The sequence below is a fragment of the Tsukamurella sp. USMM236 genome (genome assembly GCF_037148755.1).
Lineage (GTDB): Bacteria > Actinomycetota > Actinomycetes > Mycobacteriales > Mycobacteriaceae > Tsukamurella.
This window is the reverse complement of sequence record NZ_JBBCSS010000009.1, coordinates 56,093-113,763: the sequence shown is the minus strand read 5'-3', so window position 1 is coordinate 113,763 and position 57,671 is coordinate 56,093. Positions and strand designations below refer to the sequence as shown.

Annotated in this window: 47 protein-coding genes (1 of these 47 cut by a window edge); 17 read left to right on the top strand and 30 right to left on the bottom strand. The window is 72.2% G+C overall.

Translation table 11 applies throughout. The features are described 5' to 3' along the window. The first annotated feature begins 86 nt into the window (after positions 1 to 86). From rsmG to WFK95_RS22650, 4 genes are all read left to right on the top strand, one after another. Entirely contained in the window at positions 87 to 758 is a 672-nt protein-coding gene (rsmG, locus tag WFK95_RS22665) for a 16S rRNA (guanine(527)-N(7))-methyltransferase RsmG (RefSeq protein ID WP_224644946.1), read from the top strand. A gap of 2,969 nt (positions 759 to 3,727) precedes the next feature. After that, the gene (locus tag WFK95_RS22660; RefSeq protein ID WP_224644763.1) at positions 3,728 to 4,642 is read left to right on the top strand and encodes a ParA family protein; all 915 of its coding nucleotides are present in this window, start codon (positions 3,728 to 3,730) and stop codon (positions 4,640 to 4,642) included. Positions 4,643 to 4,644: 2 nt separating this feature from the next. After that, positions 4,645 to 5,670, top strand: a complete 1,026-nt coding sequence (locus tag WFK95_RS22655; protein WP_224644762.1) for a ParB/RepB/Spo0J family partition protein — start codon at positions 4,645 to 4,647, stop codon at positions 5,668 to 5,670. 6 nt (positions 5,671 to 5,676) lie between these two features. Next, positions 5,677 to 6,399 carry an acetyltransferase gene (locus tag WFK95_RS22650; protein ID WP_224644761.1) on the top strand — a complete coding sequence of 241 codons (723 nt, stop codon included), beginning with the start codon at positions 5,677 to 5,679 and terminating at the stop codon, positions 6,397 to 6,399. Positions 6,400 to 6,466: 67 nt separating this feature from the next. On the opposite strand, the gene WFK95_RS22645 is transcribed toward WFK95_RS22650, so the two are convergent. The 5 genes from WFK95_RS22645 to sigM form a co-directional block, all read right to left on the bottom strand. Next, entirely contained in the window at positions 6,467 to 7,660 is a 1,194-nt protein-coding gene (locus tag WFK95_RS22645; RefSeq protein ID WP_336672069.1) for an N-acetylmuramoyl-L-alanine amidase, read from the bottom strand. 101 nt (positions 7,661 to 7,761) lie between these two features. Beyond that, complete coding sequence (gene trxA, locus WFK95_RS22640; protein ID WP_224644759.1) at positions 7,762 to 8,085, bottom strand: thioredoxin; 324 nt, start codon at positions 8,083 to 8,085, stop codon at positions 7,762 to 7,764. A gap of 36 nt (positions 8,086 to 8,121) precedes the next feature. Further along, positions 8,122 to 9,078: a thioredoxin-disulfide reductase gene (gene trxB / locus WFK95_RS22635; RefSeq protein WP_224644758.1), complete on the bottom strand. Its 957-nt coding sequence runs from the start codon at positions 9,076 to 9,078 to the stop codon at positions 8,122 to 8,124. 100 nt (positions 9,079 to 9,178) lie between these two features. Then, complete coding sequence (locus tag WFK95_RS22630) at positions 9,179 to 9,793, bottom strand: hypothetical protein (RefSeq protein WP_224644757.1); 615 nt, start codon at positions 9,791 to 9,793, stop codon at positions 9,179 to 9,181. 115 nt (positions 9,794 to 9,908) lie between these two features. After that, the gene (gene sigM / locus WFK95_RS22625) at positions 9,909 to 10,559 is read right to left on the bottom strand and encodes an RNA polymerase sigma factor SigM (RefSeq protein WP_224644756.1); all 651 of its coding nucleotides are present in this window, start codon (positions 10,557 to 10,559) and stop codon (positions 9,909 to 9,911) included. A 206-nt stretch (positions 10,560 to 10,765) separates the two neighbouring features. Between sigM and WFK95_RS22620 the strand changes: the two genes are divergently transcribed. After that, the gene (locus WFK95_RS22620) at positions 10,766 to 14,233 is read left to right on the top strand and encodes a proline dehydrogenase family protein (RefSeq protein WP_224644755.1); all 3,468 of its coding nucleotides are present in this window, start codon (positions 10,766 to 10,768) and stop codon (positions 14,231 to 14,233) included. Positions 14,234 to 14,254: 21 nt separating this feature from the next. Here WFK95_RS22620 and WFK95_RS22615 read toward each other — a convergent pair whose 3' ends face one another. After that, a complete protein-coding gene (locus WFK95_RS22615) occupies positions 14,255 to 14,857 on the bottom strand; it encodes a DNA-3-methyladenine glycosylase I (RefSeq protein ID WP_224644754.1) in 603 nt (200 codons plus the stop codon). Between the two features lie 114 nt (positions 14,858 to 14,971). On the opposite strand from WFK95_RS22615, the gene WFK95_RS22610 reads away from it, so the two are divergent. Next, entirely contained in the window at positions 14,972 to 15,856 is an 885-nt protein-coding gene (locus WFK95_RS22610) for a hypothetical protein (RefSeq protein ID WP_224644753.1), read from the top strand. Here WFK95_RS22610 and WFK95_RS22605 read toward each other — a convergent pair. From WFK95_RS22605 to WFK95_RS22595, 3 genes are read right to left on the bottom strand one after another with little or no spacing between them, the layout of a single operon-like run. Further along, on the bottom strand, positions 15,828 to 19,511 hold the full coding sequence (locus WFK95_RS22605; RefSeq protein ID WP_224644752.1) for a murein biosynthesis integral membrane protein MurJ: 3,684 nt from the start codon (positions 19,509 to 19,511) through the stop codon (positions 15,828 to 15,830). The genes WFK95_RS22610 and WFK95_RS22605 overlap by 29 nt on opposite strands. Continuing rightward, entirely contained in the window at positions 19,508 to 21,979 is a 2,472-nt protein-coding gene (locus tag WFK95_RS22600) for a glycoprotein (RefSeq protein WP_336672068.1), read from the bottom strand. The genes WFK95_RS22605 and WFK95_RS22600 overlap by 4 nt, the downstream gene beginning before the upstream one ends. Then, complete coding sequence (locus tag WFK95_RS22595) at positions 21,976 to 22,881, bottom strand: NUDIX hydrolase (protein ID WP_224644750.1); 906 nt, start codon at positions 22,879 to 22,881, stop codon at positions 21,976 to 21,978. Before WFK95_RS22595 ends, WFK95_RS22600 begins: the two co-directional genes overlap by 4 nt. Positions 22,882 to 22,955: 74 nt before the next feature. Here WFK95_RS22595 and WFK95_RS22590 point away from each other — a divergent pair, with 74 nt between their 5' ends. After that, a complete protein-coding gene (locus WFK95_RS22590) occupies positions 22,956 to 24,428 on the top strand; it encodes a CCA tRNA nucleotidyltransferase (RefSeq protein ID WP_336672067.1) in 1,473 nt (490 codons plus the stop codon). On the opposite strand, the gene WFK95_RS22585 is transcribed toward WFK95_RS22590, so the two are convergent. The 3 genes from WFK95_RS22585 to WFK95_RS22575 are packed head-to-tail and all read right to left on the bottom strand — an operon-like array spanning position 24,425 to position 26,849. After that, positions 24,425 to 24,928 carry a hypothetical protein gene (locus WFK95_RS22585; RefSeq protein WP_336672066.1) on the bottom strand — a complete coding sequence of 168 codons (504 nt, stop codon included), beginning with the start codon at positions 24,926 to 24,928 and terminating at the stop codon, positions 24,425 to 24,427. The two genes, WFK95_RS22590 and WFK95_RS22585, sit on opposite strands and share 4 nt — an antisense overlap. A gap of 45 nt (positions 24,929 to 24,973) precedes the next feature. Continuing rightward, positions 24,974 to 25,519, bottom strand: coding sequence for a hypothetical protein (locus WFK95_RS22580; protein ID WP_336672065.1), 546 nt, complete (start codon positions 25,517 to 25,519; stop codon positions 24,974 to 24,976). Between the two features lies 1 nt (position 25,520). Next, positions 25,521 to 26,849 carry an MFS transporter gene (locus WFK95_RS22575; RefSeq protein ID WP_336672064.1) on the bottom strand — a complete coding sequence of 443 codons (1,329 nt, stop codon included), beginning with the start codon at positions 26,847 to 26,849 and terminating at the stop codon, positions 25,521 to 25,523. 74 nt (positions 26,850 to 26,923) lie between these two features. Here WFK95_RS22575 and WFK95_RS22570 point away from each other — a divergent pair, with 74 nt between their 5' ends. Then, positions 26,924 to 27,553: a YqgE/AlgH family protein gene (locus tag WFK95_RS22570; protein ID WP_336672063.1), complete on the top strand. Its 630-nt coding sequence runs from the start codon at positions 26,924 to 26,926 to the stop codon at positions 27,551 to 27,553. Positions 27,554 to 27,555: 2 nt separating this feature from the next. Here WFK95_RS22570 and WFK95_RS22565 read toward each other — a convergent pair whose 3' ends face one another. Further along, positions 27,556 to 28,032, bottom strand: a complete 477-nt coding sequence (locus WFK95_RS22565; RefSeq protein WP_336672062.1) for a MarR family winged helix-turn-helix transcriptional regulator — start codon at positions 28,030 to 28,032, stop codon at positions 27,556 to 27,558. A gap of 108 nt (positions 28,033 to 28,140) precedes the next feature. Between WFK95_RS22565 and WFK95_RS22560 the strand changes: the two genes are divergently transcribed. The 4 genes from WFK95_RS22560 (at position 28,141) to WFK95_RS22545 (ending at position 30,976) form a co-directional block, all read left to right on the top strand. Further along, a complete protein-coding gene (locus WFK95_RS22560) occupies positions 28,141 to 28,512 on the top strand; it encodes a hypothetical protein (protein ID WP_336672061.1) in 372 nt (123 codons plus the stop codon). A gap of 88 nt (positions 28,513 to 28,600) precedes the next feature. Continuing rightward, positions 28,601 to 28,966 carry a hypothetical protein gene (locus tag WFK95_RS22555; protein WP_224644743.1) on the top strand — a complete coding sequence of 122 codons (366 nt, stop codon included), beginning with the start codon at positions 28,601 to 28,603 and terminating at the stop codon, positions 28,964 to 28,966. A gap of 34 nt (positions 28,967 to 29,000) precedes the next feature. After that, positions 29,001 to 30,002 (top strand): ABC transporter substrate-binding protein, encoded by a 1,002-nt coding sequence (locus tag WFK95_RS22550; RefSeq protein ID WP_336672060.1) that lies wholly within the window; start codon positions 29,001 to 29,003, stop codon positions 30,000 to 30,002. Continuing rightward, positions 29,999 to 30,976 (top strand): ABC transporter substrate-binding protein, encoded by a 978-nt coding sequence (locus tag WFK95_RS22545; protein WP_336672059.1) that lies wholly within the window; start codon positions 29,999 to 30,001, stop codon positions 30,974 to 30,976. The genes WFK95_RS22550 and WFK95_RS22545 overlap by 4 nt, the downstream gene beginning before the upstream one ends. Before the next feature lie 19 nt (positions 30,977 to 30,995). Here the strand turns inward: WFK95_RS22545 and WFK95_RS22540 are convergent, their stop codons facing one another. From WFK95_RS22540 to WFK95_RS22530, 3 genes are all read right to left on the bottom strand, one after another. Continuing rightward, positions 30,996 to 32,093, bottom strand: a complete 1,098-nt coding sequence (locus tag WFK95_RS22540; RefSeq protein WP_336672058.1) for an endonuclease NucS domain-containing protein — start codon at positions 32,091 to 32,093, stop codon at positions 30,996 to 30,998. A 66-nt stretch (positions 32,094 to 32,159) separates the two neighbouring features. After that, on the bottom strand, positions 32,160 to 33,149 hold the full coding sequence (locus WFK95_RS22535) for a bile acid:sodium symporter family protein (protein ID WP_336672056.1): 990 nt from the start codon (positions 33,147 to 33,149) through the stop codon (positions 32,160 to 32,162). 3 nt (positions 33,150 to 33,152) lie between these two features. Then, positions 33,153 to 33,626 (bottom strand): SdpI family protein, encoded by a 474-nt coding sequence (locus WFK95_RS22530; RefSeq protein WP_336672054.1) that lies wholly within the window; start codon positions 33,624 to 33,626, stop codon positions 33,153 to 33,155. 82 nt (positions 33,627 to 33,708) lie between these two features. Between WFK95_RS22530 and leuS the strand changes: the two genes are divergently transcribed. Genes leuS through WFK95_RS22515 form a run of 3 tightly spaced genes read left to right on the top strand, consistent with a single transcriptional unit; the run spans position 33,709 to position 38,279 of the window. Then, a complete protein-coding gene (gene leuS / locus WFK95_RS22525; protein ID WP_336672052.1) occupies positions 33,709 to 36,561 on the top strand; it encodes a leucine--tRNA ligase in 2,853 nt (950 codons plus the stop codon). A gap of 15 nt (positions 36,562 to 36,576) precedes the next feature. Beyond that, a complete protein-coding gene (locus WFK95_RS22520; RefSeq protein WP_224644737.1) occupies positions 36,577 to 37,638 on the top strand; it encodes a hypothetical protein in 1,062 nt (353 codons plus the stop codon). Continuing rightward, positions 37,635 to 38,279, top strand: a complete 645-nt coding sequence (locus WFK95_RS22515; RefSeq protein ID WP_443081587.1) for a maleylpyruvate isomerase family mycothiol-dependent enzyme — start codon at positions 37,635 to 37,637, stop codon at positions 38,277 to 38,279. The genes WFK95_RS22520 and WFK95_RS22515 overlap by 4 nt, the downstream gene beginning before the upstream one ends. Positions 38,280 to 38,386: 107 nt before the next feature. Here WFK95_RS22515 and WFK95_RS22510 read toward each other — a convergent pair whose 3' ends face one another. Then, positions 38,387 to 40,006, bottom strand: coding sequence for an HNH endonuclease signature motif containing protein (locus tag WFK95_RS22510; protein ID WP_224644735.1), 1,620 nt, complete (start codon positions 40,004 to 40,006; stop codon positions 38,387 to 38,389). A gap of 123 nt (positions 40,007 to 40,129) precedes the next feature. Here WFK95_RS22510 and WFK95_RS22505 point away from each other — a divergent pair, with 123 nt between their 5' ends. Beyond that, complete coding sequence (locus tag WFK95_RS22505; protein ID WP_224644734.1) at positions 40,130 to 41,311, top strand: winged helix DNA-binding domain-containing protein; 1,182 nt, start codon at positions 40,130 to 40,132, stop codon at positions 41,309 to 41,311. An 18-nt stretch (positions 41,312 to 41,329) separates the two neighbouring features. Here the strand turns inward: WFK95_RS22505 and WFK95_RS22500 are convergent, their stop codons facing one another. The 6 genes from WFK95_RS22500 to WFK95_RS22475 all read right to left on the bottom strand — a co-directional run bounded on the left by WFK95_RS22500 (position 41,330) and on the right by WFK95_RS22475 (position 47,816). Next, a complete protein-coding gene (locus tag WFK95_RS22500; RefSeq protein ID WP_224644733.1) occupies positions 41,330 to 41,968 on the bottom strand; it encodes an O-methyltransferase in 639 nt (212 codons plus the stop codon). A 42-nt stretch (positions 41,969 to 42,010) separates the two neighbouring features. Beyond that, positions 42,011 to 42,694, bottom strand: coding sequence for an SDR family oxidoreductase (locus tag WFK95_RS22495; RefSeq protein ID WP_224644732.1), 684 nt, complete (start codon positions 42,692 to 42,694; stop codon positions 42,011 to 42,013). 88 nt (positions 42,695 to 42,782) lie between these two features. Next, complete coding sequence (locus WFK95_RS22490; RefSeq protein WP_336672050.1) at positions 42,783 to 44,054, bottom strand: MFS transporter; 1,272 nt, start codon at positions 44,052 to 44,054, stop codon at positions 42,783 to 42,785. A 74-nt stretch (positions 44,055 to 44,128) separates the two neighbouring features. After that, positions 44,129 to 44,614 (bottom strand): MarR family winged helix-turn-helix transcriptional regulator, encoded by a 486-nt coding sequence (locus WFK95_RS22485; protein WP_224644730.1) that lies wholly within the window; start codon positions 44,612 to 44,614, stop codon positions 44,129 to 44,131. An 81-nt stretch (positions 44,615 to 44,695) separates the two neighbouring features. Then, on the bottom strand, positions 44,696 to 46,762 hold the full coding sequence (locus WFK95_RS22480) for a PhoX family protein (RefSeq protein ID WP_336672049.1): 2,067 nt from the start codon (positions 46,760 to 46,762) through the stop codon (positions 44,696 to 44,698). Positions 46,763 to 46,928: 166 nt separating this feature from the next. Further along, positions 46,929 to 47,816 (bottom strand): LLM class flavin-dependent oxidoreductase, encoded by an 888-nt coding sequence (locus WFK95_RS22475; protein ID WP_336672048.1) that lies wholly within the window; start codon positions 47,814 to 47,816, stop codon positions 46,929 to 46,931. Between the two features lie 126 nt (positions 47,817 to 47,942). Between WFK95_RS22475 and WFK95_RS22470 the strand changes: the two genes are divergently transcribed. Continuing rightward, a complete protein-coding gene (locus WFK95_RS22470; protein ID WP_224644727.1) occupies positions 47,943 to 49,925 on the top strand; it encodes an OPT family oligopeptide transporter in 1,983 nt (660 codons plus the stop codon). Between the two features lie 63 nt (positions 49,926 to 49,988). Here the strand turns inward: WFK95_RS22470 and WFK95_RS22465 are convergent, their stop codons facing one another. The 7 genes in view from WFK95_RS22465 to WFK95_RS22435 are tightly spaced (at most 13 nt apart) and all read right to left on the bottom strand, a layout consistent with a single transcriptional unit that may run on beyond the window. After that, positions 49,989 to 51,362 (bottom strand): TerD family protein, encoded by a 1,374-nt coding sequence (locus WFK95_RS22465; RefSeq protein ID WP_336672047.1) that lies wholly within the window; start codon positions 51,360 to 51,362, stop codon positions 49,989 to 49,991. After that, on the bottom strand, positions 51,359 to 52,201 hold the full coding sequence (locus tag WFK95_RS22460; RefSeq protein ID WP_336672046.1) for an HAD family hydrolase: 843 nt from the start codon (positions 52,199 to 52,201) through the stop codon (positions 51,359 to 51,361). Before WFK95_RS22460 ends, WFK95_RS22465 begins: the two co-directional genes overlap by 4 nt. Next, on the bottom strand, positions 52,198 to 53,322 hold the full coding sequence (locus WFK95_RS22455; protein ID WP_336672044.1) for a cysteine protease StiP family protein: 1,125 nt from the start codon (positions 53,320 to 53,322) through the stop codon (positions 52,198 to 52,200). Before WFK95_RS22455 ends, WFK95_RS22460 begins: the two co-directional genes overlap by 4 nt. Further along, positions 53,319 to 54,554 carry a phosphoribosyltransferase family protein gene (locus tag WFK95_RS22450; protein WP_336672043.1) on the bottom strand — a complete coding sequence of 412 codons (1,236 nt, stop codon included), beginning with the start codon at positions 54,552 to 54,554 and terminating at the stop codon, positions 53,319 to 53,321. The genes WFK95_RS22455 and WFK95_RS22450 overlap by 4 nt, the downstream gene beginning before the upstream one ends. After that, complete coding sequence (locus WFK95_RS22445; RefSeq protein WP_336672087.1) at positions 54,554 to 55,708, bottom strand: HpcH/HpaI aldolase/citrate lyase family protein; 1,155 nt, start codon at positions 55,706 to 55,708, stop codon at positions 54,554 to 54,556. Before WFK95_RS22445 ends, WFK95_RS22450 begins: the two co-directional genes overlap by 1 nt. Positions 55,709 to 55,716: 8 nt before the next feature. Further along, positions 55,717 to 56,913 (bottom strand): hypothetical protein, encoded by a 1,197-nt coding sequence (locus WFK95_RS22440; RefSeq protein WP_336672042.1) that lies wholly within the window; start codon positions 56,911 to 56,913, stop codon positions 55,717 to 55,719. Positions 56,914 to 56,926: 13 nt separating this feature from the next. Next, positions 56,927 to 57,671: the 3' portion of a DUF475 domain-containing protein gene (locus WFK95_RS22435; RefSeq protein ID WP_336672041.1), read on the bottom strand. 404 nt of this gene lie beyond the right edge of the window; the window shows 745 of its 1,149 coding nt (coding positions 405-1,149); the start codon falls outside the window, past its right edge; it ends in the stop codon at positions 56,927 to 56,929.

The window sequence follows — 57,671 nt, the reverse complement described above, 5'->3', positions numbered from 1 at the left end:
ACTGGTGTGTGCGATTGTTACAAGAGAGGTTTCACGTGGAACGGCGCGACGAGGTGGCGGAGAACCCCGCCGACGACGAGGCGAGTGTGGACGCGCTGCCCCCCGCTCCCCCGGTCGCGCGGGAGGTCTTCGGCGATCGCCTCGGGCTCGCCGAGGAGTACGCCCGGGTGCTCGCGACCGACGGCGTCGTCCGCGGGCTGATCGGCCCGCGTGAGGTTCCGCGGCTCTGGGAGCGGCACGTGCTGAACTGCGCCGTGCTCGGCGAGCTGCTCGAGGCCGGCGAGACCCTCGTCGACATCGGGAGCGGCGCCGGCCTGCCCGGCGTGCCGGTGGCGATCGCCCGGCCGGACGTCGAGGTGATCCTCGTGGAGCCGCTGCTGCGCCGCGCCGTGTTCCTCGAGGAGTTCTGCGGGCCGCGGCTGCCGAACGTCCGCGTGGTCCGAGGTCGCGCCGAGGAGCGCTCCGTCGTCGAGGCGGTCGGCGGTGCGGACGCGGTGACGTCGCGCGCGGTGTCCGGCTTCCCCAAGCTAGCCCCGTGGTCCGCTCCCCTGCTCCGCGACGGCGGGCGGCTGCTCGCGCTCAAGGGCTCGCGCGCGGCGGAGGAGATCGAGGAGCACGGCGCGATCCTGACGAAGGCGGGTCTGCGCGATCCGGAGGTCGTGTTGTGCGGCGTCGGCATCGTCGATCCCGCGACCACCGTGGTGCGTGCCGTCCGTCGCGCGCCGGTGAAGAAGAAGCGTGCCAAGGCTCGACGCTAGCCCGAAACCGGACATTTACGGCGCGGTTTTCGCGCACCCGACCACCCACGGGCTGTTTCGACACGTGACACCAGCCGGATTCTGACGGCCCCACAGCGCGTCCCTCGGTGGCCTATTTGGCACGATCGTACGAGAAAATCGCCGTGGGACGATCGGCCGCGATGGGATCTGCGTCCTTTCACCCCCACTCCCCCGACACCGAGGTCACCGGTCTCGGCGCGAGTCCCCGCCGCGGGCGGGCCGGCGCCGGCTCCCCGTGAACCGCGACGGTGAGCCCGCGGCCGCTCGGGATCGGCCGGCCCGGTCGCGCCGCCGGGCCATCACCTGACCGTCTGACGGAGCGTCGAGCGGGCTCGTTCGTCGGCGAGCTGAGCCTCGATCCGGAGGCCCAGGCGGAGTTGAATGAGGGCGCGTCCGAGCACCGTCGGCTGTCATTCGCCGAGGGCGAGTCACTCGGGCGGCGTGCGACCGGAGAGGCTGCCGGGCGCCCGGGACCCTGCGGACGAGTCATCGGGTGCCCCGTCCTCGGTTCGGGAGTGGACGACTCGGGAGCCCGGCCGGGTCGGGGCCGCCGCAGCGGGCGCGTGAGTCCAGCGCCGAGACGGGATCTCCGGACAGTGACCGGACAGTGATCTCGACCCATCCCATCGGTCCGGCGGAGAAGCGCTGGTGCGCCGAGCGGCTCGAAGCGGAGCGCGTGCGGCGCCGTCCGCCGGGAGCCGCTCGCCCGATCGTCTCTCTCTGGGGGCGGGCCGCCCTGCCCCCGCGGTGAGTCGCCGCCTCGTTGGCGACGGCGGAGCCGGCGGTACTCGGGGTAGGCACGCCGCGTAGGGAGCGATCGGAACCGGGGTGCGGGCGGCGTGCAGCGGACGGCGCGGCGCAGCGCGAGGCGGCGCTGGGCGGTCCTGGGCGCGGCGGCGGACTCGTGCGGCGGGTAGGGCTGCTCCTTCCCCTGCCGATTTCGCCTGCCGACCGGGGGCGAGCCACAGAGTCCCTGGAATCGGCTGCGACGGCGGTCCAGGGTGAGACTTGCACGGCCCGTCGTGCGGTCGTTCCCGAGCCCACGGCGAGGAGGGACGAGCCGGATGCACACGCCGTTCCCCAAGGGCTACTCCCCGAACCGGCGCGGGCGGCCGAACGTGGGAAGCGGGATAGCGCTGCGCCGCGGTCGGTGGGCTCACGCGGCGGTCCGAATGGGTCGCGGAGTGGAGTAGGCGCCTGGCCGGCCGGTCTGCCCAGGTGTTGATGGCGGCGCTGGGTCGGGCTCTGCGGGCGTCGACTGGACCGGCACGACCCACAAGAAGTCGGCGGGCGAGGAGTTGTCCCGACGAATGAACCGGGGCCGCGCTCGCGGCATTGGCCGGAGAGCTCGCACCGCGGATCACCGCGCACCGGAGCGATTCGCGACTCGCTGTGTTTCACGTGGAACGGCAGACCCGTCGGCGTCCTCGCGAGGAGACATGGCCGACATCCGGTCGTGTGTGCGTGAGCGGCGCAGACGCTCGCGCGGACGAGGGCGCGTTTCACGTGGAACCGCAGACCTGTCGGCATCGGGCCCGCGGGAGACGTGGCCGCTATGCGGTCGTGCATGTGGGAGCGTCGCAGATACTCGCGCGGACGAGGCGGCGTTTCACGTGGAACGGGCGGAGACATGGTTCGGCGGACCGGCGTCGGGGTGGGGTACCGCGGAAAGCGCGAAGCGGAACGGGATGGGACGCCGACGAGGGGACTCGCGGGAACGGAGGACGGTGCGACGTGTGACGAGAACCGACGGCTTTGTGGGTGGGGTGAGGGAAGGCCGGCGCATCGCGGGACGGTGGGACACGGCGACGGTGCGCCGTGTGCGAGCAGGCTCCGGTGCACGGATGGACGGGCGCATCGGCTCACGTGGAACAGGCTGCCGGTCGGCGTGGCGTAGGTGCGTGAACGGTCGCGCTGATTCCGGTGCCAGAACAGATGGGCGGGACGTTTCACGTGGAACGCTCCCGATGGCGCGGCGTCGTCTCGCCGCCGAGGCGATGAGCACGGAACGGGCGCCCGTAGAGCGCAGCATTCGTGTGGCCGGATCGCCTGCCCCGGCGAGCGCCGCAGTGAGGAACGGAGTGACGGGCGGGCGGCGAGACACGAAAACGAGAAGTAGCCGGCGAGGTGCTGACACGGACGTGCGACGGCGGCATGAAGACCGTCCCGAGCGACACCGGCGCGGAGCGCACCGACTCTGCCGACCAAGAGACCGCCCTCGAGCCGTGCGCGCGCCTTGGACACGCCACCGGGCGCTCCTGTCGCGACGCGAGGCGACGCCGCGGCGGCCTGCGGATCGCGGGCGATGGCCGACGGCACGAAGCACAGACCGATGCCGGCGCGGGGACTGGACGATCGGGAGCGCGCAGTCCGCGGCGTTGACTCCGCGGCACGGGGCCGATCGACGCCGCGGGGTAGCGCGACGTGGCCGACGATGGGCACACCGCCGCTCTTGCCGGCGCCGTTCCTGACGTCGCCGTGGCGTCTGTTTCACGTGGAACGTCGACACCGTGTCTCGACTCGGCGGCGACCGCGGCGGGCCGGTCTTCGTCGAAGTGACGTACGGGACCCCGTCACCGCGGACCGGCTGGGCGCTCGCGCCGTCAGCCGAAGGCGGCGGGACGACCGAGCGGCGGTACACGCCGCGACGGCACCGGCCGGCCCGCTCCCCCGGATATGACGACGACGCCGCCGCCGCGACAAGAATCCGCGTCGACGCGCCCGGCGGGGTCATCGGGATCAGGCGTGCCACGTCGCTGGCGCCGAGGTGCCGGACACAGCCGTGCCGGCACCGTCGGCGGAGGGACGTGCGTCGACGACGTGGCGACGTTTCACGTGGAACCCCCGCGTGGCGACGGGCCGCGGACGGAACGGGTCGTCCTCGCGGAGGCCGGGCTGACGCACCCTCGCGGAGAAACTAGGATGGGGTCAACAGCTGAGGAGAGCGCGTGACTGATCACGAATCCGGCTTCGACGTTTCACGTGGAACCACTGAAGATGACACCCCCATCGCCGCGGCCGCCCGCCGTGCCAGCCAGGTCCTGACTCCCGGGGCGGCGGGCACCCTGCCCAAGCCGTTGGAGCGCCGCGTCCTGACGATCGCCAACCAGAAGGGCGGCGTCGGCAAGACGACCACCGCGGTGAACCTCGCCGCCGCGCTCGCGCTGCAGGGGTTGCGCGTCCTCGTCGTCGACCTGGACCCGCAGGGCAATGCGAGCACGGCGCTCGGCGTCGACCACCGCTCGGGCGTCCCGTCGACCTATGAGCTCCTGCTCGGCGAGACGACGCTGGAGGAGGCGATGGCGCAGAGCCCGCACTCCCCCAATCTCTTCTGCGTGCCCGCGACGATCGACCTCGCCGGCGCCGAGATCGAGCTCGTCAGCATGGTGGCCCGTGAGACCCGGCTGAAGAACGCGCTCAGCGTCGCGGCGGCGGAGGACATCGACTACGTCTTCATCGACTGCCCGCCGTCGCTGGGTCTCCTCACGGTCAACGCGCTCGTCGCGGCGAAGGAGGTGCTCATCCCGATCCAGTGCGAGTACTACGCGCTCGAGGGCGTGGGGCAGCTGCTCCGCAACATCGAGCTCGTGCAGTCGCACCTGAACAAGGACCTCCACGTCTCGACCGTGCTCCTCACGATGTACGACGCGCGCACCAAGCTCGCCGACCAGGTGGCCGCCGAGGTGCGCAACCACTTCGGCGAGCGGGTGCTCGGCGCGACGATCCCGCGCAGCGTCAAGGTCTCGGAGGCGCCCGGCTACGGCACGACGGTCCTCGACTACGACCCGGGCTCCCGCGGTGCGATGAGTTACCTCGACGCGGGCCGCGAGCTCGCCTTCCGCGGCGCCGGGCAGGCGGTGTAGTCATGGCCGCGCAGAAGAAGGGCGGCCTCGGCCGCGGACTCGCCGCACTCATCCCCACCGGCCCCGAGGAGGGCCCCCGGCTCGGCAACGCCGCAGCCGACGTCATCATCGGTGCGCGGCCGGCGACCCCGGCCCCGGAGGACCCGCGCGAGCGGCCCGCGCGGCAGGCCCGGCCCGCGACGGAGGAGCCGGCACCGTCGGACCTCGCGGAGTCCGGCGCCGTGTACCGGGAGATCCCCCCGGCGGCGATCCAGCCGAACCCGCAGCAGCCCCGTTCGGTCTTCGACGAGGAGGGGCTCGCCGAGCTCGTCCATTCGATCCGCGAGTTCGGGCTCATGCAGCCGATCGTGGTTCGCCCGCTCCCCCGGCCGCAGGGCGAGCTGCGCTACCAGCTCGTCATGGGCGAGCGGCGCTGGCGCGCCAGCCAGGAGGCGGGCCTCGCCGCCATCCCCGCGATCGTGCGTGAGACCGCCGACGGCGACATGCTCCGCGACGCGCTCCTCGAGAACATCCACCGGGTGCAGCTCAACCCCCTCGAGGAGGCGGCCGCCTACGCGCAGCTGCTCGAGGAGTTCGGCGTCACCCACGACGAGCTCGCCACCCGCCTCGGGCGCTCGCGGCCCGTCGTCACCAACACCATCCGGCTGCTGCGGCTGCCCGTCGCCGTGCAGCGCCGCGTCGCCGCCGGGGTGCTCTCGGCCGGTCACGCCCGGGCGCTCCTCGCCCTGGAGGCCGGCGCCGAGGCGCAGGACCTCCTCGCCGCGCGGATCGTCGCCGAGGGCCTGTCGGTGCGGGCCACCGAGGAGGCGGTCACCCTCGCGAACCGCGGCGACGGCACCGTCGTACCCGCGGCGCCCAAGCGTCCGCAGCCGGCCGACCCGGGCCTGCGCGAGGTGGCCGACCGGATCGCCGATCGCCTCGACACCAAGGTCACCGTCTCCATGGGGAAGCGGAAGGGCAGGATCGTCGTGGAGGTCGGCTCCGTCGACGATCTCGAGCGCATCGTCACCCTGCTCGCCGAGAAGTGACGCGGCATGGCGCTGACGATCGTCCCCCTCACCCTGGGCGGCTTCGACGACCTGCCGCGGCACATCCGCCGCTGCGTCTACTGGGAGGTCGCGCCGGACGGTGAGACCCTCACCGACACCGAGTTCGACAAAGAGGCGTGGCTGTCGATGCTCATGCTGGAGTGGGGCTCCTGCGGGCAGGTCGCGATCGACCACGCCGTCGACGGCACCGAACGGGTGGTGGGCGTGGCCTTCTACGCGCCGCCCCGCAGCGTTCCCCGGGTCGCCGACTTCCCCACCGCCCCCGTCAGCCCCGACGCGGTCCTGCTCACCTGGGCCGGCGCCGAACCGGGCATGGACGTGCGCGTCAAAGAGGAGCTGGTGACCGCCGTGTGCACCGACCTGGTGCGCCGCGGCGTCCGCGCGGTGGAGGCCTTCGCCCTGCTCACCCCCGTCGGGATGTTGACGGAAGACGTTGTGGCGCAGATCAATTGCGGTCCGTGCGGGTGCAAGACCCCGCCCCTGACCGACGCCGACTTCCTGGAGCAGATGGGCTTCGAGACCGTCGCGCCGCACCACCGCTTCCCGCGGCTGCGCCTCGAACTGTCCGAGGGGCTGGGCTGGAAGGCGGGCGTCGAGCACGCCCTGGAGCAGCTGTTGGCCGCCGGCGCCGCCGAAGCGGCCCTCAGGACCGCGCTGGAGGGCACGGGGGACGCCGCGGCACCCGTGGGGAGGGCCGGGGAGCGCTGACGCCGCACGGGGCCGCTCAGGCCCCGACGGTGCGCTCCCCCGTGCCGGGCGCGCGGGCGGCGGACCGTCAGGCCCGGTTCTCGGCGTTCTCCTCGAGCTCGAGGAGCTCGGCGAAGGTGTAGGTGCCGGTGGGGCGGTCGTTCTCGCCCAGCAGGTACAGGCGCTTGACCGCCACGAGGATGGCCTCGGCGATGGTGTCGCGCATCTGCGGCGAGGCCAGGACGGCCGCGTCGTGCGGGTTGGTGGTGTAGCCGATGTCGATCTGCACCGTGGGCATCCGCGTCAGGCGCACGATGTCCCAGGTGCGGCCGTGGTAGTGGCAGTCCGTGAGCGGCGTCCGCGCGACGATCTCGCGCTGGATGAAGCCGGCCAGGTTGCGGCCGATGTTGGAGCTGGCGCCGTGCGTGTTGCCGAAGTGGAACGAGGCCACGCCGTGGGCGCGGTCGTTGGGGTAGTGCGCGGTGCGCAGCGCGATCATCATGTCGGCGTCGAAGGTGTTCGCCGTGTACGCGCGGGTGCTGTCGTCGGCGTCCATGCCGCGCGGGCGCGACAGGTAGGTCTCCATGCCGGCGGCGGCCATGCGGCCCTCGAGCCGCGAGCCCAGGTCCCAGAGGATCTCCTCCTCCGTGATGGGCCGGCCGTCGGGCCCGCGCACGGCGACGCCGCGGTCGGGGCCGCCCAGGCCCGGATCGATGACGATGCGCTTGCCCGACAGCCGCGGGCCGGAGCTGCGGACGTGCTCCTCCTCGCGGATGGCGTGCGGCGAGCCGCCCGTCACCCGGGAGCCGAGGAAGGTCAGCGAGCGCAGCGTGGCGGGCCCGCAGATGCCGTCCGCGACGAGGCCGAACTCGCGCTGGTAGGCCGAGAGGCCCAGGTGGGTCTGCGGGCCGAAGAGGCCGTCGATCATGCCGGCGTAGAAGCCGAGGTTCTGCAGGCGCGCCTGCAGGGCCGCCACGTCGTCGCCCGACGGGGGCGCGGAGGCGATGTAGCTCAGCGTGCGCGCGCCCAGCTGGTAGGTGGACTCGCGGAGCGCCCGGTACGTGGCGGGGCCTACGACACCGTCGACCAGCAGGCCGCGCTGCTGCTGGAAGGCGCGGGTGGCGCGGTCCAAGCGGCGGTCGAAGACGGCCTCTGGGACGGTCCACCCGCCGACCACCAGGTCGGTGGGGGCCACGTAGTCCCGGAGGAAGCCCTGGTCGGCGAGGATGCCGCGGATCTCCGCCACGGCGCCACCGTGATCACCGAGGCTGATGCGTGGCATGGAGGACCCTTCGGTAGCTTCCTGCGGGCGGGCGGCCCGCAGGACGGGAAATCGAGTACACGATACGGCCTCGGGGCCCTCCGACCCAACGCGACGGCGCGTCACACCAGGCCGTCGAGCTCCTTGAGGATCGCCGACTTGCTCTTCGCACCCACCAGCTTGGCGGTCGGCTTGCCGCCCTGGAACAGCATCAGCGTGGGGATGCTGAGCACCTGGTAGTCGCGGGGCGCGGTGGGGTTCTGGTCGACCTCGATCTTCGCGAAGGTGACCTTGTCGCCGTGCTCGGCGGCGAGCTGCTCGAGCACGGGTGCGACCACCTTGCACGGGCCGCACCAGGTGGCCCAGAAGTCGACGAGGACGGGCTTCTCGGACTGCAGGACCTGCTCGATGAAGGTGTCGTCGGTGAGGGTGACGATCTCGGCCATGGCGGTACTCCTCGGTGCGGTTCTTCGGGGGACGGACTACTGGGCGACGGCGGCTTCGCGGTGATGCGCGAGCCAGCGCTCGGCGTCGATCGCGGCGGAACAGCCGCTGCCGGCCGCCGTGATGGCCTGGCGGTAGGTGTGGTCGACGAGGTCGCCCGAGGCGAAGACGCCGGGCACGCCGGTGGCGGTGCTACGGCCCTCGACCTGCACGTAACCCTCGTCGTCGACGGTGACCTGGCCCGCGACCAGCGCGGACCGGGGGTCGTGGCCGATGGCCACGAACAGGCCCGTGACCTCGAGCGTGGAGACGGCGCCCGTCACGGTGTTCTCGACGAGCAGCGACTCGACCGACTTCTCCCCCTGCACGGCGTTGACCTTGGCGTCGGTGAGGAAGCGGATCTTCTCGTTGTCGCGGGCGCGGTCGAGCATGATCTTCGAGGCGCGGAAGTTCTCGCTGCGGTGGATCAGCGTGACCGACTTGGCGAACTTGGTGAGGAAGATCGCCTCCTCCATCGCCGAATCGCCGCCGCCGACCACGGCGATGTCCTGGTCGCGGAAGAAGAAGCCGTCGCAGGTGGCGCAGGCGCTCACGCCGCGGCCGAGCAGGGCCTCCTCACCGGGAATGCCGAGGTAGCGGGCGGCGGCGCCCATCGCGAGGATCACGGCGCGGGCGCGGTAGGTGCCCTCGGCCGTGACGACCTCCTTGATCTCGCCGTCGAGCTGCACGGACTCCACGTCCTCCATGCGCAGATCGGCGCCGAAGCGGATGGCCTGCTCGCGCATCTCGTCCATGAGCTGCGGGCCCATGATGCCCTCGCGGAAGCCGGGGTAGTTCTCGACCTCGGTGGTGGTCATCAGCGCGCCGCCGAAGTTGGTGCCCTCGAACAGGATGGTGCTCAGCTCCGCGCGACCGGCGTAGACGCCCGCCGTGTATCCGGCCGGACCCGATCCGATGATGATCACGTCCGCGATATCGGTGCCCGCTGCAGTCATTACCCACCCAACCTGTTGAAGAAGCGCCCGGTCGTCCCGGGCCGACATGTGTGCCAACGGCGCCGGACCCGACAATGTTCCCGCGCCGCCTCCTCCCAGATTACGGCGTGGCCGCGCGGCCGGCCCCGCCACCGGTGAGGACGCGGTCGACCAGCACCGACGAGACCTCCCCCCGGGCGCACGACGGGGTCACCGCGAGCAGCCGCAGGTCGCCCAGCCTGCCGCCGGGCAGGAGCAGCACCGTCGCGCGGTCGTCCCGGACGTGGACGGGCCCCGCGCCGAGCAGGGTCCGCTGTGCAGCGGGCACGGACGCCGTGTCCAGGCAGCGGGCGAGCGCCGTAACGTCGGCGAAGGGACCGCGGTCGCCGCCCGGCGTCGCGGCCGCGAGGAGCACGCCGCTCTCGGGCTCGGCGGGCGCGTCCCGCACGGTGCTCAGGGCGACGGTGCCCGCCAGCACGCCGACGGCGGCCGCCGCGGCCGCCAGGGAGTACCGCAGCCGGCGACGCGGCAGGACCGGCGGCCGAGCGGCGCGGATCGCGGCCGAGATCCGGCGGTCCCCGAGCGGGGAGTCGGCGGTGAAACCGTCCGGCGCGGACCACTGCGCGAACGTGCGGTCGCGGTACTCCGCCAGCGCCGCGTCGAGCCGCGCCTCCTGTGCGCGACTGAGCGGCCGGTCGTCGTCCTCGCCGTCCGCCGGCGGTACTGCCTTCCCCATCGGAAACCTCCTCTCATGAATTGGACGCACCAGCCCGCCGATCGGTTCCCATCGATTTCAATACTTGTTGTGCGGCTGGCGAACGACCCGCACGCAGGGCCGGGAAACGGCCGGATCAGCGCAGCAGTCGCTCGAGCCGGACGCGGGCCCGGGCCCGGCGGCTCTTGACGGTGCCCGGCGCGACGCCGAGCTGCTCCGCGGCCTGCGTCACGGACAGCCCGTACATGTCGACGGCGACCACCGCGGCCCGCTGGTCCTCGGGCAGCATCCGCAGCGCGGCCTCGACCGAGAGGCGGCGGTCCAGTTCCTCCGCGCCGCGGCCCTCGTCCGAGGCGAGGCCGCTCAGGTCGTCGGGCATGGGCAGCGACGTGCGCACCTGATTGCGTCGCGCCCGGTCCAGGCACGCGTTGACCACGATGCGGTGCAGCCAGCTCCCCACCTTGCAGTCCCCGCGGAAGCTCGGCGAGAGCTGGAAGGCCCGCAGCATGGCGTCCTGCAGGCAGTCCTCGGCGTCGGTGTAGTCGCGGATGGTGCGTAGCGCCGTCGCCCGCAGCTGCCGGGCGTGCCGTTCGAAGAGCTCAGCGAAGGCGTCGCCGTCGCCGCGGGCGGCGTCGGCCAGCAGCTTCTCGTCGGAGACCGGGGCGTGCCCGGCGCCCGACGCGTGCCCGGCGCCCGCCGGGGCCGCGCACGCGGCGTCGTGCGGCGTATCGGTCACCGGATCCCCCGACCCGGCCGACCGCGAGATGGTGTTCCCCCACTCGGTCATGCACGGGATCGTAGAGGGGCCCGATACCGTTCCGAGACCATTTCTTTGCTATTCAATCTTCGACACGGAATACGCCGGCGGATTTGCGATAGCGCATGGGGCTCGCGGATTCCGTGTGAGCGGTATTACACTCGCGTCTAGGCCAGGTGGCGCACCCGTCGCTGTGGATTCTCCATTCACCGCGCGAGCTACTCAGGAGGCCTCTCATGGTCGATTCGTCACGTCCGTCCGCTCCCCTGCCGTCCTTCGGCTCTCCCGGCGCCGATGCCGCGGGTCCCGACGGCACCCGCATCGTGGACGCCGCCGTCGCCCGGGCGCAGCGATGGCTGCGCACCAGCCGCGGGCCGCGCCCGGCCGAGGTCGGCCGCCGGGAGGCCGCCGCCACCTCCAGTCTCGCGGCGCTGCTGCACGATCCGAGCGGCGTCGAGTTCACGATGGGCTTCGTCGACCAGGTGGCGCGCCCCGAGGACGACCGGGTCGCGGCGAAGGCGCTGCGGCGCCTCGTCTCCCCCGCCGCCGGTGGCGCGCCCGGGCGGGCCTTCATGAGCCCCGTCGACGCGGCGCTGCTCCGCGCGGGCACCGTCGCCGCGGGGATCGCACCGTCGATCGCGATGCCCGTCGCGCGGCTGCGGCTGCGACAGCTGGTGGGCCACTTGGTCTTCGATGCCGACGGCGACCACCTGCAGCGGCGCCTGCGCCGCGCCCGCGAGACGGGCGTGCGGCTCAACCTCAACCTGCTCGGCGAGGCCGTGCTGGGACAGGGCGAGGCCGATCGCCGGCTCGCCCGCACGCACGAGCTGCTCGCCGACCCGGCCGTGGACTACGTCTCCATCAAGGTCTCGTCCGTGGTCGCCCAGCTCGTCCCGTGGGATCTCGAGGGCAACCGCGACCGGATCGTCGAGCGGCTGCGGCCCCTGTACCGGACGGCCCGCGACGGCGGGAAGTTCGTCAACCTCGACATGGAGGAGTACAAGGACCTGCACCTGACGATCGAGGTGTTCACCGCCCTGCTCGACGAGCCCGAGTTCCGCTCCCTCACCGCCGGAATCGTGCTGCAGGCCTACCTCCCCGACGCCATGGGCGCCCTCGCCCGGCTCACCGACTTCGCGCGTCGCCGCGTCGCCGCAGGCGGCGCCCCGATCAAGGTGCGGCTGGTCAAGGGCGCCAACCTCGCCATGGAGCGGGTGGACGCCGAGGTGCACGACTGGCCGCTCGCCACGTACGGCAGCAAGGCCGACGTCGACGCGAACTACCTGCGCATGGTCGACACCGCGCTGCGCCCCGAGAACGCCGACGCGCTCCGCATCGGCGTCGCTTCGCAGAACCTCTTCTCCGTCGCCTACGCGGTGGAACTGGCGGAGCAGCGGGACGTGCAGCGCCAGTTGGACATCGAGATGCTGCAGGGCATGGCGCCCATGGAGGCCGCCGCCGTGCGCGCCGACGTCGGTTCGCTCATCCTCTACACCCCGGTGGTGCACTCCGGCGACTTCGACGTGGCGGTCAGCTACCTCGTGCGCCGGCTCGAGGAGAACGCCTCCAGCGACAACTTCCTGTACTCCATGTTCAGCCCCGACCCCGACGCGATCGCGCTGGAGGAGAGGCGTTTCCGCACCGCCTTCGCCCGACGTGCCGCCGTGCAGGACGGCCCGAACCGGGTGCAGGACCGCACGACCGCGACCGCGACCGGGATCACGGCTCCGGGCGACGGGCCGTTCGTCGGCGAGCCCGACACCGACCCCTCGACCCCCGCGAACCGGGCGTGGGCGCGCGCCGCCCTCGCGGCGCCGGACACCGTCGAACCGCCTGCGCGGGTGACGGATCCGGCTGCCGTCGACTCGGCCGTCGCGACCGCGCTGACGGCGCAACGGGCCTGGGCGGCGCTTCCCGCCGACGAGCGGGCGGCGCTGCTGCGCCGTGTCGCCGACGAGCTGTCGCGCCGCCGCGGCGAGCTGCTCACCGTCATGTCGTACGAGGCGGGAAAGACCGTCGCCGAGGCGGATCCGGAGATCTCGGAGGCCATCGACTTCGCCCGCTACTACGCGCAGAGCGCCCTCGAACTCCGCGACGACGAGGCGGCCTTCACCCCGCACCGCCTCGTCGTGGTCACCCCGCCGTGGAACTTCCCCGTCGCGATCCCCCTCGGCGGCGTGCTCGCGGCCCTCGCCGCCGGCGCCGCCGTGATCATCAAGCCGGCGCCGCAGGTGCTCCGCTGCGGGACCGCGGCGATCGCCGCCCTGCACGCCGCGGGCGTGCCCGCCGGCCTCGTGCAGCTCGTCAACGCCGACGAGGCGGATGCCGGGCGCCGCCTGGTCACCCATCCCGACGCGGACGCGGTGGTCCTCACCGGCGCGAGCGAGACGGCGGCGCTGTTCCGTGGCTGGCGGCCCGAGCTCGAGCTGCTCGCGGAGACCTCCGGCAAGAACGCGATGATCGTGACGCCCGCCGCAGACCCCGATCTGGCGGTGAACGACCTGGTGCGCAGCGCCTTCGGCCACGCCGGGCAGAAGTGCTCCGCCGCCTCGCTGGGGATCCTGGTCGGCAGCGTCGGTTCCTCGCAGCGGTTCCTCGGGCAGCTGCAGGACGCGGTCCGCACCCTCGTCGTGGGCGAGGGGCACGACCTCGGCACCACGGTGGGCCCGCTCATCGAACCCGCCTCGGGCAAGCTGCTGCGCGGGCTCACCGAGCCCGCCCCGGGCGAGCGCTGGCTGGTCGCACCGCGGCGGCTCGACGAGACCGGCCGGTTCTGGGCGCCCGGCGTGCTCGACGGCGTCGCCGAGGGCAGCTGGTTCCACACCACCGAGCTCTTCGGCCCGGTGCTCGGCATCATGCGCGCCGCGACGCTCGACGAGGCGCTGCGCCTGCAGAACTCCACCGGATACGGCCTCACGGCGGGCCTGCACAGCCTCGACCCCGACGAGATCGACCACTGGCGCGAGAAGGTGGAGGCGGGCAACCTCTACATCAACCGGCACATGACCGGCGCCATCGTGCAACGGCAGTCCTTCGGCGGCTGGAAGCGCTCCTCGATCGGCCCCGGCGCCAAGGCCGGCGGCCCCAACTACGTCGCCCAGTTCGGGCGCTGGGCCGACACGGCCGTGCCCGCGGCGCCCGAGGTCGCGCCCACCGTGTTCAGCGAGCGGATCATCGCCGGCGCCCGGGACCTGGCCCCGGACGACCTGGCTTGGCTGCACGCCGCCGCCGCGTCCGACGAGCGCGCCTGGGACGCCGAATTCGGCGTCGAGCACGATCCCACCGGCCTGGCGAGCGAGACGAACGTGTTCCGCTACCGGCCGCTCCCCCACCTGGAGGTGCGCGTGGGCGCCGGCGCCCGCCCCCGTGACCTGGTGCGGCTGCAGCTGGCCGCCGCCCGCACCGGGACCCGCCTCGACGTGACGGTGAGCCCTGAGGCCCCGGCGATGCCCTTCGAGGCGCCCGAGCACACCGCGCGGGACTACGCCGACGGCCTGGCCGGACGCGCCGAGCCCGTCCGGATCCGCCTGCTGGGCGCGCCGGAACCCGAGGTGGAGGCCGCGGCGGCGCAGCACGGCCACAGCGTGCTCCGCGGACCGGTGCTACTGTCCGGCCGGCGCGAACTGCTCAGCGTGCTGCGCGAGCAGGCGGTGAGCACCACCCGGCACCGGTACGGTCACCTCGCCGGCGGGACGGGCCACTAGGGCCCGGCCGCCGGGCGGCGGTCACCCCGTCCACACCCCCGAGCTGCCGCGGCGGTGGCTGTCCACGAGGTGATCGTCGACGATGCCGACCGCCTGCATCAGCGCGTACATGGTGGTGGGCCCCACGAACCGGAAGCCCCGGCGCCGCAGCTCCTTCGAGAGCGCCACCGACTCCGGGGACGTGGCGGCCACCTCCGCCATCGTGCGGGGCTCGGGGGTGCGCTCGGGCCGGAAGGACCACACCAGGTCGACGAGGCCGCCGTCCTCCCGCAGGGCGACCACGGCCCGGGCGTTGCCGATCGTGGCCTCGACCTTCTGCCGGTTCCGGATGATGCCGGCATCGGCCAGCAGGCGCTCGACGTCCCCCTCGTCGAACGCCGCCACCGCGTCGGGGTCGAAGTCCGCGAAGCCCGCGCGGAACGCCGGGCGCTTGCGCAGCACCGTCGCCCACGACAGGCCCGCCTGGAAGCCCTCCAGGGCGATCCGCTCGAAGAGCCCGCGCTCGTCGCGGATCGGCATGCCCCATTCGGTGTCGTAGTACTCGCGCAGCAGCCCGTCGGCCGCCCAGGCCGGCCGGGCCAGCCCGTCCTCGCCGATCACCACGCCGTCAGTCGGTTCCGTCATCTCGTCCCCCCTCGAATCGAGCGCGCCCGGCGGGCGCCGTCTCCGCACCGTAGAGCACCCCACCGACAAGTCCGCGACAAGCGCCCGTTCAGCACCATGGACGAGGATCCGGTCATGTCCGACAGTGCCGTGCCGCTCCGGCTCATCCGCGCCCGCTGGCGCCTGCTCGCGGCGGCGCAGCCCGTGCTCGCCGCGGCCGGAGCGCCGCTGCCCTTCCGCGTCACCGTCGACGGCGGGACGCGCGGCGTCGCCCGGTACGACTCCTCGTCGACGGCCGGCGCCACGCTGGCCTGGTTCGGGCCCGACCGGGCCGTGCTGTCCTGCGGCGACCTCGGCTGGCGCGTCCCGGGCGCACCGGGACCCGCGGAGCGCGTCGCCGGCGGACCGCCGTGGCTCGAACACGTCGCGGTGCTCGATCACCGGGTCTGTGCCGGCCGGTACGCCTGGACGGGGATCTGGGACGACGGTGCCTTCGCCGCCGAGGCTCCCCTGCCCGGCGCGCCTCTTCCCCCGGTCGGCACGTCCGCGGAGGTCGCGGCCGCGCTCGGCGGTCGCCTCGAGCACGACGAGGCGCTGCATCACCTGGTGCGGATGTGCGAGTACGAATGGCTCGACGCGCCGACGTGGTGGGCCGCCTTCGGCGAGCTCGCGCCGGAGCGCCTCCTCGACGAATCCTGGAGCGAGCTCAAGGAATCCGGCCTCACCCAGTGGACGGGCGACGGCCCGCGGTACGACGGGGTGCCCGGGCGGACTCCCGAGGAGGCGCGGGCCGCCGCCGCGGACCACGCCCGCTCCCGCGGGCTGCAGATCCCGGAGGACGTGCGCGTGGAAGCGGCCCTGCGCACGCGCACCGGTTGGCTCGTGCGGTTTCTCGACTACCGGGACGTGGGAACCGCTCGGCCGCTGGTGATCTCGATACCTGACGAGGGACCGGCGAGGGTCGAGGCCGCGACGGCCGACGCCGCGGACGTCAGGAGCCCTGGAACGACACCTGGTTGATGGTGGAGTACCAGTCGTTGCCGGACTGCTTGGTCAGCCCGGTGATCCAGACCAGCACGTAGCGGGCGCGCGGCGCCACGGAGCTGACGTGGAAGTCGTTGGAGCCCGGACGCAGCGAGCCGGACCACACCAGCGAGGTGTCGTCCAGCGACTTCACGGTGTCCTTCGTGGAGGTGCGGACCTCCACGGTGGTGCCCGCGCTGGGCGAGACGATGGTGCCGCGGGTGAGCGAGACGGCCTTGTCCAGCGTCACCAGGAAGCCGACGCCCTTCTTGAGATTGCCGAAGACCGGGCCGGCCTTGTAGGTGTCCGTCTTCCACGGCGGGTTCTTGCCGGTGAGCACGTTCGGCAGGTTGGTGGCCGAGTCCTTCGAGGAGGAGAAGTCCACGAGCGCGACATCGGTCGACTTCACCGGGGACCCGACGCCGGGAGCCGGTGCGGGAGCGGCGCTCTCGTTCGCCGTCGCGCTGGAGGTGTACAGCGAGCCCACGCCCGACTGGGTGTCCTTGCCGCCGGTGAGGCTGCTGATCAGCAGCGTGAGCCCGATGATCACGAGCAGCGCCACCGCGCACGCCGCGATGACCAGCAGCGGCACGTTCTTCTTGCCGCCCGAGACGCGCTGCAGCAGCGTCTGCTTCGACTGGATCCGCTTGGCCGGCGTGGGCTGCTGATCCAGCGGCACCGAGGGCTGCGCGGGGCGCGCGGCGGCCGCCGCCGGGGCCTGGCGCGGAGCCTCCCGGGGGGACTCCTCCCGCACGGGCGCGAGCAGGTCGGTCTTCACGTCCACCACGGAGGCCTGGTCCAGCAGCTGCTGCACGGTGGCGGCGGTGCGGATGCCCTGGCCGCCCTCGAGCGTGCGGGTCGCGACCGCGGAGATCTCGAACGGGATGTCGCGCTTGGCGTCCCGCGGCTCGACGGGGTTGCCGTTCGCGTCGGCGTCCGCCTGCTGGATCCCGGCGACGGTGCCCGTCCCGGTGGTCACGATGCGGCCCGTCGCGTCGTCGAGCGGCCACCGCTCGAGCAGCAGCGCGTAGAGGACGGCGCCGAGGCCGCGGACGTCCGACTCCTTCGAGGCGTCCGCGAGGGTGCCGGGGAAGGCCAGGAAGGCGTGCCCGTCCTGTGAGATGCGCACCCGGTCCGGGTGATCGATGGACAGTGCGGCGCCGGCGCGGTGCGCGCCCTCCGCCGCGCCCGCGAGGGCGCGCACGGCCTTCGCCGCGCCGATCGCGGACGGATGCGTGCCGGCCACGTCGGCCAGCGAGCTGCTGGGGATCCACTCGGCCACCACGATGCCGCCAGAGCTGCCGCGCACCACGTCGAGCACCCGCGCCAGGCCGTTGGAGTGCACGCGACCCAGGCGCAGGGTGCGGGAGAGGATGGACTGCGGGCCCTCACCGCGGAGGCTGATCTGTGCGCCGCGCTCGGGGACGGGCGCGGTCTGCTCCGAATCGACGAAGGTCAGGGCCACGTCGCGGTCGAGGTTGATGTCGCGCGCCTGCCAGAACTGCAGCCCGCGGATGCCGCCGAAGTGCTCGATGAGGCGGTACCGGCCGCCCGCGACGACCGCGCCCGGGATGAGCTCGGGACCGCGCGGGGCGTCGTCGTCCCACGCCACGGGATCGGCGGGCTCGGACGCCGCCGGAAGGCCCGCCTGCTGCTGGGACGGCAGTCGCATCTGACCGGTGCTGGGTGCCTCGTGGCCGGACATGCGTGCGGAGTCGTCCTCGGTCACTGCGAATGCTCCTCTTCTGCGGTATCGAAGGCCCGTGGTCGGTAGTTCTGCGCTCGCCCGCGGACGCCGGGGAACATGGCTTTGACCAGCATACGGGAGGCCGATGTCGTCGGCGATCCGCGGCAGCTGGGCGGTGATCTCCTCGCGCCGGAGGCTCGCGTAGGCCTCCAGCTCGTCGAGCCGCAGCTCCCGGGTGTCGGGGGCGCGGGAGGCCGCGCGCTCCGGCTCCGACGGTGCGCCCGGCCGCAGCGCCGGGACGAACCGGCCCGCGATGCGCCGCAGGGGTGCCAGGATCGCCAGCACGTCCGGTACTCGCCACAGGGCGAGCAGCGCGTAGATCAACGTCATGCAGAGGGTGCCTGCGATTGCAAGGTACAGCAGTGCGCCGGCGGGCCCGCTGCGATCGATCGCCTTGAGGACGGGCAGTCGCATGACGAGATAGATCGTCACGGTGACCAGAACGGACACCGTCGTGGTCTGGACCAGAGTGCGAGCGACATTCGTCAGGTGCAGCGGGCCGAGCGTCCGGCGCAGGAGGTACCAACCCATGATCGCGCCGGCGGTGTACGCCAGGCCGCGGGCGGTGCCGACGAACTCGACGATCCGATGGTCGTCCTCCACGAAGACCGGCACCAGGTACGACAGCCCGATCTGCACGGCGACGATCGCGATCACGATCCCCGTCGGGATCCACGCCCGCTCCTGGGCGTAGAAGACCCGCAGGTGGATGAGGACCATCGCGTAGGGGACCAGCACGAACGCCGAGAACGAGATCGCGGTGCCCAGGAAGTTGGCGTCGTCCTGGGAGAATTGACCGAAGTTGAACAGCGCCCGGCCGATGGAAGGTCCGAAGACCGTCATGAAGGCCACGATCGGGATCAACGCCACCATCGTGAGGCGCGTCGCCACGGAGAGGTCATCGAGTACCGCGTTGCGGTTGCCCTCGGCCGCGTTGCGCGACAGGCGCGGCATCACCGCGGTCAGCAAGGCCACGCCGATGACGCCGTACGGCAGCTGGAGCACCATCCACGCGTACTGATAGATCGCGGGGCCGCCGTCGGAGGCGTGGGAGAGGATCGGCGTGACGGCGTACCAGCCGACTTGCGAGATGAAGACGTAGGTGACGATCGCGATGCCCATGGTGCCGAAGTGCTTGAGCCGGGTGTCGACGCCCCAGCGCAGGCGGAGCTTGATCCCGGAGCGGCGCATGGCGGGGATCTGGATCAGTGCCTGCAGCACCACGCCCAGGGTGCTGCCGATGCCCAGGACGAGGAGCTTCGGCTGCCCCATCGCGGTCGGGTTCAGGGTCAGCTCGCCGGGCATGAGGTAGAAGGTCACCAGGGTGGCGATCTGCACCGTATTGCACGCCACCGGCGCCCACGCACCGGGTTTGAACTCGTCCCGCGTGTTGAGCATCGCCGTGAACAGCGCGGAGAGCCCGTAGAACATCAGCTGTGGCAGGAACATGATGACGAGCGCCTGCGTCAGGCCCTCGTCGACCTTGGAGCCCCCGACCAGCAGCCCCACCAGCACCGGGGACAGCGCCAGCGAGACCACCAGAGCGACGCCGAGGATCGTCAGAGAGAGCGTGAAGAGGCGCTCGAAGAAGGCCTGGCCGCGGTCCTTGTCCTCCATCTCCGCCCGGACCAGCACGGGGATCACCAGAGCGGTGAGGACCTGACCGAGGACGAGCTCGGAGACCTGCTGCGGCATCGCGTTGGCGATGCTGAACGCGGAGGCGACGGCCGGCCCGAGGATGGCCGCGAGCAGCACGGTGCGCAGGAAGCCGGTGATGCGCGAGGTGAGCGTGGCGACCGCGACCGAGCCGGTGGAACGCAGCAGGCTGGCTGTGCCGCCGCCGTCCTTCCCGCCGGCGGCGGGACTGCTGCTCGGCGGGATGTGCCGGGGCTCGGCGCGGCTCATGTGTCCTTCGGTTCCGGATTCTCGTGCGATGCGGTCGGTCGATGTGCAGCGTAACTGTTCGCGATCCGCTTCTCGTGCTCGTCCGCGGGGGGACGGTCCGCGTCCGCGGGGTCCGGCCGGCCGCGGAACCGGCGCCACAGGCGCCGCCCCGCGAGCAGGACCAGCAGGATTCCGACGCCGCACGTGATCCAGAACAGCGATTGGCCGTACGCATTGGAGTGCACGGACACGGAGATCGGATCGCCCAGCGGCATGTTGCTGCTCGACCGCAGTGTCAGCTGCACGGAGATCTGCCGCGAGTAGTCGACGGTGGTCGGCAGTTCGATCTGCCGCGTGCCGCGCGCCGGCAGCTCCTGCACCTCGGAGGCGTCGATCGTCACCCCCTGCGGGGCGGACCAGTCGATCACGGTGCGGATCGGCAGCGGCAGGTCGTTGCGCGCGACGATGAGTAGCGGCGACTTGTCCGAGGCCAGGGTGTACGCGCCGCCGGGGCTGACGAAGCGCACCGAGGCGAGCTGCGCCGACATCGACGCCCGCGCGGCCGTGAGCCGGATGGAGGCGTCACCGTCGACCGCCTGCCGCGACGGCGCCCAGCGCAGCGCGCGCACCGCGTCCTCCCGCAGCGGCGAGGTGTACATGCGGGGCGTGAGCGGGGTCTTCGGCAGCGGGAGGAGGGCGGCGCCGAGTTGGTCGACCTGCCGCACGTGGGCGGCGGCGGCCGTGACGATCCGGTCGGGGACCCGCGAGGCCGTCGTCTCGGGCGGCTGCCGCAGCGTCCAAGGCGCTGCGTTGCGCGCCGGGTCCCGCCCCGTCGACTGGGCGGAGGCGACCACGTCGCGGAACGTGCGGGGGCCCGCGAGGCCGGCCCCGAACTGCGCGGAGACGGCGTCGAGGACCGCGCGGGCGTCGTCGGGGCCCGCCGCCCACACCTGGGGCGGCACGATCAGCGTCGACCGGCCGGTCACGCGCGCGACGGGATCGGTGGCGGTGCTCGCGGCCCACCCGTCGGGCGGGGCGTAGCGCTGGGTCGGGTCGAGCGCGGCAGCGGTCACGGCGCCGACCGCGGCCTGCCGCCGCATGGCCGCCGACTCCTCGGACATGGTGAACGTCGAGGAGGTGGGCACGGTGCCCGTCGGGCCGGGCGCGACGCCGTCCTCGGCCCCGTCGGTGGTCTTCCCCATCGCGGCGAGCGCCGCGGAGACGCTCGGGTCGAAGACGGCCGCGCCGATGCCCTGGCCCACCGGGACGATGCCCGACGGGGTGCCGGCGCCGCGGTCCGGCGCCCGCACCGCGGTGGCGGAAACGACGGTGGCGGCGACGTCGGAAGCGCGGAGCTGCCGCGCACCGTCGGACAGGAGCACGCCGGAGGTGGGGATGGCGACGCCCCGCACGGACTGCACGCCGAGGATGGAGTCGATGACGTCGGACGGGGTGTCGAGGGCGGCGCGCTGCAGCGAGGGCTCGGCGGAGCGGCTGAGGGCCTCGAGGTCGACCTGGCCGAAGGGCAGCGCGACCACGCAGGAGTCGGCGGCGACGCGCCGCAGCTTCTCCAGCCAGGCGCTCGCCTCGTCGCTGCCGGTGCCGGCGGTGCTGGGGCCGCGCGGGTCGGCGGGATTGCGGGAGACGCGGTACGGCGCGGTCATCGCCTGGACGGTGACCAGCAGGTCGGGGTCGATCGCGAGGCAGGCGGCCGTCCGCAGGGCGGTGCGCCGCGGGTCGGGGCCGCGCGTCGCGTCCTCGTAGGCCGACAGCAGGCCGTCGAGCCGGCCGCCCTCGCCGAGTGACCCGGCGAGCGCGTCGTCCACGAGCCGGACGGGCGTCTCGCCGCCGCCGGGCACGCCGCCCGCGAGTTTCGGATTGTCGGCCAGCGGCCACAGCAGCGTGACCTGCGCGGGCGAGGTGGTGACGGCCTTGTCGACGCCGCCGGGGGTGTCGGCGCTCCCGTCGGGCAGGCCGAGGACGGGCAGCAGGGTCCGCGAGTCGTCGAGCTGCGCGGCGCCGCCGTACGCGGGCTTACCGTTGAGATTGAGCAGCAGCGGGTAGACGCCCGGCCGGTCGATGCCGAGGGTGGCGCCGCGCGTCGTGGGCGAGGGCCGCACGGGGATGGCGACGTTGAAGGAGGTCTTCTCCCCCGGCTTGAGGACCTTCGAGACCGGCTCGAACCGGCCCAGCGTGTCGTAGACGTTGTTGTCGGCCACCAGGTCGGAGCGCAGCTGCGCGGAGGTCGACACCGCCGGCGCCCGCTGGATCCGCAGGTCCAGGTCGCTCACGTCGCGGTCGCCGAAGTTCTCGACGGTGCCGCGCACCACCACCTCGTTCGGGGAGGTGTCGGTGATCCGCGAGGTGACCTCGTCGACGTTGATCCGTACGAACTGCGCGTCCGGAAGGCCGGCCCCGCTGGGCGCGGGCAGGCCGGTGATCGCGATCAGGAGCGTCAGCACGCACAGGAGGCGGGCCGACCGGGTCACGTCTGACCGCTCCCGCCACCACCGCCGCGGCGCCCGCGGGAGCGCCTCCCGCCGCGCCGGCGGCGGGGCTTCGGCGGATCGTTGCGGACGGCGTTGCGCTCGGCCGCGGCGCGCTCGTACGCCGTGGGCTCGCTGCGCGGGGCGGCGGCCAACCGGGTGGCCAGCTCGTCCGGGTCGGCGGTCAGGTCGTCGATGACGGTGCGCGCGGTGGCGACGAGTTTGCGCTCGTCGGAGTAGGTGAGCCGCGTCGGGAGCTCGGCCAGCGGCACCCACGCCACCTCGGAGACCTCGTAGTCCTCGGTCGAGAGGTCGCCGCTCTCCCAGGACAGCAGGAAGTGGTGCACCGTCTTGTGCACGCGGCGGCCCTCGACGGCGAACCAGTAGTCGATCTTGCCGATCGGCGCCAGCACGGAGCCGGTGAGGCCCGTCTCCTCGGCGACCTCGCGGATCGCGGTGAGCTCGGCGGTCTCGCCCGTCTCGATGTGCCCCTTCGGCAGCGACCACAGGGTGCGGCCCCGGCGGTCGACGCGCCCGATGAGCGCGGCCCGCAGCTCGTCGGCACCGTCGAGCCCGGCCACGACGAGGCCGCCCGCGGAGGTCTCGCGGACCGTGCGGATGCGCGGGTCGGGGCGGGCCCGCCCGGGCACGGGACGCTTGGCCTTGGACGTGGGGGTGCCCTGTTTACGGGCGGGCTTCGCGGCGGGGGCGGGCTCCGACGGTGCGCCGTCGGCCTCCGGTTTCGCCTGCTGATCGGTGACGGCCGAGAGCTGGCCGCGGCCGCGCCCGCGGCCCCCGCGGCGACGCCGACGCCGCGGTCGGGAGGGCGCTCCGCCCGCGGAGTCGCCGACGGGACCCGGGCGCTGCGGGCGGCCCGAGGAGTCGGCGGATTCGGCGGAGGTCACCCCCCGATGCTACTGGCCGGTTGCGCTCCCATACGCCACCGTCGCGTTTTCCCCCGGCAGTAGACTGGTCGGTCGTGACCGAAAGCTCTCCCGCCGGCCCGGCGGACGTGCGTGCCGAACGCCGCACCCGCCTGCTGGCGGCGGCGCACATCTCGCTGCGCGAATTGTCCGACGTCCTGGCCCCGCTGGGCGCCCGGTTCGCCGACGCGGGTCACGAGTTGTACCTCGTGGGCGGCTCCGTGCGCGACGCGCTGCTCGGCCGGCTGACCACCGATCTGGACTTCACCACCGACGCCCGCCCCGAGCAGGTGCAGGCGCTGCTGCGCGGCTGGGCCGACGCGATGTGGGACACCGGCATCGAGTTCGGCACCGTCAGCGCTGCCTTCGCGGACCAGCTGATCGAGATCACCACCTACCGCGCCGAGGCCTACGACCGGGTCACCCGCAACCCCGTCGTGAAGTTCGGCGAGAGCCTGCGCGACGACCTGGTGCGCCGCGACTTCACGATCAACGCGATGGCCGTGCGCATCGGCCGCGACGGCGCCGAGGACTTCCAGGACCCGCTGAACGGTCTCGACGCGCTGCTCGCGGGCGAGATCGACACGCCGGCGACGCCCGAGGAATCGTTCTCGGACGATCCGCTGCGGATGCTCCGCGCCGCTCGCTTCGTCTCCCAGCTGGGCTTCTCCGTCGCCGAGCGGGTGCAGCGCGCCATGACCGACATGGCCCCCGAGCTCGACCGGATCACCGCCGAGCGGGTCCGGGCCGAGCTGGACAAGCTCATCCTGGGCGAGCACCCCGTCGACGGGATCGTGCTGCTCGTCGACACCGGGCTGGCCGAGCGTGTGATCCCCGAGATCCCCGGCATGAAGCTCGCGATCGACGAGCACCACCAGCACAAGGACGTCTTCTGGCACTCGATGACCGTGCTGCAGCAGGCCATCGACCTCGAGGAGTCCGACCCCGACCTGATCCTGCGCTGGGCCGCGCTGCTGCACGACATCGGCAAGCCCGACACCCGCCGGCACGAGCCGAACGGCGGCGTCTCCTTCCACCACCACGAGGTGGTCGGGGCGAAGATGGTCCGCAGGCGCATGCGGGCCCTGGCCTATCCGAAGGCCGTGACGGAGGACGTCGCCCAGCTGGTGTTCCTGCACCTGCGCTTCCACGGGTACGGCGACGGCCAGTGGACCGATTCCGCCGTCCGCCGCTACGTCACCGACGCCGGGCCGCTGCTCCCCCGCCTGCACAAGCTGGTCCGCGCCGACTGCACGACGCGCAACAAGCGGCGCGCCGCGCGGCTGCAGGCCACCTACGACGGGCTCGAGCGCCGCATCGAGGCCATCGCGGCGAAGGAGGACCTCGCGCGGGTCCGTCCCGACCTCGACGGCAACGCGATCATGGAGCTGCTCGGGCTACAGCCGGGCCCGGACGTCGGCGCGGCGTGGAAGTTCCTCAAGGAGCTGCGCCTCGATCGCGGGCCCCTCGACCGCGACGAGGCCGAGGCCGAGCTGACCAAGTGGTGGGCCGAGCGCCAGGGCTCCTAGCGGGGCTCGGTGGACGGGGTGCGCGGTCCCGGGATCTGGGCGATCCGCTTGTCCAGCTCGCTCGGGAGCTTGGAGAGGGCGGACCATCCGCGCGGCTCGGGGTTGTCGACGGTGGCGTTGAGCACCGCGCCGTCCGTGGTGCGTACGGTGGCGGAGACGATCCAGCCGTCGAAGATCTGCGCCTTCCGGTCGTACTGCGGCTGATTGCGGAGCACGCGCTCGGTGATGGCGCGCAGGTCCGCGACGTCGGCGGGCTTGCCCTGCAGCTGGACGAGCCGCGACCCGGGCGCGACGGCCTTGGTGATGATGCGTCCGTCGGCGTACACCGTGGTCCGCGGCGGGGCTTCGCTGGTGAGGAAGACCGTGGTCCGGACGTCGACGACCACCGTGTTCCCCGGCTTCGGCGCCGGCGTGGGCGCGGCGGTGGCGGGGCCCGTGACGGTGATCAGCGACGTGGCGAGGAGGGTGGCCGCCGCGGCGGTCCGGAGGGTCTTCCGCATGCGGCCAGCGTATCCGCCGCGAACAGGAAGCGAAAGATCTGATTCCTACTGCTGCAGATCGGTCGCGCCGTTCGCCGTCCCGTCGCCGTCGGTGTCGAAGAGCAGGACGTCGGGTGCACCGTCGGCGTCCGTGTCGGCGACGGCCTGCCGGGCCGGCTGCCCCGGTTCCGCGGGCACGGGCACGACCCGAACCGGCTTCTCGGGTCCGGGGGCCTGTGCGCCCGTGACGCCGGGGATGGGGCAGGCCGACGGTGCCGCCCGCGCCGGTGTTCCCGCTGCACCGGGCGTCCCGTCGGCACCGCCACCCGGCCCCGTCGACCCGGGTCCGGGGCCTGAGCCGGGCGCCGTCGTGGGCTGCGCCCAGCGGCCCGAGCCGTCGTCGCGGAAGGCTACTTCGCGGGTCCCGTCGTCGTCGAGATCGAGCGCGGCCACGTCGGCCCGGCCGTCCCGGTCGAGATCGACCATGGCGTCGTCGATCCGGCCGTCCCCGTCGAAGTCGAGCAGGACGGACCCCTGCACCGCGGGCGAGGTCCAGCGGGTGACACCACGGTCTCCGTCGCCGAACCAGTACTCGATCAGTTCGTCCCCCATATCAATTGGACGCGCCGGCGGCCTCCGAGGTTCCCGTTCGTCGGTACAGGAGGACCACGACTCCCACGGCGACGGCGTACAGCAGCGCGCCGAAGGCGGCGAGCGGGCGGCAGACGCCGTCGAACGGGACCACCGCGGCCGCGAAGGCCACCGCCCCCACGAAGGTGACGTTGAACAGGGCGTCCTGGAAGGCGAAGACCTGGCCGCGGCGTTCGTCGGGGACGTCGAGCTGCATGGCCGCGTCACCCGATAGTTTCACCACCTGACCCGCGAGGCCGAGCACCGCGGCGGCGACGACCAGCATCACGAAGTTCAGGGAGAGCACCGTGAGCTGGGTGAGGCACGCGACGACGAGCGCCCCGACCACGGTGTTGCGGCGTCCCCACCGGGCCACCGCGAAGGGCGTGAACACGGCGGCCACGAACATGCCGAGCGCGGTCGCGCCGGCCATCGAGCCGAAACCGGCGAGGCCCAGGGTCCCGTCGGTGAAGTGGTGCCGGGTGAGCAGGAGCAGCATCATCGTGTTGAACCCGAAGACGGTGCGGTGCGCCCCCATGCCGGTCAGCGCCGCCGTGACCGACGGTGCGCGCCACGCCGCGAGGGCCCCGTGCGCGAGGCCGGCCGCGACGTCGCTGAGGGCGGTCGCGGGCTTCTCGTGCTTGCCGGAGACGTCGTGGTCGGGGCCGAGGACGCCGGCGGGGAAGCGGGTGGAGAGCGCCGCGCCGAGGACCGCGACGAGCACGGCGACGGCGAGGACGCAGGCGCCGCCCCCGTCGTCGGAGCCGAAGATCGCCCGCAGCCCGACGGCGGTGCTGGCGCCCACCGCGGTCGCGCCGGCTCCCATGGTCGTGGTCAGGGAGTTGATCGCGACGAGTTGCGGCCGGTCGACGACGTGCGGCAGCGCGGCGGAGAGGCCGGACGCCACGAAGCGGCCGGCGCCGCCGACGGCCAGCGCGACGACGAAGATCGCCGTCTCCCCCGCCCCCGACGCGAGCACCCCCGCGCACGCCGCGATGAGCAGCGCGCGCACCAGGTTGGCCACGATGAAGACGCGGCGCCGGTCCCAGCGGTCCAGCAGGGCGCCCGCGAAGGGCCCGATCACGGAGTACGGCAGCAGCAGCACGGCGAGGCCGGTGGCGATCGCGGCCGGGGTGGCGTTGCGCTCGGGGTTGAAGACGATGGCGGTGCCGAGCCCCGCCTGGAACAGGCCCTCCGCGTACTGGCTCAGGAGGCGGACGCCGAGCAGACGCAGCAGGTCGGGCAGGTCGCGGAAGGTCCGCCACGCCGGCTTCGCAGCGGCGGCGGGCGCATCCGTTCCGCTGGTCGTCACGGGTTACAGCGTATCGGCGCGGGCGCTTCCGCGTCGGCGGACCCCGATGGTGGTCGACGTGCGATGATGGGGACGTGGGTCCCGATCGTTCGAATGAGCCGACGCAGGGTGGCGCGTCCTCCGGCGAGTCCGGGAGCGCGGGCTTCGAGGTGTCGTCGGGCACGCTGCTGGTCGCTTCCCCGGAGCTTGTCGAGCCGACGTTCTCGCGCACCGTCGTCTACCTGATCGAGCACAACGAGTCGGGCAGCCTGGGCGTGGTCCTGAACGGACCCAGCGAGTCCGCGGTGCACGGGGTGCTCCCCCGGTGGCACGATCTGGCGGCCAAGCCGAAGGCGGTCTTCGTCGGCGGGCCGGTCAATCAGTCCGCGGCGCTGTGCCTGGGCGTGGTCAAGGCCGGCGTCGACGTGAACGGCATCCGCGGCCTGCAGCCCGTCACCGGCCGCGTGGTGCTCGTGGACCTCGACTCCGACGTGGAGATGATGGACGAGCTGCTCGACGGCGTGCGTGTCTTCGCCGGGTACAGCGGCTGGGGCATGGGTCAGCTCGACGATGAGCTCGAGCGCGACGACTGGATCCCCTGCGGATCCCTGCACACCGACGTACTGGTGCCCGCGCGGGTGGACCTGTGGGGCAGGGTGCTCCGCCGCCAGGGCCTGCCGACCGCGCTGCTCGCGACCCACCCGGTGGACGTCTCGGTCAACTGACGTCAGTCGCGCGGCGCCCGCTGCGACTCGATGATCCGCCACAGCGCGGATCGGCACACCTCGACGTCGTCCCCGAGGAGCCGGCCGAACTCCTCGTCCAGCGAGACGGACCGGCCGAGCATCGCCGCGGTCAGCTCCTCGCCCTCGGGCGTCAGCGTCAGGATGCGCGCGCGCCGGTCGTTCTCGTCGACGGTGCGCGCCACGTAGCCCCAGGCCACGAGCTCGTCGACGGTGGGCGCGACGGTCTGCTTGGTGGTTCCCAGGTGGGCCGCCACGTCGACGATCCGCACCGGTTCGGCGTCGATCAGCGCGAGCACCCGCATGTGCCCGGTGCGGAGGCGGGAATCGCGCTGATGGACCTCGTCGAGGAGCCGGTCGGCGACGATCGCGCCGACCCGGCGGGCGAGCAGGTGGATGCGCGCCCCGGGTCCCGGATCGACGATGGTCAGCGCATCGGTGGCGGATCTCCCCCTGGACATGATGGTCAGGTTAGCCGGACGATTGTCGGACTTGTCACTCCGACGTGCGTGACAACAGGTGTTGTCGTATCTTGGTCAGGTCGGACTGACCAAATAAGGAGCGACGAGATGACCGTCGTCAAGCGCGCACTCAGTGGGCATCCCCCGAGCCGCCTCCTGCTCGCCGGGCTCCTGGCGGTGGCGGCGTTCGTCTATCTGGCCCGGATCGGCTCGTTGCCCTGCGCCGCGGACGACGCGTCGTGCGCCGGCCTCGGCATCGTGTACCTGGTCCTCCTGGGCATGGTGCTGCTCGGTGAGCGATGGGGGTATCTCGCAGCGGCGATCTTCCCGCTGATCGGGCTGATACTGCTCGGCGACTACCGGTCGTTCGCCTACTACGGGAATCCGATCGACGCGATGGACCCGGTGGTCGACCTCCTCGTCGTTCCGGTCGCCGTGTTCGTGATCCGGGCGACCGTGCGGGAGGAGTGCTGCCGGTAGGCCGCGGGCCGCGCGGCTCGCTCGACCGGACTGACAGCAGTAGTCGTCGTAGCATTCCGAGCACGGTCTTTCGGAAAGGAATCGGCGGATGGCAGTGGTCGACGGGTCACGTCCGCGCCCCCGGCTCGCGAGGGTGACGCTCGGCCTGCTGCTGACGGTCGTGACGGTCGCGCACGTGGCGCAAGCGCTCGAGTCCCCGGTGACGAACACGTCGGCCGGCTCCATCGGTGCGGCGCTGGCGTACGCCGTGATCGCCGTGTGCGTCTTCCTCGGGCGTCCGCTGGGATACATGGCGGCCGTTGGGCTTCCGCTGGCCGCGTTGTTCTACAGCGACCACGGCCTGTTCTCGGCCCGGACCCCGGTCGGGGTCCTGTACTCGGTGTTGTTCGCGGCCGTCATCCCGTTGGCCGCCTACCTCTGGTACCGATCGGCCGCCACTCCGCGAGGAGATTAGGCTAGTCTTACCTTCCTATTCGATGGAGGGTGTCATGAGGCGGTTCAACTCGGCGTTCGTCGCCGCGGTAGCGGTGGTCGGGCTGGTCACGACGGCGTGCGGTGGATCGGGCTCCGACGGTGCCGCCCCCGCGGCGAGCACCGTCACGATCACGCAGGTCAACGGGGTCACCGAGTTCCCCGTCGGCCCGACCCGCATCGTCGCCACCGGCTACTCGATCGACAACATTTTGGCCCTCGGCATCAAGCCCGTCGCCGTGGTGGAGGGCGGGCTGCCGCTGCCCGCGCCCTGGCACGGCAAGCAGCTCGACGGCATCCCGATCATCAAGTCCCCGGACAAGAAGTCCATGCCGGTCGAGGAGATCGCGAAGTACCGCCCCGAGCTGTTCGCCGGCGACAACTACGTGGTCGACCAGCCCACCTTCGAGCGGCTGTCCGCCGTCACCAAGGTGCTGGGCGGCATCAGCGAGAACGGGACGAGCGCGGCCTGGGACGTCCAGCTCAAGGCCCTCGGTCAGATCCTGGGCAAGCAGGACGCCGTCACGAAGATCCTCGCGGACGACAAGGCCCGGTTCGCCGCCGTCCGCGAGCGGCATCCGGGACTGCGGGGAAAATCGGCGGTCCTCGCGCAGTACATCGCCGCGTCGAGCACGTTCAACTTCGTCTCCTCCGCCGCCGACCCGACGAACACCATGTTCGCCGAGCTGGGGATGACCCTCCCGAAGGCGATCAAGGACAACCCGCGCTTCGCCGTCGGTGCGGGCCAGCAGGGCGGCCGGACCCCGGTCTCCTTGGAGCTGCTCCCCCAGATCGCCTCGAACCTCATGGTGATCTACCCGAACGGCGCCACCGCGGCGGATCTGCAGCGCCTGCCCGGCTACGCGGGCCTGCCGCAGGTGACCTCGGGCGCCACCCAGGTAGTGGACCTGCAGACCGTGATCGCGCTGAACCAGCCCACCCCGCTGAGTCGCGAATGGATCCTGCCGCAGCTGGAGCCGCTCCTCGTCAACGCGGCGCAGCAGCAGGCGGTGGCATGATGCGGCGCCTCGCGGCGGCCGTCGCGGCGCTCGCCCTGCTCGCGGGCTGCGGATCGGGCACGACGGAGCCGGCGGCACCGTCGGCCTCGACGGTGTCGATCGCCCAGGCCAACGGCACCATCGACTATCCCGTGGGCGCGAAGCGGATCGTGGCGCAGGGCTATGCGATCGACAACGTGCTGGCCCTGGGCATCAAGCCGGTCGCGATCGTGCAGCTGACCCAGCCGCTACCCGCCGCGTGGCAGCGCGAGCTGCTCAAGGACGTGCCGGTGATCAAGGCGCCCGGCGCCACGAGCCTGCCGGCCGAGGAGATCGCCAAGTACCAGCCGGACTTGTTCGTCGGCGACCACCGGGTGGTCAAGGGCGAGAACTTCGCCGCGGTCAGCGGCGTGACCAAGGTCCTCGGCGGCATCGCCGCCACGGGCCCGGACTCCGGCTGGAACGCCCAGCTCCTCGCCCTCGGCCGGATCGTCGGCAAGGAGGACGAGGCGAAGCGGGTGATCGCGGCCGATCACGACCTGGTGACGGGATTCGCGAAGCGGTACCCGGGCCTACAGGGGAAGACGGGGTTCGTGGCGCAGTACGCGGCCGCGGCGTCCAGCTTCAACGTGATCGCGAGCCCGCAGGACCCGACGAACCTGTTCCTGGCGGAGCTGGGGCTCACGGTGCCGAAGGCGATCCGCGACGAGCCGCGGTTCGTCAACCCCGCGACCCGCGGCATGGTCTCGCTGGAGCTGCTCCCCCGCGTGGGCGCCAACGTCATGGCGATCTACCCCAACGGCGCGACGGGCGAGGACCTGCTGCGGCTGCCCGGCTACTCGGCGTTGCCGCAGGTGCAACGCGGCACCGCCGTGGTCGCGGACCTGGACCTCACCTACTCGGTCTACCAGCCCACGTCGCTGAGCCGGGCCTGGTTCCTGCAGACGATGGAGCCGACCCTCGCGAAGGTCGCGGAGCAGCCGCTCGTGGAGTGACGGGCGGATCCGCAGCGGCTCAGTCGAGACCGAAGTGGCTGGAGACCTCGGAGATCGTGTACTCGTTCCGGAGCTTGCAGGCGGAGTTCTGGTTCGCGAAGAAGCCGGGCTTCCAGAAGGCCTCGGCGCGGGGCACAGCCGTGAGCCATCGAACGGGGACGACCCATTCGCGCTGGTCCTGGTCGTCGTCGCGTTCCGGGAACACGTAGGTGCCCTGCAGTGCCAATGACGAGAGGGGCACCTCGGAGCCGTCGTGGTCGACGACGGCGTCCTCGAACGGCCGGGCGGGCGCGAGGACCTCACCGACGGCGACGTAGCCCGACTTGGGGATGTGGGTGAGGACGCGGGCGCCGACGGGCAGTTGCCGCATCGTGCGGGAGAACCACTCGCCGCCGCCCGCGGAGACGAACCCGTGCGTCCGCGCATCGTCCCAGCTGCGCCCGCCCGCCTCCTCGCCGAAGCTCACGTACCAGTCGTGGCCGTTCCACGCCGCCTGCTTCTTCGCCGCGGACGCCGCCCCGCTGCGGGTCGCGGTGACGCTCGCATCGTCGATGAGCCAGGTGCGGGCCAGGTACTCGCGGTCACCGTCGGCGAAGTAGTCGAGCAGGAGCACGTTGATCGGCACCTGGTAACCGCCCGACAGGTACGCCACCAGTCGTTCGGTCGCGTCGTCCATGTCGCTGGCGACGACGATCAGCTGGTGCCGGGTGTTCAGGTCGTCGGGCGCGCCGTCGCCGAAGACCTCGGCGAAGGCCTCGTCGAAGGAGGCCGCGCCGCCGGTACGCCGCTGGTAGTCGTCGAAGATCGCACGGACCTCGGGATTCTCCAGATCCTGGACCCACGAGGCGTAGTCGAGGACCTGCGCCACGACGTCCCGGGGTGTGCGGTCGCGCTTGAGTTCGATGACGACCACGTCGCCGTCGGTGTTGACGCCGAGCAGGTCGATGAACTTCCCGTACTTGGTGGGAACCTGGCGTCCGATCAGGAGGATCGGCTGGCCGAGCACGTCGGTCTGCGTCTCGATGATGTCCTCGAGGCGCGATTCGAGGGCCAGCTTCGCCGGCTGCACTCGCCGCGGCTCCCCGTCGATCCGCCACATCGCGATCTTCGTCCCCACTCGCCCCACCCCGATCGTCGGCTGCTTCTCGGGCAGCGTACGCGGCGCGACGGGGCGGCGGACCGATCAGGCCGACACGGTCTCCGGCTCCAGCTCGCGCCCGTACTTCGCGGCCAACCAGGCGCACATCATCAGCTGGACCTGGTGGAAGATCATCAGCGGCAGTACCAGCAGGCCGACGGGCTGTCCGGCGAACAGGACGGCCGCCATCGGCAGACCGGTGGCCATGGACTTCTTGGTGCCGCAGAACTGGATCGCGATCATGTCGGCGCGGTCGAAGCCGAGCTTCTCGGCGGTGTTCCGCGTGAGCCACAGCATCACCACGACGAGCACGACGGACAGCACGATCAGCTGCACCACGCCCACCCAGGAGACCTGGCTCCAGATGTGCTCGCGCATGCCGGCGGAGAAGGCGGAGTAGACCACGAGCACGATCGAGCCGCGGTCGACGTACTTCAGCGCGGCCGCGTGCTTCGCCACGAACTCCCCCACCCACGGCCGCAGCAACTGGCCGAGGATGAAGGGCAGCAGCAGCTGCAGGCACAGGTCGACGATCGAGCTGCTGTGGAACTGCACCTCGCCGGTGGTCGCCATCAGCGCGAGCACCAGCAGCGGCGTGATGAAGACGCCGAGCAGGTTGGAGACCGAGGCGCTCACGATCGCGCCCGGCACGTTCCCGCCCGCGATCGAGGTGAAGGCGATCGACGACTGCACCGTCGACGGCAGCAGCGTCAGGAACAGCACGCCCGCGTACAGCTCGGGCCGCAGGAGCACCTCCGGCGCGAACCGCAGCAGCACCCCGATGATCGGGAAGACCACGAAGGTGAAGCCCAGGATCACCACGTGCAGGCGCCAGTGCTTGAGGCCGGCCAGCGCCTCCATCGGGTGGATCCGCGCCCCGTACAGGAAGAACAGGACCGCGATCGCGACGGTGACGGCACCGTCGACCACGGGGACCGCGCGCCCCTCCGCCGGGAACAGGGCCGCGAGGCCGACGGCGGCGAAGATCGCGAGGATGAAGCCGTCGATCGAGAGCTTGCCGAGGAGGTTCCGCATCGGCTAGGCGGGCCGCGCCTCGTGGTCGCACATGCCCTTGAGGGCACACGCGCCGCAGCCGCCGGTCACGCCGCAATCCGCCGAGGGGTCGTCCGACGGTGCCTCGTCGTCGGCGCTGCAGCAGGTGGCCTCGGGCATCTGCAGGCGCGCCTGGATCGACGCGGCGCGCGCGCCCTGCAGCGCGCCGAAACCGGCGAGGAACAGGCCCGCGACCACGGCGACGACGATCGCGACGTACGACCAGGGCGCGTCCATCGCGAGGCCGATGAGGGCGCCGCCGCCGAAGATGACGCCCGCGGCCACGAGACCGGGCCCGGCGACGCGATTCGCGGTGCGCCAGAGCAGCGGGTCGGAGAGGGTCTGTTCGGTACGGACCCCCACGATGCCGTTCTCCGGGAGGCGGCCGGCGAGCCCGGCGCCGCCGACGACGACGGCCGCCACGGCGGCCAGGGCGAGGATCACAACCAGCACGAACACGATCTCTAGTTTAGAGACCCGTGCAAATCGCGTTCATGCAGGTGTTTGCGGGGCCGACCAGGACCGTCACTAAGCTGGTGGGGTGACGCAGAACGTTGAACAGACTCCCTCGGCCGGCCCCGCCCACCGGTACACGGCCGAGCTCGCGGGCGCCATCGAGCAGAGGTGGCGCGATCAGTGGCGCGACGGCGGCGTCTTCAACGCCCCGAACCCCGTCGGGCCGCTCGCGGTGGCCGACGGTGCGCTGCCCCCCGAGAAGCTGTTCATCCTCGACATGTTCCCGTACCCCTCCGGCGCGGGCCTGCACGTCGGCCACCCGCTGGGCTTCATCGCGACGGACGTCTTCGGGCGCTACCACCGGATGAACGGCGCCAACGTCCTGCACACGATGGGCTTCGACGCCTTCGGCCTGCCCGCCGAGCAGTACGCGGTGCAGACCGGCACGCACCCGCGCGTGACCACCGAGAAGAACATCGAGCGGTACCTGGAGCAGATCGGCTCGCTGGGCCTCGCCCACGACGAGCGCCGCCGCGTCTCCACCACGGACCCGGAGTTCTACCACTGGACGCAGTGGATCTTCCTGCAGATCTACAACGCCTGGTACGACGCCGCCCAGGACCGCGCGCGGCCGATCGCCGAGCTGGAGGCCGAGTTCGCCTCGGGCGCGCGGGCTCTGGACGACGGCCGGGAGTGGTCGGGCCTGACGGTGGCCGAGCGCGCCGCCGTGCTCGACGATCACCGCCTGGTCTACGAGAGCAACTCGCTGGTGAACTGGTGCCCCGGGCTGGGCACCGTGCTCGCCAACGAGGAGGTCACCGCCGACGGTCGCAGCGAACGCGGCAACTTCCCCGTGTACCGCAAGCAGCTGCGGCAGTGGATGATGCGGATCACCGCGTACTCGGACCGCCTGATCGACGACCTGGACGTGCTGGACTGGCCCGAGAAGGTCAAGTCCATGCAGCGCAACTGGATCGGCCGCAGCCGCGGCGCGCGTGTGGCCTTCACCGCCGCCGGCGAGCGGATCGAGGTCTTCACCACCCGCCCCGACACCCTGTTCGGCGCCACCTACATGGTGCTCTCCCCCGAGCACCCGCTGGTCGACGAGTTGACCGCCGATGCCTGGCCCGCCGGGGCGGACGAGCGGTGGACCGGCGGTGCCGGCTCCCCCGCCGAGGCCGTCGCCGCGTACCGCGCGTCGATCGCCGCCAAGTCCGACCTGGAGCGCCAGGAGGGCAAGGAGAAGACGGGCGTCTTCCTGGGCACCTTCGCGGTGAACCCGCTGAGCGGCACCGAGATCCCCGTCTTCATCGGCGACTACGTGCTCATGGGCTACGGCACCGGCGCCATCATGGCCGTCCCCGGCCACGACGTGCGCGACCACGAGTTCGCGACCGAGTTCGGCCTGCCCATCGTCGAGGTGGTGGGTAGCGAGGCCGGCGTCGCCGACGAGGCCTACATCGGCGAGGGACCCGCCGTGAACTCGGCGAACGCCGACCTGGACATCAACGGCCTCGGCGTCGCGGAGGCGAAGGCCGCCGTCATCGCGTACCTGGAGAAGACCGGCGCGGGCCGGGGCACCGTGCAGTACAAGCTGCGCGACTGGCTGTTCGCGCGCCAGCGGTACTGGGGCGAGCCCTTCCCCATCGTCTTCGACGCCGACGGTGCGCCGCACGCCCTGCCGGAATCCCAGCTGGCCGTGCTGCTTCCGGAGGTCGAGGACTACGCGCCCGTCGCCTTCGATCCGGAGGACTCGGACTCGCAGCCCTCTCCCCCGCTGGCGAAGGCCACCGACTGGCTGAACGTCGAGCTGGACCTCGGCGACGGCCTGCAGGACTACACCCGCGACGCGAACGTCATGCCGCAGTGGGCCGGTAGCTCCTGGTATCAGCTGCGCTACGTGGACCCCACGAACGCGGAGGCGTTCTGCGCCAAGGAGAACGAGGCCTACTGGATGGGCCCGCGGCCCGAGGTCAACGGCGCGGGCGATCCCGGCGGCGTGGACCTGTACGTCGGCGGCGTCGAGCACGCCGTGCTGCACCTGCTGTACGCGCGCTTCTGGCACAAGGTGCTCTTCGACCTGGGCTACGTCACCTCGCGTGAGCCGTACCGGAAGCTGTTCAACCAGGGCATGATCCAGGCCTTCGCCTACACCGATTCCCGCGGCGTCTACGTGCCGGCGGAGGACGTCGTGGAGCGCGACGGGAAGTTCTTCCTGGGCGAGCAGGAGGTGAACCGCGAGTACGGCAAGATGGGCAAGTCCCTGAAGAACTCCGTCGCTCCGGACGACATCGCCCGCGACTACGGCGCCGACACCCTGCGCGTCTACGAGATGTCCATGGGTCCGCTGGACCAGGACCGCGCCTGGGCGACCAAGGACGTCGTGGGCGCGCAGCGCTTCCTGCAGCGCGCCTGGCGCGCGGTGGTCGACGAGGAGACCGGCGTCGTTCGCGTCACCGACGAGACGCCGGCCGACGACTCGATGCGCGTGCTGCACAAGACGATCGCCGGTGTCCGCGAGGACTATTCGGAGATGCGCGACAACACCGCCATCGCCAAGCTGATCGAGCTGACCAACCACCTCACCAAGGCGTACCCCGGCGGCGCGCCGCGCTCGCTCGCCGAGCCGCTGACGCTGATGCTCGCGCCCGTCGCCCCGCACATCGCGGAGGAGCTGTGGAGCCGGCTGGGCCACGCCGAGTCGCTGGCGCACGGCCCCTTCCCCGTGGCCGAGGGTCAGTGGCTGGTACAGGACACCGTCGAGATCCCGGTGCAGGTCAAGGGTAAGGTCCGCTCGCGGATCACCGTGGGCGCCGACGCCTCCGACGAGGCCCTCGAGGCCGCCGCCCTGGCGGACCCGAGGATCGCCGAGCTGCTCGACGGCGCGCCGCGCAAGGTGATCGTCGTCTCCGGCAAGCTCGTCAACATCGTTCCGTAACAGAGGAGTCCGGGCATGAGTTCTCTCGCCGAGCAACTCATGGCCGGCCCTCGCGGTCGGCAGGTGTGCGTGGAGACGCCGTCCTTCACGGATCCTGCCCTTACCCGAGCACGATTCGAGCTGCGTCATCACCTGGACCCGGGGCCGACCGTCCGGCTCCGGATCGGCGACGGGGACGATGAGCCGATCGATGTGAGTGCGGAGATGATCGCGCTGAAAGAGGCTTTGGCGTCGGTCTGCGACGTCGAGGAGCATTTTGTGCACCTCGCACTCGAGACTGCGGTCGAGCAGGCCATGTACTGGCAGGAACCCGAAGGCGCGCAAATTCTGGCGGCGAGACCGGAGATCGCGCCCGAGATCAATGGAATCGCCGATCTCATCGCGAAGTCTCCGATCGCACAGTGGTGGACGGATCCGATGGCTGCGGATCAGTTCCAGGTGCGCAGGGAGGGCTGGCGCGAAGGAGCTCGGCTGCCAGCGGGATCCGTCCTCACGACGTGGGCCGAGGACACCAGATCCGAGGAGGCACGGGCGGCGGTGGAACGCCCGAGCGATCCGCGTGCGGCCTACAGCGCGATCTGGTGGTCCTGTCCGCCGCACCAGCTGATTCAGACGTGTTCGGCGCAGGCGTGCGTCCCCACCGGTCTGTACCTGGTGGAGGACGGGCTAGGCGAGACTCGGGCGACGGTGCACGGCGTCAGTGGCGCCGGCCGGGTACTCGAGATCGATTCCGCAGCGGTGTGGGCGGATCTCTGTCGTGAGTATCCGCTGGAGGTGACCGCCTCGAAGCGCCACGACTGGTACCGCACCACCGGCCTCGCGGACACCCGCTGGGTCATGCCGGACTGGGCGTCGGTGGCGCAGGTGTACGACGCGGCGCACCTGCAGGTCGGGGCGTATCTGGCGGCGAGCGGCACCGCGATCGAGGTGGAGCCGGGGGTGCACTCGGTGATCGCGGGGTGGGCGCCGGGCGACACCTTCTGGCTCACGGATGTCGTCGAAGTGGAACCTCGCGGCCGGATCTTCGTCAAGGATCGGGACGACGATCTGTGGCACGCGGAGGAGGAGAACCCGTGATCGGATCCGTGGCGGACCTCGCGACCGAGGAGCGGCGCAGTCTGCTCGAACTCGTGGAGGGCTTCACGGAAGCGCAGTGGAGTGCGCCCAGCCTGTGTCCGGGGTGGAGCGTCCGGGACGTGGTGCTGCACCACATCAGCTACGACCTGCTCGCAGGGCGGGAGACGCTGCAGCGCATGGTCACCGGCCGCGCGCATCCTGGCAGTTCTTCGAACGATGCACGCCTCGCGGAGCTCGCCGGGCTCACCACCGGCGACGTCGTGTCCGCCCTCCGCGCACACCAGCGGCCCACGGGACTGACCTCCGGCTTCGGGTGCCGTATCTCCTTGCTGGACGGCATGATCCACCAGCAGGACGTCCGCCGACCGCTGAACCTGCCGCGGACGATCCCCGGGGAGCGCATCCGGCCGGCGCTGAACTTCGCACTCTGGGCGCCGCCGGTGCGGGGCGCGCTCCGGGGCAGGGGAGTGCGCCTCGTCGCCGACGACCTCGACTGGTCCTTCGGCCGCGGGCCCGAGGTCCGCGGCACGGCCGAGGCGCTGCTGCTCGCTATGGGCGGCCGCACCGTCGTCCTGGAGGAGTTGACCGGGCCGGGCCTGGGTCGATTCACCCGAAACCTGGGAGCCCTCGGTACGCGCTGAGCCCGCCCCGTGCGGACGTGCCCCTGCACGGAGCCGACGGCCCCGATGTGCTGACCCGCCGTGCGCTCCGCCGGCGCGGCTGAACAGTCGCCGAATGTCACCTCGGGTCATGCCACGACAGCGAGCTGGCACGGCGGATCCTCGCGCCAATGGTTGTCGGCGTCGTGGTCGGAGAGCAGGTCCTCCAGCAGCGGAGGGCCATTCGGCCCGTCCAGCATCGCGGCGATGTCGTCGTGGATGGTGCCCACGAAGTCACGGTAGAGGGCGCGTTCGTCCTGCGCGCGCCACTCGTCGGCGTACTGCTGGTGCCGTTGGCGGTGGTGTTCCTGCGCCAGCCGGTAGAGCTCCTCCGCGTGGTGCGAGTGGTTCACGCGGTACTCGCCGGTGGGATCGCCGGTGCGGCGCCACCCGGTGCGGCCGGCGTACTCGTCGCCCTCGGGCAGCGTGACGGTCTCGAATCCGCGGCGCACCTCGTCGTCACTGGGGACCACCTTGCCGTGGTGGGCATCGCAGGCCAGGGTCAGCACCGTGACGTCGGTGGCGCCCCCGTCGCGCCACTCGGTCTTGTGGTGCACCTGGCAGCGGGTGGCCGGCGCATCGCACCGTGGTGCGCTGCAGCCCTTCTCGGATCCGTAGAGGGCGATGCGCTGGTCCGCGGACGCCAGGCGCTTCTCGCGGCCGAGGTACAGCGGGCGCGACGCGACATCCAGCAGCAGAACGTACTTGGGGTTGGCGCCCATCATCCGAAGCGCGTCCTCGACGGGTAGCCGACCACCGGTGGCGGTGGTGGCGATGCCGGTCTCGGACTCGAGCTGATCGATCCCCAGGGTGATGATCGGGACGCACGGCATCCCGCGGTGCTGCCCGAGCGCACCCGAGCCGATCACGATCCGGAGTGCCGCGACGAACGCGTCGTGGTTGCGTTGCACGGCGCTTCGTCGATCCCGCTTCGCCGCTTCGGCGACGGCCTCTGCATCGTCGATGTCGACGGGGTGCTCCGCGTCCGCCGGGTTGTTCACGCCGGGGCGGGCGAGCTTCTCCAGCATCGTGTCCATCAGCGCGCGGGCCTCCGGTGAGAGCACCCCGCCGAGCGCTGACATGAGGTCGTCGCCTTGCTTGCCGACGGTCAACTCGCGCTTGCGGGCGACGTCCTCCGCGGAGGGTTCGGCACCGTCGGGGTCGAGGAGCTCGTACGCACGCCGGCCGAGGAGTACGACGTCCTCCGGCGTGCACCCGCCGACGGCGGCGGTGACCAGCATGTCCTCCAGATCGTGCAGGTCGGGATGGGAGAGCTTGGGGGAGCAGGTGTCGAAGGCCTTCTCGATCGCCAGGGCGTGCCGTTCGGACAGCGTGCCCGCGCGCTGGGCGGCGGCGACGAGGGGCAGGCGCGGCTCGGGAGCGTGCCCGCGTTCCTGCCGCGGCGCGCGCGAACGGGCGCCGCGGATCCGGTCCCGTGCCTCGACGCCCGCCAGGCGCAGCTGATCGACCAGGAGTTCCTTGGCGCCCGTGTAGCCGAGCTGGGCCGGCAGGTCCTGCTCGATGGCCACCTCGGTGAGCCAGTGCTGGCTGCTGGGGACCGTGCGCGCGGCGCGCTCGAGGCGCCGGAGGCTGCCGAGGACCTCCTGCGAGGACAGCATGACGGGGTTCATCGCGGCCAAGCGGTCGGCGGCCTGTTCGAAGGAGGCGAGCGCATCGAGATAGTCAGCCGCAGTGCCGGAATCGATCATGAGCCGCCTCCCTTCGCTACTGCAATTCTACGCTCGTGTGCGAGAGAGGGCAATAGTCTCGAACATGTTTCCGGCGGGGCAGCGATGCCTTAGCCTGGAGTCCTCGGATGAGGGGAGCGCCGGATGCGCCTGATCGACGATGCGGAGCGCCGCGCTCGCATGGCCCGCCGCCACGCCCTCGCGCCGCAGCATCGCACCGATTCCGTGCTGGACGCGGTGCGCGCCGTCGGCGTCCTGCACGCCACGGAGCCGGCGACGCCGTACCTGTCGGTGCACGCGCGGATGCACGACTTCGCCCGTGACGAGTACGAGCGCGAACTCTGGGAGGAGCGCTCGCTCGTCAAGCAGCTCGCCATGCGCCGCACCATGTTCGTCTTCCCGCGCGATCTGTACGGCCCCGCGCTGAGCGGCCCGTCGGACCGCGTCGCGGCCCAGGAGCACGCGAAGATCGCCAAGGACGCGGTCCGCGGCGGCATCGCCGACGACGGCGAGGCCTGGCTCGCACAGGCGCGCGCCGCGGTCCTCGACGCCCTCCGCGGCTGCGAGCTCAGCGCCGTGCGGCTTCGCGAGCAGGTGCCCGAGCTCGACGGCAAGGTGATGATGTCGGAGGGCAAGAAGTACGGCGGCGAGATGCACTTGGCGCCCAGGGTTCTCACCTGGCTCGGCGCGGCGGGGGCGCTGGTGCGTGGGCACAACGAGAGCCACTGGCGGGTGAACCGGAACCAGTGGTCCCGCGCCGACGAGTGGCTCGGCGGGCCGGCCGAGCGCATCGATCCGGCGGAGGCCTACGCGATTCTGGTACGCGAGTACCTGCGTGCCTTCGGCCCGGTCACGGAGACGGACGTGGTGTGGTGGTTCGGCGCCACCAAGACGGCGATCCGCGCCGCGCTCGCCGAGATCGGCGCGGTCCACGTGCGATTGGAGCGCGACGGCACCGGCTGGGTGCTGCCGGAGGACGTGGATCCCGTGGCGCCGGTGGAGCCGTGGGCCGCGCTCCTGCCCGCACTGGATCCCACGCCGATGGGCTGGAAGGAGCGCGCCTTCTATCTCGATCCCGGGTTCGCCGCCGCGATCTACGACAGCGCCGGCAACGCGGGCACAACGGCGTGGTGGGAAGGCCGCGTCGTCGGGGCCTACGTCCAGGACGACGAGGGCGCCGTCGGGCTGGTCCTCGCGCCCGGCACGCCCCGCGCGGCGCGGAAGGCCCTCGACGCGGAGGCCGCTCGGCTGCAGGACTGGCTGGCGGGGGAGCGGGTGAACTCGCTCTACAAGTCCCCGATCACGCTGCCCGCGTACCGGTCCTGATCAGCAGGCGACGCCTGATCAGCGCACGACGGCGATCGCCAGGCCGTCCCAGCCCTTGATCCCGACGGTCTGCAGCGCGGTGGCGTCCAGCCGCGGGTCGGAGCCGAGGCGCTCGAGGGCGCCGCGGATGCCGTCGGCGTCCGGCCCCTCGTCCTGCAGGCGACGCACCACGTTGTCGAGAACGATGACGGTGCCCGGAACACTCAGCCGCAGAGCCCAATCCAGGTAGGCGCGGTTGTTGGCCTTGTCGGCGTCGATGAAGACGAGATCGAACGGGCCCTCGAGGAAGGGCAGGGTGTCGAGCGCGGCACCGACCTTGATGTCGACGCGGTCGCCCAGCCCGGTCTCGTCGAGGCTGGCCCGCGCGACCGCGGCGTGCTCGGGCGAGAACTCCAGGGTGACGACCGACCCCGACGGCACGACGGCCCGGGCCAGCCAGGCGGTGCTGTAGCCGCCGAGGGTGCCGATCTCGAGGATCCGGTCGGCGCGCGCGATGGACGCGAGCAGGTAGAGGAACTTGCCCTGCGTCGCGGAGACGGCGATGTCCGGCAGGCCGCCCGCGGCCTGCGCGGCGCGGATCGGTTCGAACGCGGCCGCGTCGACGGCGACCGTCCGCTCGAGGTAGTCGTCCGTCTCGGCCCAGGACTCGCTGCTCACCGTCCCGACCCTACGCCCATCGGCGAACCCCGGCCACGGGGATCAGCGGGGCCGGAGCACGATCTCCGTGGGGTGCGCGTCGCCGGGGGTCGCGATCGCCTGAACGACGGCGCGGGCGACGCTCTCCGGGCGGAGCAGGCCCTCGGTCGCGTACTCGCGCCCCTCGGCGGCGAAGATGCCCTGCTGCATCTCCGTGTCGATCCGCCCGGGGAAGACGCTGGTCACGCGCAGCGCGGGCTCCTCCGCGCGGAGCGCCTCGGCGAAGGAGGTGAGTCCGAACTTGCTGGCCGCGTAGGCCGACCAGCCGGGGTTGGCGCGCTTGCCGGCGCCCGAGTTGATCAGCACGACGTGGCCGCCGGCGGCGCGGAGGGCCGGCAGCAGGGCGCGGGTGAGCTCGACGACCGCGAGCAGGTTGACCTCGAACATCTCCCGCCAGTCGGCGGCGGACGTGTCCTCGATCCGCCCGATGCGGCCGACGCCGGCGTTGTGCACGAGCACGTCGAGCCGGTCGATCGGTGCGACGAGTTCCCGGACCGCGGAATGATCGGTGAGGTCGGCCGGAAACGCTGCGGCATCGTCGAACTCGGCGACGAGGCCGTCCAGCGCGGGGGAGGGGCGGCCGCCGAGCAGGAGCCGGTGCGTGCCGCCGAGCCCGCGCGCGATGTGCGCGCCGAGCCCGCGGGAGGCGCCGGTGACGAGGGCGAGGGGGCGGGCGTCGTCGGTCATGCGGTCACGCTACCGAAGGCCCCGGGTACGGGAGAACCCCGGTCGAATCCTGGGGATCCGCCGGGGTTCTCGGGTCTGGGACGAGCGCTCAGAACTCCGCGTCGCCGACGAGGGCGGCCTCGGCCGGGACCTCGTGGGAGTCGGCGTCCTTGCCGCGCACCTGGGTCAGGACCACGGCGGCCACGACGCAGGCGATCGCGCCGATGTAGAACGGGGCGGCGGGGCTGCCGAACCAGTTCGCGAAGTGCGCCACGAAGGTCGCGGCGAGGGCGCCGCCGGCCCAGCGCAGGAAGTTGTAGCCGGCGCTGGCGACGGGGCGGGGCGCGTCGGCGATCGACATCGCGGTGCCCGTGAACAGGGTGTTCAGCACGCCCGACGGGATGCCGGACAGCACGACGACGGTGACGACCACCGCGACGTTCTCGTGGCCGATGGCGGCGACCACCAGCAGCACGCCGTAGACCAGCACGGCCACGATGGAGCCGGTGCGCTCGCCGAGGGCGGCGGCGACCTTCGGCGCGAGCCACACGCCGCTCACGGCGACCAGCAGGCCCCAGCCGACGAACACGGCGCCGACGAAGTACGCGCTCTGGTGCAGCACGAACGGCGACCAGGCGAGGATGGTGAAGAAGGCGGCGGTGTAGAACGCGGAGCCGAGTCCGGTGAGGAACAGGCCGCGCTGGCGCAGCGCCTTGAGCGGGGCCAGCGGCGAGACGGTGCCCTCACGCTGCCGCTTCTCCTTCGCCTCGGCCGCATCGGGCTTCAGCATCGTCGCGCACAGCACGGCGCCGATCAGCATGAGGACGGCGGTGCCGGCGAACGGTCCGCGCCAGGAGACGCCGCCGAGGACGGCGCCGAGCAGCGGCCCGACGGCCAGGCCCACGCCGAGCGCGGCCTCGTAGAGCAGGATCGCGCCCTGCTGGCCGCCGGTGGCGGCGGCGACGATCACGGCCAGGGCGGTCGCGATGAACAGCGCGTTGCCGAGGCCCCAGATGGCGCGCCACGCGACGAGGGCGCCGATCGAATTCGCCAGGGCGCAGGCCCCGGCGGCGATCACGATGAGCAGCAGGCCCGCGATGACGGTGCGCTTCGCGCCGAACATCGAGGTGAACCAGCCGATGAACAGCATGGCGACCACCTGGACGCCGAGGTAGGACGAGAACAGCAGGGTGGTCTGGCTGGGCGTCGCGTGCAGGGAGTCGGCGATGGACACCAGGATCGGATCGACGAGGCCGATGCCCATGAAGGCGATCACCGCGGCGAAGGCCGTGACCCACACCGCCTTGGGCTGATGGGACAGGGTGTCGCGCAGGCTGGGGTGCGCGTGCTCTGTCTGGGTGTGTTCGGCGGTGGTCGTCATCGCAGCTCCTCTCGGGTTACTACGAAATTCTAACTATTACCCTGTGTTAAGGACAAGTCGGTGTGATCGATTCCTCAGTCGCCGTCGCGGTAGCGGTCGATGAGCTTGTTGAGCGCGGGCACCGCCAGGTCCAGGTTCCGGCGGTCCTCGTCCGTCAGCTCGTGCAGATGCTCGGCGAGGACCGCGTTGCGCGCCGCGATGAGCTCGGAGGTGAGCTGCTCGCCGTGCTCGGAGAGCTGCACCACGACCGCGCGCCCGTCGTCCGGGTCGGGGGTGCGCTGCGCCAGCCCCAGGCGCTCGAGCCCGTCGACGGCGCTCGTCGCGGAGGGCAGCCGGATCCGCAGGAACCGCGCCAGCTCACCCATCCGCACGGGGCCGAGCCGCAGCAGGCTCTGCAGCGCGGACTGCTGCGCCGGGGTGAGATCCGGTCCCGGCGTGTTGCGCCGCATGAGGAAGTGGAGCTGCAGCAAGGGGGATCGCAGTCGCGCGGCGAGGTCGTCCACCTCGGCGTCGGAGGGCGGGGTCGACGGTGCGCCGGGCGCATCGGACACGGAATTCATGCCCCGATACTAGGCACAAATCCGACGGTGCCGGGCCGCCCGTGGGCGAGCCCGGCACCGTCGGACCGGAGGAGCGAGGGGTTACGACCCGATGTTCCCCGACTTCTTCCACACCGCGACCACCGACGGACGGGGCTGGCTGGAGCCGCCGTCGGGCCAGTGCGAGGTGGGCTTGTCGGCGGTGGCGTCGTCCGTCTCGCCCGGGTGCTGCACGGCGACGAGCACGCGGTTGTCGCGCACGACGGGGCCGCAGGTCTCGGCGCCGAAGGGCACCGTGAGGAACTGCTTGGTCAGGCCACGGTCCTTGCCCTCCAGGACGACACCGAACAGGCCGTCGTTGCTGTCGAAGGTGGCGTTGGTGCCGTCCGTCGAGATCCACAGGTTGCCGTGGGAGTCGAAGGTGACGTTGTCGGGGCAGCTGATCCGCGAGACCTTGGTCTTGTCGAAGCCGCCGTAGTAGGTGTCGGCGGCGGCGGGGTCACCGCACACCAGCAGCAGGTCCCAGGAGAACTCGGTGCCTGTGTGGTTGTCGGTGATCTCGAGCAGCTGGCCGCTCTTGTTCTTCACGCGCGGGTTCGGCGTGTCGATACCGGCCTTGCCCTCGGTGCCGCGGTCGCTGTTGTTGGTCAGCGCGCAGTAGATCTTGCCGGTCTTGGGGTTCGGCTCGATGTCCTCGGGGCGGTCCATCTTGGTGGCGCCCACCTTGTCGCCCGCGACGCGGGTCCACAGCGCCACGTTCTCGGCCGGCATCCCGTCGACGTGCGACTCGGCGCTCCCGTCGGCCTTGGTGGTGAGCAGCGGGATCCACTTGCCGGTGCCCTTGTAGCCGCCCTCGGGGACCTTGCCGTTCTCCACCTGCCGGCCCTCGAACTTGGCGACGTACAGCGTGCCCTCGTCGAGGATCCGCATGTTCGACTCCATGGCCGCGGCGCCCTTGCCCGGCTGGATCTTCCGCGAGCTGACGAACTTGTAGATGTACTCGAACTTCGAGTCGTCGCCGCAGTAGGTGACGACCTCGCCGGTGGGCGTGACGTAGATGTTGCCGCCCTCGCGCTTCATCCGGCCCACGGCCGAGTGCTTGATCGGCGTCGACTTCGGGTCGTGCGGGTTGACCTCCACGAGGTAGCCGAAGCGGTTGATCTCGTTGGGCTCCTTGGACAGATCGAACCGGTCCTCGTACTTCATCCAGTGGTGGGCGTCCTCGTCCTTGCCCACGCCGTAGCGCTTCCAGCCCTCCTTGAGGCCGTCCAGCGGCGGCTTGTCGGTGCCGGAGAAGTAGTTGGTGTAGTTCTCCTCGCCGGAGATCATGGTGCCCCACGGCGTGATGCCGCCCGAGCAGTTCGCGATGGTGCCCAGCACGCGGGTGCCAGTGGGGTCCGCGGCGGTGCGGGTGAAGAAGGTGCCCGCGGCGGGGCCGCGCAGCTCGAACTCCGTCGACGCGGTGATGCGCCGGTTGTACTCGCCCAGAACGGGAGTCAGCTTGCCCGAGCCGGGCTCGCCCTTGACCTCGACCACGGTGATGCCGTGCGCGGCCATCTCGACCCGCACCTGGTTCTCGGTGGGATCGCCCTCCTTGTAGCCCTTGAACATCGCGGTGCCGGTCGTGTACTCCTGGTTGCACACCATGAGGAAGGTGTCCGGCTTGCCGTCCACGGCGATGAGATCCGTGAAGTCGTTGTTGAAGCCGAACTGCTGCGCCTGCGCCTCGGGGGTCTGGTTGTCGAAGTCGAACTGCGGCGCGCCCGGGACCACCGGATCGCCCCAGCGGATGACGACGGCCTGCTCATAGCCCTCGGGCACCGTCACGGCGTCGGCCTTGTTCGGGGTGATGGCGTTGAAGTTCAGGCCGGGGGCGTTCACGTTCTCCGACGGTGCGCCGTTCCCCGCGGCCGCGCTGGAAGAGGCACCCGCGCCGGTGGAACCGTTGTCGCCGCACGCCGCGAGGACGGTGACCGCGCCCGCGCCCAGCGCCGCCACGCCCGCGCCGCGCAGCACGGTGCGCCGGGTGATGTCGCCGAAGTACTCGTTGTCCGACTGGTTGTCGTGCTCGCGGAAGCACTGGTTGCCGCACTTGTACTTGCAGGTCGTGTGCGAGCGGGCCGACTTACCGTCGTGATCGGTGAGCAGGCGCAGGTTGGGCAGGCGCATGGGGTCTCCCTGGGGCTGAGGGCTGAGCGGGATCTGTCTGGCTGAATCCCGGTCAATGTGTCAGGGCGACGTGAGCGTCAGGGAAAGTCGCGGTAACGGAAGCCCAAAGTACATTTAGGTACCCATAGGAAATAGCCCGAGCGAGTCGGCGCCGAACCCTCGGCGGTCAGTGGCCGCCGGCGGTGAGGTGGCGGTCCGCGAAGGCGTCCAGGGCGGCCTCGGTGCCCTCGTAGGGCTCGCCGTCGCGGGGCCAGTGCAGGATCACGTCGGTGAAGCCGAGCTCCGCGGCGCGGCCCACGGCGTCGTCGGCGGCGCCGGGTGAGCTCAGGGAGTACGTGCCGCCGGAGTCGATCGACAGGTAGCGGTCGACGGTGCCCCGGTCGCGCCCCGCCGCGTCCAGCGCATCGTCGAGCCGCTTCGACAGCCCGGCGACGCGGGACCACCAGGCGTCGCCGCCGTCACCGTCGGGCCCGGTGGTGACCCAGCCCTGCCCCTGCTCGGCCACGAGGCGCAGCCCCTTCGGGCCGTTCGCCGCGAGCACGAAGGGCATGCGCGGCGCCTGCGCGGGTTCCCCGACCATGCGCGCATCGACGGCGCGGTACAGCGGACCGTCGAAGGAGACGGGGCCCTCCTGCTCGAACCGGAGCAGCACGTCGAGGTCCCGGGTGAACTCGACGAAGCGGTCGTGCCGCTCGCGCGGGGTGAGCTCGGGCTGTCCGAGGACGAAGGCGTCGAATCCGGTGCCGCCGGAGCCGATCCCCAGCAGCAGGCGGCCGCCGGCGATCTCGTCGACGCCGGCCAGGTCCTTCGCGAACGGGACGGGGTGGCGGAAGTTGGGGGAGGTGACGAAGGTGCCCAGCCGGATCCGCTCCGTCGCGGTCGCCGCCGCGGTGAGCAGCGGGACCGTCGCGCCCCAGGGCTGATCGGCGAGCGTGCGCCACGACAGGTGGTCGTAGGTCCACGCGTGATCGAAGCCCAGCGCCTCCGCCTTGCGCCAGCGCCGACGCGCCTCGGGCCACGGGTACTGGGGCAGGATCACCACTCCGAATCGCACGCTTCCACCCTACGACTCGTGACCGTTACACACGACCTCGCGCGTTCGAGTCGTGCGATCGCGTGCAGGGACCTAGTGTTTTCACGTTCGGCCGAACCGGCCACGTCCTTGAGAAGGGATACATCCATGTCCACACCGGTACCCGCCGCGCCGAAATCCGGCGTCCGCGAGTTCACGACCCGCGCCGTCATCCTCGGCGGCATCATCACGCTCGTCTTCACCGCGGCCAACGCCTACCTGGGCCTGAAGGTCGGCCTGACCTTCGCCACGTCGATCCCGGCGGCCGTGATCTCGATGGCGCTGCTGCGCTACTTCGCGAACCACTCCATCGTCGAGAACAACATCGTCCAGACGATCGCCTCGGCCGCGGGCACCCTCTCGGCCATCGTCTTCATCCTCCCCGGCCTCGTGATGATCGGGTGGTGGGCGAACTTCCCGTACTGGACCACCACGCTGGTCTGCCTGATCGGCGGCGTCCTGGGCGTCATGTACTCGATCCCGCTGCGGAGGGCCCTGGTCACGGGCTCGGACCTGCCCTTCCCCGAGGGCGTCGCGGCGGCCGAGGTGCTCAAGGTCGGCGACACCGCGGAGGGCGCGAACGAGAACAAGCGCGGTCTGATGGTCATCGTCGTCGGCTCGCTGGCGGCCGCGGGCTACGCGCTGCTGGCCAAGATGAAGATCGTCGCCGAGGGTCTGTCGACCACGCTGCGGATCGGCAACGGCGGCACCCTGTTCGTGCCGGGCCTGTCCTTCGCGCTCATCGGCGTCGGCCACCTGGTCGGCGTGACCGTCGGCTTCGCGATGATCGTCGGCCTCGTCATCTCCTACTTCGTGCTGCTGCCGATGTGGACCGCGGGCGATCTCCCGGACACGGGCAGCATCACCAAGGTCATCTCGACCGCGTTCAGCACCGAGGTCCGCCTCATCGGCGCCGGCGCGATCGCCATCGCCGCCGTGTGGACCCTGATCAAGATCCTCGGCCCGGTGCTGCGCGGCATCGCCGATTCGATCGCGTCCTCCCGCAAGCGCCGCGAGGGCGAGCTCGTCGACATCACCGAGCGCGACATGCCCTTCCCGTACGTGGCGGGCATCGTGATCGCCTCCCTCGTGCCGATCGGTGTGCTGCTGTGGACCTTCACCAGCGGCACCGCGCTCGAGGGCCAGGCCGGCGGCATCATCACCCTGAGCATCGTCTACATCCTGGTCCTCGGCCTCGTGGTCGCGTCCGTGTGCGGCTACATGGCCGGCCTCATCGGCGCGTCCAACAGCCCCGTCTCCGGCGTCGGCATCCTCGTCGTGCTGTCCGCGGCGTTGCTGATCCGCGCGGTCTGGGGCCCGTCGGAGGGCGACACCGCGAACGCGTTGGTCGCGTACACGCTGTTCACCGCGGCGATCATCTTCAGCATCGCCACCATCTCCAACGACAACCTGCAGGACCTCAAGACGGGTCAGCTCGTCGGCGCGACGCCGTGGAAGCAGCAGGTGGCGCTCGTGATCGGCGTGGCCTTCGGCTCCGCGATCATCCCGCCGGTGCTCGACCTGCTGCAGGAGGGCTTCGGCTTCGTCGGTGCACCGGGCGCGGGCGAGAGCGCCCTCGCGGCGCCGCAGGCCTCGCTGCTGTCGAGCCTGTCGAAGGGCGTCTTCGGCGGCGATCTCGACTGGGGCCTCATCGGCCTCGGCGCGATCATCGGCGCCGTCGTCATCCTCATCGACGAGGTGCTGTCCCGGACCTCGAAGTTCCGCCTGCCGCCGCTGGCCGTGGGCATGGGCATGTACCTGCCGATGAGCGTGACGCTGATGATCCCCGTCGGCGCCCTGCTGGGCTACTTCTACAACCGCTGGGCGGACGGCTCCGCGACCGGTGAGGCCGCCGAGGGGCGCAAGCGCCTGGGCACGCTGCTGGCGACCGGCCTCATCGTGGGCGAGTCGCTGTTCGGCGTGATCTACGCGGGCATCGTCGTCGCCACCGACAAGGACGAGCCGCTGGCGCTGCCGTTCATCGGCGAGGGCTGGCTGCACTGGGGCGAGGCGCTGGGCGTCGTGCTGTTCGCGGCGATCTGCGTCGCGCTGTACGCCCGCACCAAGAAGGTCGCCGCGGAACCCGTGTAGTCCTAGCGGTTCCGGCGTGTGTGGGATCGTGTCCGCCGAGCGGGCACGATCCCACGCTCGTTCTCAGCCGAGGAAGGGCGCGAGCTGCGGGATCGCGTCCCGGGGGGTCTTGGCGTTGATGCACTCGCCGATCGCCTGCAGCTTCCACTCCCCGCCCTGACGGGCGATCGTGCACATGACGATCCCCGTGTACGGCATGCCGCCGGCCAGCGCGAACCGCGCCAGCTCGACGCCGGTGGTCGAATCCACGAGCCGGCAGTAGGCGTTGTCCACCTGGTCGAAGCGCTGCCCCTGGTACGAGCTCACGATGAACACCAGCGACGTGACCTGCGGCGTCACCGCGGGCAGGTCCACGTTGACCACCTCGTCGTCGCCGTCGCCCGCGCCGGTGAGGTTGTCGCCCAGGTGCTGGATCGAGCCGTCCTTCGACTTCAACTGGCCGAAGTAGACCACGTCCACCGGCTGCTGCCCGGCGAAGAGCACCACCGAGGCGTCCAGGTCGATGTCCTTGGCCTTCGAGCCGAACAGGCCCTGCTTGCGCACCGGGTCCCAGCCGAGGCCCATCGCGATCCGCGTCAGCTGGACGCCGCCGTCCTTGCGCAGCACCACCTTCTGGCCCTTGGTGAGGTCCACGCGCTTGTTCTTGGTCAGGCTGATCTCGCCCGACCCGGCCGCCGGCTGCTGGCCCGCGAGCTGCGCCGTCGGCGTGAAGGGCGGCTGCGGGGCCGGGTTCTGCTGCGGCGCGGGGGTGCTGAAGTAGTCGATCGGGGCGCTGCCCGCCGGGGCCGACGGTGCCGTCCCGCTCGCGAAGTAGTCGATCGGCTGGCCGGATGCCGCGGGCGGCTGGCTCTGCGCCGGCGGGGCCGGGTTCGACGGTGCCTGCGGCGCGGGGGCGGGGGGTGCTGAGGCGGCGGGCGCCGATGTCGGTGCGGCGGCGGGCGGTGCGGCGGGGGCGTCGTCGACGCTGACGCCGTGATCGCGCACGAGATCGGCGAAGCCGCCCGCGTAGCCCTGGCCCACGGCCCGCACCTTCCAGTCGGCGCCGCGCCGGTAGATCTCCACCGCGATCACCACGGACTCGCTGCTCAGGCCGTCGATCGGGTACTCGTACAGCGGGGCGCCCGCACCGTCGGCGACCCGGGCGACGGGCGCCCCGAACCGCCCGAAGGACGAGGAGGCGTCGTCGAGGGTGATGGCGACGCGCACCTGCGCGATGTCGGCGGGGAGGCCGGCGCCGTCGATGCGGAGAGCTCCGTTCGCCAGACTCACGCCGGGGCCGGTGGGCTGGTTGAAGAAGACGAAGTCGGCGTCGGACCGGACCTTCCCGGACTCGGTCACGAGCAGGGCGGAGACGTCGGCGGGGGCGGGGACGTCGACGGTGACGGAGACCGGCCCGGCGGGCAGCGGCCCGTTCTGGCCCTTGGACAGTGCGGTCATCGGATCTCCTTGATCGGATCGGGGACGGGGTCTGCGGTGGCGGCGAGCCACTCGACGATCTCGGCGCCGGCCGCGATGCCGGCGCCCTCGGTGAGCGTGAGGTGCGGGAGCGCGAAGCCCAGCTCCTCGAGTTCGCCGTGCCGCGGGCGGATCGCCGCGTCGGCCGCCTCCAGCAGGTCGGCGTCGAGGGCGCCGTCGCCGGCCGCGAGCCAGGGCGCGCCCGGCTCGAGCGCGCCGGCCTCCTCGAGGCGCCGCCGGACCTCCAGGGCGGCACGGGACTTGGTCACGGGCTCGGGGATCGTGTAGAGCTTGCGGCCCTGCTGCGAGATGCTCCAGCCGAGCGGGGCGCAGTACGCGCGCCACTCGTCGACCACCTCGGCGGGGACGCGCACCTCGGAGACCACGTACGCGAACAGGCCCGGCACCAGGCGCAGGCGCGCGCCCCACTCCGGGGCGAGGCGGGTCTCCAGCTGCGCCGCGATGCGGTCGAGGTCCGCGGGCAGCGCGGCGAGTAGGCCGCGGATGTGGGTCTGCCACTGCGGGTCCGGCGCACCGTCGACGAGGATCTCGCCGCCGTTGGAGCAGATGGCGAAGCGGAAGGGCGCGCCGGGGAGCTGCACCCGGAGGTACTGCTCGGGGGTGCGGGTGGTGGTGGGCACCACCGGCGTCGCGGCGGCGAGCGCGGCGAGGCCCGCGTGCGCGGCCGGCGCCATGTACGACAGCGGCGCGTCGCGGTAGATCTCCACGCAGACCGGGTCGGAGGTGGCGAAGGCCGGGCCGGCGGCGGCCTCCGAGAAGATGAGCGTGCGGTCGAGGTCGCTGGTGACGAAGGCGGTCACGAGTCCTCCTTGATGAGGCCGATGCACGCGTAGGCCAGGCCGGGCACGATCTCCACCGGCACGTCGCGCTCCGCGGCGAGGCGGCGGATGTGCAGGTGATCGGGATCGTCGGGGTCGCGCAGCAGCACCCGCCACGGGACCCGGCGCAGCAGCACCCGGGTGGTCTCGCCGATCCCCGGCTTCACCAGGTTGGCGGTCGTGACGCCGTACTCCGCGCACACCCGCTCCACGGTCGCCCAGCCGGACCAATCGGGCTCCCGCGCAGCGGGATCCGCGGCGAGCCGGGCGGCCTCGGCGCGCGCGGCCGGGGCGGCGCCGTCGAAGGCGTCCGTCACGGTGTCGAGCAGCACGCTGGAGACGTCGTACGGCGCGAGCTCGGCGTAGAACTTGGCGCCGTGGAAGTCCGCCGGCCCGATCAGGTCGGCGTTGAGCACGGTGCGCGAGACCAGGCCGGAGACCGTGGAATTGAGACACGCGGAGGCGATGAGGAAGTCGTCGCGGGTACCGAAGGTGCGCACGCAGTGACCGGGGTCGGCGAGCACCGCGAGGTCCGGGTCCAGCCGGGCGCCGGTGGCGGCGGCGTACTCGTCGAGGGCCGCCGCGAGCTCGCGGGTGATGGCCCCCTTGCCGGTCCACCCGTCGACGAAGACGATCGACGCCGGATCATGATGGGCGACCAGGTGATCGAGCGCCACGTGATCGATTCCGCGGCCGCGCACGATCGACACGGCGTAGTGCGGCAGGTCCAGCCTGTGGAAACGCTGCGCCCAGCGCCGCATGAGGATCCCGATCGGCGTGCCCGCGCGGGCGAGCGAGACCAGGACCAGGTCGCGGCCGCGCTCGGCCAGCAGGAGCTCCGTCACCGTGCCCACGGCCTCGGCGAGGCGCGGCGCGGAGGCGGCGAGCGCCGCGTCGAAGAGCTCCCGGTACTCGGCGCTCGGCTGGTACTCGATGGGCAGCGATTCGGCGTAGTGCGCCTCGCCCGACTGGATCCGCCGTTCCCGCTCGGCGATATCGGCCTCCAGCGCCACGTGGGAGAGGTCCTTGAGCAGCCAGGTCACCTCGTCGGGCGCGTACGAGCCGAAACCCGGTCCCCGCAGCGGCGGCGTCGCGGCGGTCATCGGGCCGCCGCCCGGGCGCGGGCCGCGGCGAGCGCGGCCTGATCCGACGCGGGCACGATCACCGCGAGCACGTCGTGCCCGGCGGCCGTCACCACGTCGAGCAGCCCGCCGGGGGCGCGCAGCCGGTCGGTGTCGGCGGGGGAGTCCGCGACGAAGACGATCCGGGCGTCCTCCTCGGGCCACGCGGCGTTGTACAGGTGCCGGCGCGTCGCCTCCTCGTCCGGCTCGGGGGAGAGGAACTCGAAGCCGCGGCGCAGCGGGTAGCCGTCCTCGTTCCGGACCAGGGCGGGGGAGCGGGTCGTGGTCTGGAAGCGCACCCGGAAACCGCTGCGGGCGAGCGACTCCGCGACGCACAGCGGCAGGTGCATCAGCTCCTCGTGGCCCACCACGATCACGGGCCGGTCGTCCAGCTCGGGCGCGATCGCGGCCGCCACCGCGGCGGCCGCCTCCTCCAGTCGCAGCTGGTCGGCGGCGAGCACGCCGTGCCGGCCCCCGTCGGGCACGTCCTGCGGCCACGCCGCGTGCACCGTCCGCGCTGTGCCCGGGTGCGGCGCGCGGGGATTCGACGGGGTCGCCGGAAGGTCCGCGACCCGCGCGGGCAGGCCGTCGGGCAGCTCGACGGTGCCGTGCGCCAGCGCGACGAAGGTGACGTCGAGCCCGGCCGCGGCGGCGACGCGCTCGTTCTCGACGACGTGCTCCGGCGCGCGCAGGTCGACCAGCGAGGCGACCACGTAGCGACGATGCGGGGCGAGACCGTGCAGCGCGCGGATGGAGTCGAGCGCGGTGGCGCCCGTGGAGATCTCGTCGTCGACGAGCACCAGCGTGTCGGCGGCGGACAGGAGGCCGGGCGAGGTGGGCTGCAGCAGGTGCGAGGTCGCGTGCGAGTGCCCCTCGGTGAACTCGCCGTGGGTGATCGCGCCGGGGCGGCGCGTGGACTGCAGGTACACCGCCGCGCCGAGGCGCGCCGCGACGCAGTGCCCCAGGCCCGTCGCCGTCTCCGCGAAGCCGAAGACCACGCAGGGCCCGTCGAGGCGCTCCGCGACCAGGTCGGCGAGGCGATCCGCCGCCGCCCGCACCGCGGCGGGGTCCGCCGGGATGTGCTTGCCGAGGACCGTCGACACCAGCAGGTGCGCGCGCCGCGGATTGCGCCGCAGGCCCGGCACGATCAGCTCGGCGAGCTCCGCGTCGCCGCGCACGTGCATGCCGAGGTCCGCGCACAGGGTGGGCGCCATTACCGTCCTTCCACCAGCGCGGTCAGCAGGTCGACGAAGCCGACCTCGGGCCGGGTCACCCCGAAGACGTCCGCGCGGATCAGTGTCTGCCGCGCCCAATTGCGGTGCGGTTTCATCTCGTTCATCTTGTTCCGGTAGCTGGAGGCCCCCACGCCGCCCGCCTCGCCGCCGACGATGTCGAGGGCGTCCTCGTACTCCTCGTGGGTCACGGCCGAGAGCGCGTGCACGGCCGCGACGTGGGAGGGGTGGATCACCGTCTTGCCGTGCAGGCCGTTCGCCCGGTCGAGCGCCGTCTCCCGCAGCAGACCGTCGAGGTCGCGGCCCACGAGCTGCTCGCGGAACCGCGCGGCGTGGTTGCGCTCGAAGGGCGTGGCGCGCAGCAGTGGCCGGAACATGCGCTCGTGGTCGGCGAAGTACTCCCACACCGGACCGGTCACGACGAAGCCGCTGCCGTCCGCCCGGCCGAGGCGATTGACGATCGCCGAGATCGTCTCGGCCACCACGTGCACGTCGTAGATCGTGAGGTCGCGGTCGCGGCGGATGCCGAACAACGCCGACATGTCGGTGGCGCCGATCCGTACCGCGAGGACCCGCTCCCGGTGCTCGCGCAGCACGTCGGAGATGCCCGCGAGCTGCTCGTCGCGCGTCTCGCGGTAGACGATCTCGGGCGTCTCGAGCACGGGCATCGCGTACAGCTGGTGCGACGGTGCGCGGTCGGCGATCGCGGCGAGGGCGGCGCCGCCCGCCGCGGCGGTGAACTTCGGGAGGACGACCCCGGTGAGGGCGCGGGCACCGTCGCCCAGGTGGTCCAGCAGCTCGGCGGTCTCAGCGGTGGTGCGCGGCCGGATGAACAGCAGCGGCAACGGATCCGCGGCGTCGGCGAGCTCCGCCAGAGCGGTGGTGGCGGCGTCGATCGCGTGCTGCACGGCATCGTCGGCGACGGCGTCCTCGAGGTCGATGACCATCGAGAGCACCCCGTCGTCCCGGCGCCGGCGGATGGTCCCGGCGAGGTCGGCGCGGGTCGCCGGCACGTACAGGGTGGCGCCGAGGGCGTGCGCGAGCTGCTCGCGCGGCGCGGAGCGGTCGAAGGGCTGCGGCGGGCGGTGGAACAGGCGCGCGCGCACCTCCTCCGGCAGCTGGTCGAAGTGATGCAGGGCGCTGCTCACGCGCGCCCCCGCATCCGGTCCACGGCGTCGGCGATCACCCGGTCGATGTCGGCCAGGGTCTGCAGGTACTGCCAGTAGTCGGGGTGCACGCGCTCGAGGTCCGCGATGGCCCGCTCGATCCGCGCGTGTTGCGCGTCGAGGACGGTGCCCCAGCGATGGACCTGCTGCTTCTGCACCGCGAGGTGCTGCGCGTCGCGGAGTGCGAAGCGGGTGCGGGCGGCGACGGCGGTGGGGTCGGCCTTGGCGGAGCGCAGCGTGCGGAGCCGCTCGCCGACGGCGTTCACCGCGGCGTCGGCGGTGTCCAGGTGGTCGCGGGCCGTGCCCACGTCCTCCAGCGCCAGGTCCGGGGTGCCCTCGCGGAGGCGGAGGGCGGCCGTTGCGAGGGCTGCCTCCGCGGCGGCGGACTCGCGCGCTGCGGTCTTGTCGTTGTCGACGAGGTCGGCGGAGCAGGCCGCGCTGAACTCGCGCAGCAGCGCCGACCGGGTGTCCGTGAGGTCGCTCGCCCGGTTCCGGACCGCTTGGAGGCGGGTGCCGGCCGCGGCAAGGGAGCGCTGGGCGTCGTCGCCGATCCGGGGCGCGGCCTCGACCGCGGCGGTGAGCTCCGCGGCCTTCTCCTGCACCGCCCGGGCGGCCGCGTCGCGCGCGACGAGGTCCGGCGCGGTGTCCAGCTGCCGGACCGCCTCGACCAGTCCGTCGGTGGCCCGGACCACGGGGCGCAGCGTGAGGTAGGGCGCCGTCGACGGTGCCGCCAGCAGGTCGGTGGCGCGCTCGGCCGCCACGCGGGCCGCCTGCTCCTGCGCCGCCGAGCTGGCGCGCGCCCCCCGCGCGACGGTCAGTGCTCGCTCGTGATCGGTGTGGAACCGGTCCAGCACGGAGACCAGGTCGGCCAGCTCGCGCGCGGTGGCGTCCCGGTCCTGCGGTGTGGGCGGGCGCGTGCCGGGCTGGCTGCCGCTGGCCCACAGGTAGCGCTCCGTGGCGCCGCCGAAGCGGTCCCGGATCGTGGGCCACTGCTGCACCGCCGACGCGGTCGGGTTCTGTGCCGACAGCGTCCGGACGTCCTCGTCCAGGGAGCTGAACCGGCGGTCCGCGTCGAGGAAGGCGCTGGTCAGCCCCGTGTCGCCGCCCGCGGGCGGGCTCGGCGGGGTCCCTGCCGGGTCCCCGCCGAACAGCCTGCGGAACGGATTCGCTGCCACGATCTCGGGGAGCTCAGGACTCGATCGTCTGCGAGGTCGACACGGTCGGGCCGTCGGCGACCAGTGCGCCGTCGCCCTCGCCGTCGCCCTCGCGGCGGTTGCGGATGATGCTGGACGCCAGCGCGGCGAGGATCAGCACCACGCCGACGAGGCCCGTGACGAGCTCGGGAACCGGCGTGTAGATCGAGAACAGCAGGATGCCGGCGAGCGCGCCGATGGCCCAGTGCGCGCCGTGCTCGAGGTACACGTACTCCGAGAGCGTGCCCTTCTCCACGAGGTACACGGTGAGCGAGCGGACGAACATCGCGCCGATGAAGCCGAGGCCCAGGGCGATGATGATCGGGTCCGCCGTGATGGCGAACGCGCCGATCACGCCGTCGAAGGAGAACGACGCGTCGAGCACCTCGAGGTAGAGGAACAGGAAGAAGCCGGCCTTACCGGTGGCCTTCGCGAGCTCGGACGGGCCGGAGCGCGCGAGCTCCGCCTCCTCCTCCATCTCCTCGACGTGGAAGAACTCGCCGAGGCCGTTGACCACGATGTACGTGACCAGGCCGAGCAGGCCCGCGATGAACACCGTCTTCGACTCGTCGACGGTGTGCGCCGCCCAGACGCCGGTGGCCAGCAGCGAGACCAGGGCCACGATGATCGAGAACCGATCGAGCTGGCCGATGCGCTGCAGCGGCTTCTCGATCCAGCTGAGCCAGGTGATCTCGCGCTCGGGATCGAAGATGAAGTCGAGGAAGAGCATGAGCAGGAAC

Bases quoted from the DNA above. Each gene is read 5' to 3' on its own strand.
- WFK95_RS22655 (WP_224644762.1), top strand. From the start codon at position 4,645: ATGGCCGCGCAGAAGAAGGGCGGCCTCGGCCGCGGACTCGCCGCACTC.
- WFK95_RS22650 (WP_224644761.1), top strand. From the start codon at position 5,677: ATGGCGCTGACGATCGTCCCCCTCACCCTGGGCGGCTTCGACGACCTG.
- WFK95_RS22645 (WP_336672069.1), bottom strand. From the start codon at position 7,660: ATGCCACGCATCAGCCTCGGTGATCACGGTGGCGCCGTGGCGGAGATC.
- trxA (WP_224644759.1), bottom strand. From the start codon at position 8,085: ATGGCCGAGATCGTCACCCTCACCGACGACACCTTCATCGAGCAGGTC.
- trxB (WP_224644758.1), bottom strand. From the start codon at position 9,078: ATGACTGCAGCGGGCACCGATATCGCGGACGTGATCATCATCGGATCG.
- WFK95_RS22630 (WP_224644757.1), bottom strand. From the start codon at position 9,793: ATGGGGAAGGCAGTACCGCCGGCGGACGGCGAGGACGACGACCGGCCG.
- sigM (WP_224644756.1), bottom strand. From the start codon at position 10,559: ATGACCGAGTGGGGGAACACCATCTCGCGGTCGGCCGGGTCGGGGGAT.
- WFK95_RS22620 (WP_224644755.1), top strand. From the start codon at position 10,766: ATGGTCGATTCGTCACGTCCGTCCGCTCCCCTGCCGTCCTTCGGCTCT.
- WFK95_RS22615 (WP_224644754.1), bottom strand. From the start codon at position 14,857: ATGACGGAACCGACTGACGGCGTGGTGATCGGCGAGGACGGGCTGGCC.
- WFK95_RS22610 (WP_224644753.1), top strand. From the start codon at position 14,972: ATGTCCGACAGTGCCGTGCCGCTCCGGCTCATCCGCGCCCGCTGGCGC.
- WFK95_RS22605 (WP_224644752.1), bottom strand. From the start codon at position 19,511: ATGAGCCGCGCCGAGCCCCGGCACATCCCGCCGAGCAGCAGTCCCGCC.
- WFK95_RS22585 (WP_336672066.1), bottom strand. From the start codon at position 24,928: ATGCGGAAGACCCTCCGGACCGCCGCGGCGGCCACCCTCCTCGCCACG.
- WFK95_RS22580 (WP_336672065.1), bottom strand. From the start codon at position 25,519: ATGGGGGACGAACTGATCGAGTACTGGTTCGGCGACGGAGACCGTGGT.
- WFK95_RS22565 (WP_336672062.1), bottom strand. From the start codon at position 28,032: ATGTCCAGGGGGAGATCCGCCACCGATGCGCTGACCATCGTCGATCCG.
- WFK95_RS22560 (WP_336672061.1), top strand. From the start codon at position 28,141: ATGACCGTCGTCAAGCGCGCACTCAGTGGGCATCCCCCGAGCCGCCTC.
- WFK95_RS22555 (WP_224644743.1), top strand. From the start codon at position 28,601: ATGGCAGTGGTCGACGGGTCACGTCCGCGCCCCCGGCTCGCGAGGGTG.
- WFK95_RS22550 (WP_336672060.1), top strand. From the start codon at position 29,001: ATGAGGCGGTTCAACTCGGCGTTCGTCGCCGCGGTAGCGGTGGTCGGG.
- WFK95_RS22545 (WP_336672059.1), top strand. From the start codon at position 29,999: ATGATGCGGCGCCTCGCGGCGGCCGTCGCGGCGCTCGCCCTGCTCGCG.
- WFK95_RS22535 (WP_336672056.1), bottom strand. From the start codon at position 33,149: ATGCGGAACCTCCTCGGCAAGCTCTCGATCGACGGCTTCATCCTCGCG.
- WFK95_RS22520 (WP_224644737.1), top strand. From the start codon at position 36,577: ATGAGTTCTCTCGCCGAGCAACTCATGGCCGGCCCTCGCGGTCGGCAG.
- WFK95_RS22510 (WP_224644735.1), bottom strand. From the start codon at position 40,006: ATGATCGATTCCGGCACTGCGGCTGACTATCTCGATGCGCTCGCCTCC.
- WFK95_RS22505 (WP_224644734.1), top strand. From the start codon at position 40,130: ATGCGCCTGATCGACGATGCGGAGCGCCGCGCTCGCATGGCCCGCCGC.
- WFK95_RS22495 (WP_224644732.1), bottom strand. From the start codon at position 42,694: ATGACCGACGACGCCCGCCCCCTCGCCCTCGTCACCGGCGCCTCCCGC.
- WFK95_RS22490 (WP_336672050.1), bottom strand. From the start codon at position 44,054: ATGACGACCACCGCCGAACACACCCAGACAGAGCACGCGCACCCCAGC.
- WFK95_RS22485 (WP_224644730.1), bottom strand. From the start codon at position 44,614: ATGAATTCCGTGTCCGATGCGCCCGGCGCACCGTCGACCCCGCCCTCC.
- WFK95_RS22480 (WP_336672049.1), bottom strand. From the start codon at position 46,762: ATGCGCCTGCCCAACCTGCGCCTGCTCACCGATCACGACGGTAAGTCG.
- WFK95_RS22470 (WP_224644727.1), top strand. From the start codon at position 47,943: ATGTCCACACCGGTACCCGCCGCGCCGAAATCCGGCGTCCGCGAGTTC.
- WFK95_RS22465 (WP_336672047.1), bottom strand. From the start codon at position 51,362: ATGACCGCACTGTCCAAGGGCCAGAACGGGCCGCTGCCCGCCGGGCCG.
- WFK95_RS22455 (WP_336672044.1), bottom strand. From the start codon at position 53,322: ATGACCGCCGCGACGCCGCCGCTGCGGGGACCGGGTTTCGGCTCGTAC.
- WFK95_RS22450 (WP_336672043.1), bottom strand. From the start codon at position 54,554: ATGGCGCCCACCCTGTGCGCGGACCTCGGCATGCACGTGCGCGGCGAC.